This window comes from Avibacterium volantium, assembly GCF_900635775.1.
Taxonomy (GTDB): Bacteria; Pseudomonadota; Gammaproteobacteria; order Enterobacterales; family Pasteurellaceae; genus Avibacterium; species Avibacterium volantium.
Window position 1 is genome coordinate 287,048 of the sequence record NZ_LR134167.1, and the last position, 57,413, is coordinate 344,460.

Below are 57,413 nucleotides of genomic sequence, written 5' to 3' on the forward strand. Positions count from 1 at the left end.
AAGGACTCATCTTATTCGGGCTAAGTTGGTATATTTGCACGATTTTTATTGTTGGTTTTAAAGGCTTTCAAAATATCAAAACGATGTTAGGAGTAGGCAATAATGAAAAAAACTAACGTCGTTTTAATTGTTGCCGATGATTTAGGCTATTGGGCGCTTGGTTGCTATGGGAATAAAGAGGCGATTACGCCCAATATTGATAAATTAGCGCAGCAAGGTAAAAAATTTAACCATTTCTTTTGTGTTTCCCCTGTTTGCTCCCCTGCAAGAGCCTCAATTTTTACCGGCAGGATTCCTTCTCAACACGGAATTCACGACTGGTTGGAAGAATGGGAAAATGGTGCGACTACAGAACATTATTTAAAAGGGCAATCAACTTTTGTAGATCGCTTAAAACAGCATAATTATCTTTGTGCAATGAGTGGCAAATGGCATTTAGGTATGGCAGATACTCCACAATGTGGTTTTGATTATTGGTATTCCCATCAGCGTGGCGGCGGCCCTTACTTCAATGCGCCAATGTACCGAGATGGTATATTAATTGAAGAACCCGACTACATTACAGATAAAATCACCGATTATGGGCTAGACTTTATTGAGAAAGTACATAATGCCGATCAGCCATTTTTTCTCAATCTAAGTTATACCGCCCCACATTCCCCTTGGGATCGAAAAAACCACCCACAGGAAATACTGGATCTTTATGCAGATTGTCAATTTGCATCTTGTCCACGCGATCCTTATCACCCTTGGAAAATTTATGAAACCTTTGAAGGTGATGAACAAGAACGATTAGAAGTGTTAAGGGGATATTTCGCAGCCTTAACCGCAATGGATTTTAATATTGGAAGAATTATCACCGCACTTGAGGAAAAAGGCATTTTAGAAAACACGCTAATCATTTTCACCAGTGATAACGGTATGAATATGGGACATCACGGTATTTTTGGTAAAGGGAATGGCACAAGCCCTGTGAATATGTTCGACACGTCGGTAAAAGTGCCGTTTATTCTTTATCACAAAAATCATTTATCAACCGGTGAAATAGATAACCTGCTGAGCCATTATGATTTCCGCCATACCTTGTTGGAATACCTCAATATCAGTGATGAAGATCAGGCACAGGTGCGTTATCCAGGAAAAAGTTTCGCGACTTTATTAAAACAAGATCCCGCGGATTCACGAGAAGAAAATCATCTTGTGATCTTTGATGAATATGGTCCAACCCGAATGATCCGCAATCGATCTTTTAAATATATTCATCGCTATCCTGATGGGCCTTATGAATTTTATGATCTGCGTAACGATCCTGATGAACACCATAACCAAATTGATAACCCAGATTATCAACAGCAGATCGCCCAAATGCGGCGTGAGTTAAACCGGTGGTTTAATCAATATATCAATAAAGAAATTGATGGTGCAACCTTGCCTGTTTACGGCGGCGGACAGCGTACGCTTGCGGGCGAATGGGGCGGCTATGCCGAAAACACGTTCAACAAATATACAAGCGATTTTGTTTTTTCCGCAGAGGGAAAGCTACAGCAAAAATCTGATGTAAAAGTGAAAGAAAAAATTCAGTAAAGCAGTAACATAAACGCGAAAGATAAAAAGTAGGAAACCATTTCCTACTTTTTTATTGCCTTGCAATTATTTTATCACTAACGCTGCAGCGCCTTTTACGCCAGCGGAATCAAGCAGTTGGCTTGGTTTAATTTGCAGGTTTTGTAGGGATACGCCTAAGGCATAGTGCGGTAGGAATTTTTGTACTTTTTCGATGATGAAATCGGCGGATTTTGCGACTCCACCAGCCAATACAATAAGTTCAGGATTAAAAATATTAATCAGCACGCCTAAGCCGTAAGCCAAATATTTTGCGAAACTATCTACCACTTGCAGCGCGAGATGATCGCCTTTTTTGGCGTATTCAAAAATATGATGAGCTTGCAGAGAATCTAAATCCGTGGAAAAACGTTGGAAAAACTCACCGCACTTTTGTTTATCTGTTTCTGGAGCGCTAAGAAGTTTTTTGGCTTCCCGCACTAATCCTGGGGCGGAAGTATAAGTTTCCAAGCAGCCTGTTAAACCGCAGCCGCATTTCATTCCTTGTTCGTTCACCATAATATGGCCAAATTCGCCCGCGCAGCCGCCCGAACCAGACAACACCTTGCCGTTGAGTAAAATGCCTGAAGCAATGCCCGTGCCAATTGGCACAACAATAAGATTCGCCACGCCTTGCCCAGCGCCGAATAAATGTTCACCCAAGGTAATGGCTCGCACATCGTTTTCCACCACCACATTTTTGTGAGAAATTTCTTCCATTAATTGCTTGGCATTGAAATCATTGCCCCAAGAAAAATTGGCCGCAATTTTAACGATCGCTTGATCCACCACTGGGCCTGGAATTCCCAAGCCGATGCCAGCTAATTGTGCTTCTGAAAGTTCATTTTGCGCAAGCAAATCCAAAATGGTCTGCCAAATGCGAGAAAAAGTGGATCTTGCCCCTTGCTGAGATAAAGTCGGAATGCTCTGTTCTGCAAGAATATTAAAATGGTTGTCTAAAATGCCAATTTTTGTGTTTGTGCCGCCAATGTCCACGCCTGCGTAATATTTCATCATCAACTCCATTTATTTTGCTAATCTTAAATTTCAACATAACTGATTTAGCCAATGCAGACTATGATAAATATCATAGTCTTGCCGTGATGAAGATCACAATTTAATAAAATAGGAAGTGGATTAAAATTTAGGCATAAAAAATCTGCCCATAATGAGCAGATTTTATAGGAATAGAGCTAAAATTAGTTTTTCGCTGCTGCGGCCGCTTTAACGATCACGGCAAAAGCTGGCGCTTTTAATGACGCGCCGCCCACTAATGCGCCATCAATGTCTGGCTGGGTGAATAATTCTGCGGCGTTAGCATCATTGACTGAACCACCGTATTGAATGATCACTTGGTCTGCCACCGCTTGAGATTTTGCTGCGATATGGCCACGAATAAAGGCGTGAACCGCTTGCGCTTGCGCTGGAGTCGCTGATTTGCCTGTGCCGATCGCCCAAATTGGCTCATAAGCAATGACTGCGCCGTTGAATGCTTCCACGCCTAATGCGTTGATCACGGCATCAATTTGGCGAGCGCATACTTCTTCCGTTTTGCCTGCTTCGTTTTCAGCTTCTGATTCACCAATACATAACACTGGCACTAAACCTGCTTCTTTCAGTGCGGCAAATTTTTTCGCAATAAATTCATCGCTTTCTTTGTGGTAAGTACGGCGTTCAGAATGGCCGATGATGATGTATTTCGCACCAAAATCTTTTAACATTGCAGTTGAAATATCACCGGTGAACGCACCTTGTACGTTTACATCAACATTTTGCGCGCCTAAGGCAATTTGGCTGCCTGCAAGGGCGGCTTCAGCTTCGGCTAAATACATCACTGGCGGTGCAATTGCCACATCACAACCATTTACGCCCGCTAATTCTGCTTTTAAGCCTTCGATTAGCTCTTTGGTAAACGCTTTGCTACCGTTTAACTTCCAGTTACCCATAACTAAAGGACGACGTGCCATAATTTTTCTCCATAGTAATTAACAAAAAATAACCGCATTACTATATCAAATTTTTTCTGCGCTTCCGTTGATTTTAGGCAAATTTGAAAAAATTTTTTGTGAAAAGATGATTATTGTGCATTAAAAAGCTACAATCTACTGTATGGATTTCACAAAAAATCATCAATATGAAAATTTTTAAAGCTGAACAATGGAATTTAGAGCTATTGCTGCCCCTTTTTGAGCAATATCGACTTTCACAAGGTATGGCGGAAAATCCTGACCGCACCTTAACCTTTCTCACCAACCGTATTCGCTTTAGTGAAAGCATTTTCTTCCTTGCGGTGGACGCTCAAAACCAAGCGCTTGGTTTTATTCAGCTTTATCCTCGCCTTTCTTCCTTACAACTGCAACGCTATTGGCAACTGACGGATATTTTTGTGCTGCCACAACAAAATTCTACGGAAATTTACACCGCACTTATTGCCAAAGCCAAAGAATTTGTGCGTTACACACAATCTACACGTTTGGTGGTGGAGCAAGATCCGCAGCAGCAATCCTTGCTAGAAATGGCGGGCTTTCGCGCCAATCCCGAAAAGCAGATTTTTGAACTTCGGTTGTAATCAAAGGTCTAATTTTCACCTTAATCACAATCCAATTTGGAGAACTATAATGAAATCAGTAAAACACATTCTTTCTGCCTTAGTGGTTGGCTCAGCGGTGTTGGCTAGCGTGCCAAGCTATGCGGCAGACTGCGCAGTCACTAACGTAAAATTTAAAAAAGGCGCATCATCAGCCAATTACAGCGGTAAAATCAAAGGCTGGCAATGCCGCAGTTATGCGTTTTATGCTAAAGAAGGGCAAACCTTAACCGTAAACTTAAGAGCCAAAGGCGCAGCGGAAGCCATTATCTACGGCGAAGATGATTTCGCACCAAACACGCCATATATTTTACCAAGAACAGGGCGCTACGAAGTGCGCGTGCTACAACCGAAAGCACAGTCCATCAAAAAACTTACATCAAGCTATAAGATGAATATTAAAATTCAATAAGCTAATGCTCTAAAAAGAAAAAGTGCGGTGGAAATTTGTTAAATTTTTTCACCGCACTTTTTTATTTCTTCAATTTAACTTAATAAGCCACTAACACTTCTTTTTCGCTGATAGTGTCGCCGTAAACAGGCAATAAGGTTTTGTCGTAAGCTTGTTTTAACACGCCCTCTTTACCTAATTTTTCAATTTCTTGATCTAACCACGCGAGCAATCCAGTATCACCTTTTTTCACTGCTGGCGCGATAAAATCTTGATCACCAAGGGTTTTAATACCAACGGTAAAACCTGGGTTTTCTTTTGCCCAAGCAAACAGCAAGGTGTTGTCGTGGGCGAGTGCATCACCGCGTCCATCTCTTAAGGCTTCAAAGGTTTCCGTGTTTTGTTCAAATTTTAATAATTTGATGTTCGGATAATGTTTGCTGAAATAAGCATCTGCCGTGGTACCTTTGTTCACCAATAAGGTTTTGCCTGCTAGTTGATTGATGTCGGTGATAACCGCGCCGTCTTTTGACACCACACCCAACGCCACTTGCATATAAGGTTTGGCGAAATCCACCACTTCTTTGCGCGCTGGGGTAACGGTGAAATTGGCGAGAATAATATCCACTTTGTTCGATTGCAAATATTCCACGCGGTTTGCGGCTTCCACCAAAACATATTGCACTTTGTTTTCATCACCTAGCAAATCTTTACCAATGGCTTTTGCAATTTCTACGTCAAAACCTTGGCTTTTGCCCTGGTTATCCACATAGCCAAAAGGCGGTTTATCGCTAAAAACGCCAATGCGCACGCTATCGGCCTTTTGTAGCTCGTGCAGACGATTTTGCACGCTATTGCTTTCGTTGTCATTGCACGCCGTTAGGCTCACAGCAAGCAGGGTAGTCGCAAAAAGTGCGGTGATTTTTTTAAATGTTTTCTTCATAGTCTATTCCTCTTGGTTCATAGTTTAAGATGTTTAAGAATGTTTTTGCCCGATCGGAATTCGGGTTGGTAAAAAAGCGATCTGGCGTGTTTTCCTCCACGATTTTTCCTGCGTCCATAAAAATAATGCGATCTGCCACTTGGCGCGCAAAGGCCATTTCGTGGGTTACAATCAGCATTGTCATTCCCTCTTTGGCAAGCTCTAAAATCACATCTAGCACTTCGCGCACCATTTCGGGATCAAGGGCTGCGGTAACTTCATCAAACAGCATAATTTCTGGGTTCATACACAAAGAGCGAACAATGGCGATACGCTGTTTTTGGCCGCCTGAAAGCTCGCGCGGATAGGCATTTTTGCGATCCAGTAAGCCCACACGTTTAAGTAATTCATCGGCTTGCTTTTCCACTTCCGCACGGGAACGCTTTTGCACTTTCATTGGGCCGAGCAAAATATTGTCGATCACCGAAAGATGCGAAAATAATTCATAGCTTTGAAAAACCATTCCAATATGTTGGCGCGCTTGTACCCAAGGCACTTGCTTGCCTAACACGCCTTGATCTTGCAAAACGATTTCACCACCTTGAATGGATTCCAGCCCGTTAATGCAACGCAACAAGGTGCTTTTTCCGCAGCCTGAAGGCCCAAGCAACACCACCACTTCGCCCTTTTTTATAGCTAAATCAATGCCTTGAAGTGCGGTGGTTTTTTCGTATTTTTTTACCAGTTGGTTAATTTCTAATAGTGCCATTTTGATTTCCTTTTATTGCTCCCAACGATTTTCCACATAGCGAGAAAAAATGGACAAGGGATAACAAATTGCGAAATATAAAAGAAAAATAAGTCCATAAATCCAAAATGCCGCGGAAGGATCGGTAAATAACGATGTTTCAATAATTTGTTGCCCTACTTTCACCACTTCTAGCACGCCAATTAACATTGCCAATGAGCTGGTTTTAATCATTCGGGTAAATAAATTAATCGCACTTGGCGTAACTCGCTTTAAACTTTGTGGCAGTAACACATATAAAAAGGTTTGTGTGCTATTTAATCCCAAGGCATAAGCAGATTCCCGTTGATGTTTTTCAATGGAATTCAATGCACTGCGCATTAAATCGCCCATTTCAGCCGTCCCCCAAAAAATAAAGACGAAAATACATACTGCAATGCCGTTTAAATGAATATTCAACCACTTAGCCAAGCCAAAATAGGCAATAAATAACCACACTAATAAAGGAATAATTCGCACCATTTCTAAATATAAACGACAAATCCCTTGGATTATTTTATTTCGGCTAGTCATAACAATGCCAAGCAATATCCCTAACAGACAAGAGAATAATACGGAAATAAATGCAATTTCAGCCGTAACCGCTAAGCCATTTAATAATCGTTGTAGATTATTTCCTTCTAATAAAATAGCTAATCCCATTATTAAACGCTCCCATATTTCGCATAACGGCTACGTTTCTCTAAATAATGAATAAGAAACGAAACTGGCAATAAAATAATGAGATAAAACACTACCAATAAAAATAATGCCTCGTTAGTTTTATAATCTAGGCCAATTAATTCTTTCGCCATAAACATTAATTCCGCAATAGCAATCGCACTGGCGATAGAGGTTTCTTTCATTAAAAATAGACAATTTGCACCAATGGCTGGCAGGGAAAGGCTCAAGGCTTGTGGCGCAATCACATAAATAAAGGCTTGTGTGGGCGTTAATCCTAAGCTCAGGGCTGATTCCACTTGCCCTTTTGACACACTTTCAATCCCAGCTCGAATCGCCTCAGCCATATAACTTCCCCCAAGAAAACTTAAGCCAATAATGGCGCAAGTAAACCCATCTAACTTAATCCCCAATTTAGACAAACCAAAATAGAGAAAGAAAAGTTGGATCAACAAAGGCGTATTGCGAGAAAGTTCAATATAGGCTTTGGCGAGCGAATTAAAAAAACGAATGTGGTAACTCGTTGCCACGGCACAAAAAAGCCCAATAATGAGAGAAAACACAATACTCCAAAACGAGAGTTGCAAAATAATAATACTGGCATCAATAAATTTGGGGATATTGTCAAAGACATACTGCCAATTCATTTTCCTTCCCTGTTGAAGTCATAAACTGGCAATCATTCTAAATAACAGAATAGTAGATTGAAAAAGAATAAAAATTTATTGGTTAGATGATTTGGTTATATTAAAACAAAAAGTGCGGTCAAAAATTGATCTGCCCCCAAAAAGTTAGACTATATTCTAATTTAATTCAAGGACTGAGTTCTGTATTCCACAGGGCTTAGTCCTTTGAGCTTCACTTGAATACGCTCATTGTTGTAGTAATGAATGTACTCGTGAATCACTTTTTCAAGCTGTTCAAAGGTTTCAAACCGCTTGCCAAAGTAACATTCCGTCTTCAATCGCCCGAAAAAGCTTTCCATCGCACCATTATCAAGGCAATTACCTTTTCTCGACATACTTTGCTTAATACCGTGTTTTTTCAATATCTCCTGATAACCCATCATTTGATACTGCCATCCTTGGTCGGAATGCAGTATCGGTTTTTCCCCCGCTAATCGGTTCACCGCCTGGGTCAACATTCTGGTTATCTGCTCAAAATTCGGACTTCTCGCCACATCATAAGCAATAATTTCGTTATTAAACAAGTCTTTAATCGGTGATAAATACACTTTGCCTTCCGCACATTTGAACTCGGTGATATCCGTTACCCACTTCTCATTCGGCATCGTTGCCGTAAAATCCCGTTGCAACAGATTATCGGCAATTTGCCCCACTTTGCCTTGGTAAGAACGATATTTTCTCTGCTTACTTTTTCCTTTTAACCCCAAACGTTGCATTATCGCTTGCACCCTTTTGTGGTTGATAATTAAGTATTTCCTTAATTCCAAGGTAATTCGACGATAACCATAATTTTCGTCATTTTTGCGATAAATTTCCTCTATTTTCTGTGAAATCGCTACATTTTTATCCGACTTTGGCTTGAGATGATAAAAGAACGAACTGCGTGCCAATCCGATTAGCCTGAGTAACAATTCCAACGGGAAACGCGAGCGTAAGGCATTTACGATGACGGCTTTTTCTGCATTTTTTGTTGGTTGAGTTCCTGCAACTTTTTTAGCATTGTATTCTCCGCTTCTAATTCCAAAATTCGGTAACGCAAGCGTTCTTCTTCTGTTTTGGGCGTTGGTGGCATTTTAGGTGAGTTGAGTTTCATACTTGGACGACCTTTAGGTTTGAGTAATAACCCATCTATACCTTGTTTTTCAAAGCGTTGCAACCATTGACTAATTATCCCTGAACTGGGAATATCAAAGCGAAAGCAGGCGGCTTCAGCGGAGCACTGGCCTTTTTTGATAGCTTGAATAACCTTTAATTTAAACTCAACAGAATAATATCGTTTTTTACCTAACACAGCTAATCCATTGATTCCATTATGATTAAATTTCGCAATCCAACGTGCTAACGTTCTTTGGGGAAGCTGAAAATACTGGCGAGTAAGCGAACGGTTTTTTCCATTTTGATGATAAAAGTCGAGCACTTGTTGTTTGAAACGTTGAGTATATTTAGTCATAAAAAATCTGCACCTTAATCAGTTGGTTGTTTAGTCCAACTTTTGGGGTGCAGATCAAATTGAGAGCATTTTTCTTATCCCAACAACCCCAAAACCTGTTCAGGAATCACTTTCGGTGTAGGGATAAAAATTTGTTTATGGCGGTTAAGTTCGCCTTTTTCGATGAGAATACTGCTTTTTGGCACTTTAAAGGTTTTGCTTAAGAATTTAAGCAAATGGGCGTTGGCTTGGCCATCAATAGGTGGGGCGGTGATGGTGATTTTTAGCTCGTTGTCGTGCAAGCCAACGATTTGATCTTTACTGGCTTTCGGTTGCAGAAAAATCCGCAACCGAAGTCCTTGTGTGCTTTGCTCGATCGCATTCATTAGGCAAATTGCCATAAGATAGGCGCAATGTCGTACATTACACGGTTGGCGTAAAATAACAGAAACGCCAATAACATCGGGGAGAAATCAATCATTCCCGTGTTCGGTAAAATACGGCGAATCGGGTTGAGCAACGGTTGTGTGAGCTGATAAAGGGTATATTGCAACGGATTTTGCCCACGGTTAAACCAGCTTAAAATGGCTTGGAAAAACAACACATAAATCACCGCTTCACCCATAGTGCGCAAGGTATGCAATAACCCGATGTAAAGATAAAGCAAGGGATTTGCCGCCACTTGCGCTGATCCTAATAAATCTAACAAAGGATATTTTGCCACGCCTAATGCCACACATAACGCCAATGCTGCGGTATTTAAGCCTTTCACCGTAGGTAAAAATTTTTGCAATGGCGCAAGCACAGGTTGGGTGAATTTCACCAAAGTTTGCGAAAAAGGATTATAAAAATCCACGCGGCTATATTGAAACCACGCACGCAAAATTAGCACGAAACTAAAAACATTAATTAGGGTATAAACTAAAAATTGAAGGGAATTTAAGCCCATTATTTTCTCCTTAAAAATTACAACCAGCCTTTACGTTTAAAATAAATATAAGGCGTAAGCGCTGCAACGATCATCAAACCAATCGCCATAGGATAGCCATATTTTAAATGCAATTCTGGCATAAATTCAAAGTTCATTCCGTAGGTGGACGCCACCAAGGTTGCAGGCAGGAACATCACCGATACTACGGAGAAAAATTTCATAATTTTATTCTGCTCAATATTGATATAACCCATTGCCGCTTGCATTAAGAAATTCACTTTTTGGAATAAGGATTCATTATGCGGTTGCAGAGATTCAATATCGCGTAAAATATCGCGCGCTTGCTCTAACTGATTGGCAGGCAGACGGGTTTTGCGTACCAAAAAGCTCAATGCACGTTGCGTATCCATCAAACATAAACGCACTTTGGAACTGGCATCTTCTTGCTCTGTGAGTGTAGCAAGCGCTTTATCAAAGGCTTCGCCCTGCTTGCCTTCCAAAATAACGTGACTTAATTTTTCCAAATCTGCGTAAGCATTTTCGATTACATCGGCGAGTTGCTCGATTTTGGTTTCAAATAAATCTAACAGCACTTCATAGGCGTTACATTCCACCAATCGTTGGCTACGCGAACGCATTCGATAAAGGCGAAACGCTGGCAATTCACGATCACGCAGGGTGAACAAACGCCCATCACGCAAGGTAAACGCCACGCTGGCAATGTCGGCATAATCATTTTCATCTTCACAATAGAAAAAAGAGTGCAAATGCAAGCCATCTTCGTCTTCAAAGAAACGCGCGGACGCTTCAATATCTTCCAATTCTAAGAAAGATGCCAAACTTTGCCCTAAGCCCTGTTGCAACATTTCACGTTCTTCGCTTGATGGCTCAAGCAAATCAATCCAAATGGCGGCGTTGAGATTCTCATCACCCTCATCTAGCCGAATTAAACGCGCATTTTCCAGTGCAAAAGCATTAATCATTTTGTCATACTCCTTGAGGGATTATGAACAAACCCGATGAACAAAAGAAAACTAAATAATCAGCACAAAAGTGCGGTGCAAAATTTTCGATTATTTAATTAAAGATACCTAATAATTGAGGTAATGAAACTTACCTGCGAAATCTCGCCGATAAGTGGAGGACGAGATTTAGATCAACGATAAATTGGGTATCGACTATGACTGTCCAAAGTGTGTGTCCTCTTGTTGCTAAATCGTGCGGAATGTTACGCTTCAATGGGGTATTCGTCAAGAGGAGCTGTGGGAAAAGAAAGCGATAAAAAGTGCGGTGCAAAAATTCTGATTTTTTTCACCACACTTAAAAGAAAGGCTATTTCACTACCGTGATTGTCCATTTCGCATCGCCAATTTGGTCAAAATGGGTCACTTCATAGCCTTCTTCTGCCGCCCAGTTGGGAATGGTCTCTGTGGCTTGCGTGCAATCAAATTCAATTTCGATGCCATCACCTGCGTTCAATTTTGCCATTGCTGCTTTTGCTTCTTCTAATGGGAATGGGCAGACTAGCCCCGCGGTTTCTAATTTTACGATCATCTTAATTTCCTTCTATGTGAATAAATCTTATGCTGCAGCGTTCGCTAACGCCAATCTGCGCGGACGAATAAATAAAACGTGTGCCATTGTCCATACTCCAAGAATCGTGAAAGCAAGGGCAATCCAGCCTTTAGAACTCATCACTGCTGTGGCTGTTAAACCGTTTCCAATGGTGCAACCGCCTGCCAATGATGCCCCCACGCCCATCGTAAATCCACCAACGACACTGTGGTAAAGGGTTTTCGTGTCGGGTAAGCGCCATCTAAATTCACGGCTACCTTTCGCGGCAAGATAAGAACCAATAAAAATCCCGATCACCAAAAACACACCCCAATTTAACCGCTTTTCATCGCCTGTTACTAAAAAATGGATAAGATTTGCAGAAGGTGTTGTGATCCCCAAGCCACCAGCGCGCCCCGTGCTTTCACTGGCAGGCCAAGCAACCAGTGCAATAATGCCAATAGCCAGCGCGGCGACAAAAGGGTGATAGCGCTTTTCAAACAACCAATGGCGTAACCCTTGATATTTTTGCGGCAATGTTGCCACTTTATTTTTAGGGCGTTTGCTCAATGTTTGGTATAAACCAAATACTACGGCGATTGCCAATAAGCCAACCAACCACCACACGGAGATCCCTAGTTGGGCTGCAAGATTATCATTCATTCTGGTATAGCTAGTTACCGTGTTTTTGAACTCCACCAACACACCATATTTCATCATTGCGGCACTTAGCATATACATTGCCAACGCCAACCAACTTCCGATCAATCCCTCACCTGCACGATACCACGTGCCTGTTGCGCAACCACTGGCTAACACAATACCGATACCAAAAAGATAAGAACCCAAAATTGTGCCAACCAAAGAAAATTCCTTATAAGGTGAAGAAACATAACCTAGCTGTACCAGTGTCAATACTCCCACGCTTTGAATTAAAATAGCCAGTAAAAAGGCATAAAACATTTTGTTATTTTTCGCTGTGTACATATCACGAAACCCACCCGTCATACAAAAACGGGTACGCTGTAGCACAAAACCAAAAATCACACCGAGAACACCGCCTGAAATTATTGTCCAAACCATAAATTTCTCCTCTAACGTACTGATTAAGTGCGGTTATTATGCGAGAGATTTTTTATAGCTATCCAATAATTAATTGAAAGGATATATTTCTTTTGGTTATAAAGAGAAGGTGTGCAAAATTTTGCTATAGAAAAGAAAAATGAAAAAAGATTGGTAGAGAAAGGGGGATTACCCCTCTCCCCCACTCGGTTTACGGCGTTTGCCGATGTTTTTTGTGTCTTTATGGCGGAGTTTAGTTTTTTTCTGCTGTTCTGATTTTTTCTTTTCTGCCCGCTTTTGTTTAATGCGCGCTTTTTGTTTTTTGCTGACACTTTTTATTTCACCGTCTTTCGGTGCTTTGGTGCGCGGTTCTAAACCTTCGATAATGCGTGGTTTGAGCAGCTCTTCGGTGTAACGTTTAATTTTGCCGAGCAGTTTATAATCGTGCGCTTCTACGAAAGACACCGCTACCCCTTTTTTGCCAGCACGCGCGGTGCGTCCGATGCGGTGTAAATAAGTGTCTGCGCTGTAAGGCAAATCCATATTCATCACGTGGCTGATGTCATCAATATCAATCCCACGCGCAGCCACATCGGTGGCAACTAGCACGGTTACCACACCATTTTTGAGTTTATCAATGGCATTATTGCGTTGCGTTTGCGCCATCTCCCCTTCTAAATAGGTGCTGCGAATGCCACGTTTACGCAAGATGTCGGAAAGCTCTCGCACGGTTTCACGGCGGCGAACGAAAATGATGCCCTTGCTCACCTTTTCCTGCTCAATAAAACGAGCGAGCAATTTCACTTTATGCTCATCGCTGTCTGCGTGATAGTACCATTGTTGGATTTTTTTACGCTCACGGCGACTTGGCTCTGCATCAATTTGCACAGGGTCATTGAGTAATCGCCCTGCAAAATCCATTAGCAATTCCCCTTCCAATGTGGCAGAAAACAGCAAGGTCTGTTTACGCCAGCGCGTTTCGGCAGCGATTTTTTCCGCATCTTGCCCAAAGCCCATTTGCAGCATACGATCCGCTTCGTCAAAAATCAGAATTTCTACCGCGCGACAATCAAAATTTTCTTCTTGGATATATTGCAGCAAACGCCCCGGCGTGGCGACCACTAAATCTTGGTTGCTGTTAAACACTTCACCGTGGTTTTGATAGGCTACACCGCCCGTGATGGTAGTAATATCAAGGTTGGTAAATTGCGCTAATTGCTCCGCTTGCTCTGCCACTTGCATGGCTAACTCACGGGTCGGGGTGAGAACCAACACCCTTGGCGTACCAGGTTTGCGGCGTGGATTATCTAGCAAATGTTGCAAGGCGGGCAATAAGAAAGCGGCGGTTTTCCCCGTACCTGTTGGGGCTGAGCCTAGCACATCTCGCTCCGCCATTGCCGCTGGAATGCTTTCCAACTGAATGGCGGTGGGGCGTTGGTAGCCTTTTTTCGCTAAGGCTTTTAATAATTCTGGGGCGAGATCCAATTCTTCAAATTGTGCTAAGTTCATATTTATTGTTACTATTAGGAAAAAATTAGTGCAGATTATACCGCACTTTGGGAGCAAAGTGCGGTCAATTTTTGGGAAGTTTATGGCAACGAAAAATCAAGGCTTTCGCTTTAAGCAGTTTCAGGTTAATCATCATCGCTGTGCGATGAAAGTGGGAACAGACGGCATTTTGCTTGGCGCTTGGGCAGATATTCAAGGGGCAAAAAACCTTTTGGATCTCGGTACAGGCACGGGGTTAATTGCGTTAATGTTGGCGCAACGCACCGCGCAAGATTGCCATATTAGTGCGGTGGAGCTTGATAATGCTGCGGCAGAACAGGCGCAGGAAAATATTCAGGCTTCCCCTTGGGCTGAGAAAATCTCGCTATATCAAATGGATATCGAAAAATTTGCACAAAATCCACCGCACTTTTTTGATTTAATTGTGGCTAATCCGCCCTATTTTGAACCTGCACAGGCTTGCAAAAACGCACAACGTGATCTTGCCCGTTACACCCTTGAACAAAGCCATAATGACTGGCTCAATGTGGCAACACAATGCTTAAATGAACAGGGGAAAATTCAATTTATCCTGCCCTATGAAGCAGGAAAAACTTTGCAAAAAACCACCGCACTTTATTGCACGGAGCAATGCGATGTGATCACCAAAATCGGCAAGTCCGCACAACGCCTGCTGCTTACTTTCCGCAAACAGCCCGCGCCAATGCAACATTCACAACTGATTATTTATGACGAAAATAATCAATATCACCCTGACTTTGTGGCACTGACGAAAGGGTTTTATTTGAAGTTTTGAATAAAAAACCTAGCACAAACGTGCTAGGTTGGAGAGATTACTCCGCAAATTCGTCCAACATATCTAAGGTTGGGACGAAGAAAAGTGTGCCTGTGCGGGTGCGGCTGAAATCAAGCAAGCGGTCGTAGTTGCCTGCTGGATTGCCGATAAACATATTGTTTAACATTGCTTGCACGGTGCTGAAAGTGTTGGCATAAGCAATGAAATAGGTTCCCACTTCGCCGTTAGCAGAAAATGGCATATTGTCGCGAATGACTTTGCGATCATCGCCCACATTGGCTAAGGCACTGTGGCTGTTAGCTGGCTTGGTGTCGTCGTCCATTTCAATGTCATCTGCTTTAGAGCGACCAAACACTTTTTCTTGCTCGCTTAATGGCAGCGCGCGCCACGCTTGCATATCGTGTACATATTTTTGTACGAACAAATAGCTACCGCCTTGGTAAGCGGGGTCTTCTTCCCCTACGGTGCCGAATAAGATGCGGTCTTCTGGATCGTGCGGATTTTCTGTGCCGTCCACAAAGCCAAGAATACTGCGTCCGTCCCAATAGCGGAAGCCTTGAATATCCACCACGCATTTTGCCACATCGTGTAATACATCGGTGATGTTTTGTGCAATGTCAAAGCAGTAGCTTGGTTGATCACAACGGATATGGAAATGCAAATCACCACGAGTTGCCACGGCAGTATATTTTGCCCCTTTAATTGGCTCAAAAGGGGCAAGCTCTTTTGGCAATGGCTGTGGTAAATCAAGGCGTAGCCACGCATCGTGTCCAATGCCCATTACTACGCTGGCTTTGGCATCAGGAAAACGGGTTTTCGCCGAATTATTAAGATTGCCAATTAATCCGCAAAGTTGTTGGAACGCGGGTTTTACGTCCACATCATCGTGAAAATTCCACACCATAAAAATGGTGTTTTTGTTTGGTTCATCAAGAACATTTTGTAAAGCAGCCATAATATTTCCTTTCGTTAGAGGCACTTTTAAAGTGCGGTGTTTTTTTATTCTGTTTTTAGATATTGCAAACCGTCAATTTGCATTATTTTGCCTGTTGGCGCTCCAATGGCATTCGGCAGGTTGTGAATAAGCGAATTAGCAAAATCACCCGTATATAATTTCGCCCCTTGGTGAGTGAGATTAGATTGACAATCAATATAAATTTTTCCGTCCATTTTACGCCATAAATAGCAAAATCCATAATCTTCGGAAAGGTAACGATTGGTTTGTGGATCAACCATTACATCAAAAAAGCGATAATGTAGTCCTAAATCTTGGTAACCAATGCTATCTGGCACATATTGCAATTCGGGATAATGCGCCATCATTTTTTCAAATACTTCACGTTTTATGCACATAAAACCTGTTGGCGCTTCATCTATTTCCATAAAGCCATCGGGTTGAATTTCTAATTGCACTTTATCGCCTTCTACACGCCCTGTGTTTACAGTATATCTCGTGCTGGCAGATTCAAATTCTTGCTTTGTCATTCCAGCCGGAATTTCACTTGGAAATTGTTCGTATTTTAGAGGATAAACCCCTGCGGCAATGTCATAATCTGACAATAATAAACGCAAGGCGGCATCAACAGAGAAGCCAATATCGGAGTCAATCCAAAATAAATGTGTCCATTGTTTATTGGCTAAAAATTCTGCAACGGCATTATTTCTTGCTCGTGTAATTAGGCTTTCACCACGCTGTAAAGACACCTGTAAACGCAAACCAAGATTACTTGCTGCACTAGTGAAATTTAATAATGAAATCACATAGTTATGAAAATATTTCCCATCGTGGCTTGGTGTCATTATAACGGGGCGCATAGTTTTTAATGCATCAAGATTTAACATTGAGTTTCCTTATTTTTCAATCAAGCCTGATTTTACAAGAAAATTGTACACGCCGTCTTCTTCAATATGATCCGTAACGTGATTGGCGAGGGCTTTTAAGGTATCGTGTCCATTTCCCATTGCCACGCCAACGCCCACCAAGCTAAGCATTTCGATGTCATTTAAACCATCACCAAACGCCATCACATTTTCCATTGAAAAACCAAGATGACGTGCAATCGCGGCAATGCCTCTTGCTTTTGAGCCTTCAGCATCAAAAATATCCACTGAATTTTCGTGCCAACGTACCGTTTTCAGATCGTCTAAAATATGTGCTTGTGCAACCAATTCATCTTTATCTTCGGCATAAAACGCTAGCACTTGGTACACATCATTTTGTTGATAATAGGTTTTATCAACTTGATAATCTGTGGTGATCGGATCAAGCGCGTGCTTTAACATTGGCGTAATTTCAGAAACACGAATTTTATCATTAGAAACAAAGGCATAGGCAATATTATGAAGCTCAAAGAAATCCACTAACCGCTGAACTTTTTCTGTTGGAATCGGGTGCTTTTCAATCACCTCATCGTTATGTACGGCAAATTGTCCATTGGTAGTAACAAAGGTGCGAATGCCTTCTTGCTCTACTATTTCATTAATTTTAGCTGGAAAGCTGCAACGTGCACGCCCAGTTGCAATGCCAACCAAAATGCCATTCGCTTGCAATTTTTGAATAGCAAGTCTAGCGCTTTCTGGAAAATGTACTTTATTTTTCACAAATAAAGTTTCATCAATATCAAAAAAAACCGCTTTAATTTGCTTACGATAATTCGGTACTGTCATTTTTATCCTCTTCTTATCTAAATTTTGAGCAAATTTTACCATTTTTTGCGATCAAGATCGGAAAATTGATCAGAAAAAGTTTTTTTCTCAGAAAAATCAATTATAGTGAGTTCAACCAAAAGAGAAGTGCGGTGGAAAAATTGGTGAATTTTTTCGGTTTTCGTTGTGTATTATGCCAACAAGTTTTATCACAAGCGAAACAGGGTATATGCACAACTTGCAGTAAAGCAATGAAACGTTACATCTATTGTGGTTGTTGCGGAATGCCAACCCCGAGTTACGTTAAACATTGTGGACATTGCACAACTGCTACTCCTCTTTGGGATCAAATAGTCATTATAAGCAAATATGATCCTCCTATATCGGAATTAATTCAGCAATTCAAATTCCACCATCTCTTTTGGTTAGACAGAACCTTAGCACGCTTGCTTCTGTTAGCTGTTTATGAAGCAAGACGCCAGCATTCCCTACACTTTCCACAAGCGATTTTTCCCGTGCCATTGCACCATTTTCGTCAATGGAGGCGAGGTTATAATCAAGCTGATTTAATCGCCAAATGCTTAGCCAAATGGCTGAATATTCCTTGCCATTCGCACTTTATTCAACGGATAAAACGAACACCGCCTCAGCTTGGTTTAAACGCTAAAGCGCGCAGACAAAATTTAAAACACGCCTTTAAATTTGCTAATCAAGAGATAAATTATCGTTCCATTGCGTTGGTTGATGATGTGATCACCACAGGTTCAACCTTAAACGAAATCGCTAAACATTTTCGTCAATTAGGGGTGGAAAATATTCAAGTTTGGGGGTTAGCGCGGGCTTTCCATACTTAGCAATTCCTTGATTATAGAAAACACCGAATAAAAGAAAAGGTGGAAAAAAAGTCTATCTAGCGGTATGATGCCTGACTATCTAGCTCAAGTATTACTGAGGAATAAATAATGCAACAAATTACGATTTCTGACGCGGCGCAAGCGCATTTTCGCCGTTTATTAGATCAGCAAGAAGAAGGTACGAATATCCGCATTTTTGTGGTGAATCCCGGCACGCCAAGTGCGGAATGTGGGGTGTCTTATTGCCCACCAAACAGCGTGGAAGCGACAGATACAGAAATGAAATATGATACTTTTTCCGCCTTTGTTGATGAAGTGAGCTTACCATTTTTGGAAGACGCGGAAATTGATTATGTTACAGAAGAATTAGGCTCGCAGCTTACCCTTAAAGCGCCAAATGCGAAAATGCGTAAAGTGGCAGATGATGCACCTTTAATTGAACGCGTGGAATATGTTATTCAAACCCAAATTAATCCGCAACTAGCAGGGCACGGTGGGCATATCACCTTAATTGATCTGACTGAAGATGGTTATGCAATTTTACAATTTGGCGGTGGCTGTAACGGCTGTTCAATGGTCGATGTGACGCTAAAAGATGGCATTGAAAAACAGCTGGTGAGCTTGTTCCCAGATGAATTAAAAGGGGCGAAAGACGTAACCGAACATCAACGCGGTGAGCATTCTTATTATTAATCGTAAAACAAACAAAAGGCACGGGTTCTCCCGTGCCTTATTTGTTATAACTCTGGGTCAAAATTAATCGCCCCTGCATAATTAAGTTGTCGCCACGCTTCATAAACAGCCACTGCAACAGAATTAGATAAATTCATACTACGGCTATTTTCTGTCATTGGAATACGAATTTTCTGTTCCATTGGCATTTCGTCTAAAATCGCCATTGGAATACCGCGGGTTTCCGGCCCAAACATTAAATAATCCCCAGCTTGAAAGGAAACTTGGCTATGTGCTAGCCGCCCTTTGGTTGTCATCGCAAACAGGCGTTTAGGCTGTTCCGCTGCAAGAAAATCGGAAAAGGTTTTGTGCTTTTTAATTTCTGCAAATTCGTGATAATCCAATCCTGAACGGCGTAACCGTTTGTCGTCCCAAGTAAAGCCAAGTGGCTCAATTAAATGTAAACGAAAGCCAGTATTCGCACAAAGACGGATAATATTCCCTGTATTTTGCGGAATTTCTGGCTCATATAGCACAATATCTAACATAATTTTTTCTCATTCAATTTCGGTGTGCGAATTTTACCGCTGAATAATGAAAGATCAAAATAATAAAAAAACCACCGCACTTTAAAATTAAGCCCTCACAATGGAGGGCTTGGAAATTAGTCGGAAACTTTTTTTGCTTTAAACAAGGTGCATAACACAACCATTAGCAATGTTGGCAGTAACCAGGTTAAGCCCTCTTGATGTAATGGCACTTTTTCTAATAGGCTTTGAATAAAGTGCGGTAATAATTCCATATTTTTTAGGCTATCTGTAATACTAAACAAGGCGGTAATTCCAATAATTAAGTTATAACCTGTGCGGCTAATGCCTAATTTTTCGCGTAACAGTTGCATTGCAACGAGCATAATGGCGATAGGGTAGATCAGCAATAACGCAGGAATTGTAACGCGTAATAAGGTGTTTAGCCCTGTTTCGGAAATAATAATGGTGCTGATGGTAAATAACACCACAAAGAACGTGTAATTTAAACGTGGGTGGAATTTTGAGAAATAGTCCGCACAAGCACTGGTTACGCCCACAAGGGTGGTTAAATTGGCTAAAAGCACGATACCACTCATAATCCAAGAGCCCTCACGCCCAAACAATACGTTCACATATTGAGCGAAAAGCTGGCCGCCATTGCTTGAGGTTTTTGCAACTTGCTCCCCTGTTGCACCTAAATAGAATAAGCACAAATAAAGCAAACTGAGTAGCACAACGGAAACCGTGCCTGCAATCAGCGTGTAGCGCACAATCGCTTTTTTATCTGACACGCCTTTCACTGCCAAAGCGCGCGCCACAATACCACCAAATGCCATTGCAGAAAGTACGTCCATCGTTTGATAACCGCCGATCAAACCTGTGGCAACTGCTGAATGATCTTGATAAGCGCCACTTGGCTCAACGATCGGAGAAAGCGGATAATTGACCACTTCAAAGGCAACAATCACCAATAAAACAAGCAAAGCTGGCGCCATAAATTTCCCAATACTGGAAATCATTGTGCTGCGCCCAAGCATAAATCCCATACCAATTAAATTAAAAATCGTTACAAAAATAATATGGGAATATTCGCCAGAGAATAAATTCAACGGCTGCCAAGCCATTTCATAAGCCACATTGGTTACCCTTGGCATTGCAAAAGTTGAACCAATCACCAAATACAAAATTGTCCAGAATGTAACGTGCGCCCATTTTGGCAAATCAACCGATAGCGCCTCGCCACGCCCTTTTAAGGTAACAACAATCAAGGTGATGAAAGGCATTAACACACCGGTTAATAGAAAACCTAACGCGCCCCAAAACCATACATTCCCTGCGTGATAGCCTTCCATTGGTGGAAAAATAATGTTTCCTGCCCCTAAAAATAGGGAGAAAATCATCATTCCCAAAACAGCAATATCTTTTCCAGATAACATTTTATTAACCTCTAAAAATCAAGTATTTAATTTTATATGAATGAATAAACCAAATGATTTTTCACTAGAAAACCGAGAAGTTATAGGGTTTTATGATTTTTTTGTCAAGGTGGATTTAATTTTTTCAGGAATTATCACAGAAAATCTGAAAATTACTTAAAAGTAAGGGGAAAAATTGGACAATATTTAAAAATTTATCCATCACACAAGAAAAGTAAAAAGGAATTATGTTTAACTATAATTCCTTTACTGAATAGAAATATCAAAGGGTTTTCACAAATTTCTTCAAATAAGCACGAAACTCACTGCCCAGTTTAGGATGATTTACGCCATATTCCACAAAGGCTTGCATATAGCCTAATTTGTCCCCGCAATCGAAATTGCCACCTGTTTGATAAAAGGCCTCAACAGTTTCTTTTTCGATTAACATATCAATAGCATCGGTGAGCTGAATCTCATCGCCCACGCCCACTGGCGTTTTTGCCAATAGATCCCAAATGCTTGCGGAGAACACATAGCGCCCCACCACAGCAAGATTAGACGGCGCATCTTCCACCGCTGGTTTTTCTACGATGCGTTTAATCTTCGCGCTTTCGCCAGGGTTAAACTGCACGCCTTCGCAATCGACAATACCATAACTACTGATGTCTTGCTCAGATACTGGCTCAACCAAGATTTGGCTGGCGTTGGTTTCTTGAAAGCGTTTGATCATTGCCGCGAGGTTTTCTTTACGCTGATCAGCACTGAAATCGGTGAGTAATACATCAGGCAGCACCACCGCAAAAGGCTCTTTACCCACAACAGGCAAGGCACATAACACCGCGTGCCCTAAGCCTTTAGCATTACCCTGACGAACGTGCATAATGGTTACGTCTTTCGGGCAAATAGAACGCACTTCTTCTAATAATTGGCGTTTTACCCGCTTTTCCAACATTGTTTCCAATTCAAAAGAGGTATCAAAATGGTTTTCAATGGCATTTTTTGAAGAGTGGGTAACAAGGACAATTTCTTTTACCCCTGCTGCCGCGCACTCATTCACCACATACTGGATCAATGGCTTATCCACAAGGGTTAGCATTTCTTTAGGAATGGCTTTTGTCGCAGGTAACATTCGCGTCCCAAGACCTGCAACAGGAATAATGACTTTCATTGGTTTTCCTTTTGTAAAAATTTCTAAAAAAACAACCGCACTTTAATAATGGGGTCGTTGCAAAAATAGCAAAGCGGCTATCTCAGATAGCCACTTTGATAAGCGATGCCGCAAACAAAAGTGCGGTGCTTTTTTCGCAAATTATTGACGTAATAATGCCAGAATTTCTTCTGTTTTTTCCGCCATTAACTCTTTATCGCCACGCGTTTCAAGGTTTAAACGTACCACAGGTTCAGTGTTTGATGTACGCAAATTGAAACGCCAATTTGGATATTCAATGCTGATACCATCAATTTCATCTACTGAAATCGCCTCTTTTTCATAGGCGGCACGAACACGGGCGATTGCCGCTTTGGCATCGGTTAATTTACTATTAATTTCGCCCGGAGATGGGAAAGTATTAATACTTTCATTAACTAATTCGCCTAATGATTTGCCTGTGGTACACACAAGTTCCATCACTAATAACCAAGGGATCATTCCACTGTCGCAGTAGAAGAAATCACGGAAATAGTGGTGTGCGCTCATTTCCCCACCATAAATGGCATCAACGGCACGCATTTTTTCTTTAATGAAAGAGTGGCCTGATTTCGACATTACTGCCTCACCGCCATTTTCTTCCACCAATTTAACCGTATTCCAAATTAAACGTGGATCATAAATGATTTTCGCCCCTTTATTTTTTTGCAAGAAGGCTTGACCAAGTAACCCAACAATGTAGTAACCCTCAATAAAGTTACCATTTTCATCGAATAAGAAACAGCGGTCAAAATCACCGTCAAAGGCAATGCCCATATCCGCTTTATGCTCAAGTACGGCATCAATGGTATCTTGACGATTTTCGTGCAAGATTGGGTTTGGAATCCCATTTGGGAATGTACCATCTGGATTGTTATGCACTTTAATAAATTCCACCGGCACACGTTTTGCTCGGAATTGCGCTTCAATGGCATCAATAACGTGCCCTGCTGCGCCATTTCCTGAGTTAATCACCAATTTCATTGGTTTTAAATTATCTAAATTGATATAAGATAATAAATGCTCAACGTAATCACCTAACACGGAAAGTTGCTTATATTCACCACGTTGCGTAACAGGTGGAAAATTATTTTCCTCTGCTAAGCGTTGAATATCAGCAAGCCCAGTATCCGCACTAATTGGACGTGAACCCTCACGCACCAATTTTAAGCCATTGTAATCCATCGGATTATGGCTTGCGGTTACTTCAATTCCGCCATCGGCTTTAAGAAAAGAAGTGGCGAAGTAAACTTCCTCGGTTCCCGTTTCGCCTAAATCAATCACGTTTACCCCAGAGTCTAATAGACCGTTTGTTACGGCACTTTTTAATTCTTTACTGGTTAAACGCACATCACCACCAACAACGATAGTTTTAGGCTTTAAAAACTGTCCAAATGCTCGACCAATGCGATAGACAATATCCACATTCAATTCATCGCCCAAACGACCACGAATATCATACGCTTTAAAACAAGTTAATTTACCCATAACATCCACTTCCTTTTCTTAATTAAGATGATTGCTCATCTTTTGCTTCTCTAATACGTTGGTAAATTTCTTCTCGATAGACAGACACTTCTTTTGGGGCATTCACACCCACTTTGATCTGATTACCACGAACACTTAATATCGTAATAGAAATCTCATCACCAATGAGTAAGCTTTCGCCAACTTTTCTGGTTAAGATTAGCATACAACCTCCTCATTTCCTTTATTCGACATCCCTATCGATCATTTACCCCTTATATCCAAGGGTACATCACCCCTAAATATTACCGTACTTATGCTCACAACGTGATGACTGAAATGCAAAGTTGTGAGCTACGGCACAAAATTTTTATTTTATAAGTGAGAATTTAACCAGTCAGCGCAAACGGCAAGGGCTTTTTCGACATTCTCAGGCTGTGAACCGCCTGCCATTGCCATATCAGGACGACCACCGCCTTTTCCGCCTACTTGCTGAGCCATCAGATTAACAAGCTCACCTGCTTTGACTTTTGCAGTTAAATCAGCAGTTACGCCTACCACTAAATTTACTTTACCTTCAAATACAGAAATAAAGGCTATCACCGCAGAGCCAAGTTGATTTTTCAAATCATCAACCATTACACGCAGCGATTTTGTTTCCACACCGTCAAGTTGCTGTAATACCACGGAAACACCGTTAATTTTCACCGCACTTTTTGCAATATCCGATCCAGCTTGCATCGCAGCTTTCTCTTTGAGTTGTTGCAATTCTTTTTCTGCTTTCTTCGCTTTGTCTTGTAATTGTTGGATTTTATCCGTCAGCGAAGAAACATCAGATTTTAATAAGTCTGCGCTTTGATTTAGCGCACCAAGCTGTTGGTGAAGCCAATCAATGGCAGTTTCGCCCGTTACTGCTTCAATACGGCGAATACCCGCTGCAATAGCACTTTCACTGATGATTTTGAATAAACCTATTTCACCAGTATATTGAGCGTGAATCCCGCCACAAAGTTCAATAGAAAAATCACCCATTGTGAGAACACGCACTTGTTCAGCGTATTTTTCTCCAAATAATGCCATTGCACCTTTTTCTTTAGCGGCATCTAAATCCATAATTTCTGTTTGAATAGGGTGATTAGCGCGCACTTGTTGGTTGACTAATTTTTCCACTTCAAATAGTTGTTCTTTAGAAATGGCTTCAGGTTGTGCAAAGTCAAAACGCAATAAATTGTCTGATACCAATGAACCTTTTTGTGCAACGTGCTTGCCTAGCACTTGGCGTAATGCGGCGTGTAACAAGTGCGTTGCACTGTGGTTTAAGGAAATTTGTTTACGGCGCGCTACATCAACAACCGCATTCACCGATTGCCCAACGCTTAATGTGCCTTCTGCAAGCGCACCAATATGCCCAAATACTTGACCATATTTTTGCGTATCGGTAACGTTGAATAAGAAGTTTTGCCCTTCTAAACGCCCTGTATCGCCCACTTGACCACCAGACTCCGCATAAAATGGGGTATTTTCCAAAATTACCACCGCACTTTGTCCTGCGCTGATTTGTTCTACCGGTTTGCCCTCGTAGAAAAGTGCGGTAACTTTTGCAAGACTTTCTGACTCGCTATAACCTTCAAATGCGGTTGAACCGTCCACACGAATGACGTTGTTATAATCCATACCAAATTGGCTGGCTGATTGCGCGCGCTGGCGTTGTGCTTCCATTTCACGTTCAAAGCCGGCTTCATCAATAGTGATGCCACGTTCACGGCACACATCGGCTGTAAGATCGAGTGGGAAACCAAAGGTATCATAAAGTTTGAATGCCACTTCGCCAGAAAGCACGCCGTCTTTCACTTGGCTTAAGGCGTCATCTAATAGCGCTAAACCACGCTCTAAAGTGCGCGCAAATTGCTCTTCTTCTAAACGTAAAACCTTTTCAATATGCGCTTGATTTTCTTTGATCTCTTGACCTGCTTCTGCCATCACTTCTGCAAGAGTTGGCACAAGTTTGTAGAAAAAGGCTTCTTTCGCGCCAAGTAAATGTCCGTGGCGTACCGCACGGCGGATAATACGGCGCAACACATAACCGCGCCCTTCGTTAGAAGGCAATACACCATCTGCGATCAAATAAGCGCACGAACGAATATGGTCTGCGATAACGCGCAAGGATTTATTACCTAAATCTTTCTCGCCTGTTAATTCTGCCGCTTTTGCGATAAGTGTTTTAAAAATATCAATATCGTAGTTGGAATTAACGTGCTGTAACACGGCGGTAATACGCTCTAAGCCCATTCCTGTATCCACAGACGGTTTTGGTAATTTTTCCATTGTGCCGTCTGCTTGACGGTTGAACTGCATAAATACGATATTCCAGATCTCAATATAGCGATCGCCATCTTCTTCAGGTGAACCCGGTGGGCCACCCCAAATATGATCACCGTGATCGTAGAAAATTTCAGTACAAGGGCCACACGGGCCTGTATCACCCATTTGCCAGAAGTTATCTGACGCATAAGGCGAGCCTTTATTATCACCAATGCGAATAATGCGCTCTGCTGGCACGCCAATTTGTTTATGCCAAATGTCATAAGCCTCATCATCGGTTTCATACACGGTAACCCAAAGTTTTTCTTTTGGTAAACCTAACCACGCATCTGATGTGAGATATTCCCACGCAAAATGAATGGCATCTTGTTTAAAATAATCACCAAAGCTGAAATTTCCTAGCATTTCAAAGAAGGTGTGATGACGCGCGGTATAGCCCACGTTTTCTAAATCGTTATGTTTTCCGCCTGCACGTACACAGCGTTGTGCGGTTGTCGCACGGCTGTAAGGGCGCTTGTCTAAACCAAGAAATACATCTTTAAATTGGTTCATTCCCGCGTTGGTGAACAATAATGTTGGATCATTTTCAGGGACAAGCGAACTGCTTGGGACAATTTGGTGTCCTTTACTATGGAAAAAATCGAGAAAAGATTTTCTAATTTCTGCGGTTGTTTTCATTAAATTTTGCCTTATTCTATCTTCATTAAATTCGTTGTGAATTGTGCTATTTTGGCACATTTTTTGCAATTTAGAAAAAACATTTTTCAATCCTAAAAATAAAAAGGACCTGCACTTTTAGTGATGAAATTCTTCATCGCCAAAGTACAGATCACAAGTGAGAATAAATCAGCTAAATTACTATTCTTCGCGTAATGGAACAACTAACATATCAACATTAATAGTATTCATTACTTGGCGAGTAGAAGACATCAATTTGCTCCAGAAATCTTGGTGATGACCGGTTACTAATAAATCCACATCATATTTATCAATAGCGTCAGCCAAAACCTGTCCTAAATCACCGCTACCACTTAATTTCTCTGAAACAGGATAACTAGATTGCTCCGCTAATTGCACCAACGCTTGGTGAGTTTCAGTGGAAATACGGTCTTGCATTGAAGACATATTCACATCAATTAACCCCGTATAAAGATCAGAGAAATTTACATCAACGTGGATAATGGATAATCTTGCCTCATTGCGTTTTGCAACACCCGCCGCTTTTTCCACTAAGAATGCACTTTCTTCAGAAAGATCAACAGCAACTAAAATGTGTTTGTACATAACTAACTCCTTATCTTCTTGAGAGGTTAATCAACTTCTTTTATGGTAATACTAACACTAGTGCTATAAAAAAAATATGCACTGGATCACGTTTTAGAAAAAACATTTATTTTTATTTGTAAAAAAATAGCAATCCGCCATAAATTTTTACTCAAGCCCGCTAAACATTGTGCTATTATCGCCCCACTTCTTGCACGCCAACCGCAACAAATAAAGGACCAAAATGAACCATTCTATTCAAGATTTTGTACAACTCATTGCCAAACTACGCGATCCAAATGGAGGCTGTCCTTGGGATCTAGAGCAAACTTATCAATCAATGATCCCTTGCTTATTAGAAGAAAGTTATGAAGTGGTCGAAGCCATTGAACAGCAAAACACAGCAAATTTGCGCGAAGAACTGGGCGATTTACTGCTCCAAGTGGTCTTTTTCAGCCAACTTGCCAAAGAAGATAAGTTGTTCACCTTTGATGATGTGGTCAATGGAGTGGCAGAAAAAATTCTGCGCCGCCACCCACACGTTTTTGGTGAAGAAAAAGCCCACAACGAACAAGAAGCGCTCAGCCATTGGAACAAGGTTAAAGCGGAAGAAAACAAAACTCGTCAATCCATTTTAGACAACATTCCCCACGCTTTCCCTGCCTTAATGCGCGCAGAAAAATTACAAAAACGCTGCGCCAAAGTGGGATTTGATTGGGATAACGTGCAACCTGTAATCGCCAAAGTGCAAGAAGAATTACAAGAAGTGCAAGCTGAGCTTGCTCGCCCACAACAAGATCAGGCAAAAATTGAAGAAGAAATCGGTGATTTGCTTTTTTCTGTCGTTAATTTAAGCCGCCATTCAAAAACTGCGCCAGAAGAAGCCTTACGCAAAGCCAATCAAAAATTTGAACGCCGTTTTCGTCAACTAGAAACCTTAGCAAAACAGCAAGGAAAATCTTTACAAACCAGCACACTAGCAGAACTTGATCTATTGTGGGACGAAGTGAAAAAACAAGAAAATAAGTAAAAATTCCACCGCACTTTAATTTTTCCTCGTTCTTCTTTAATCTCCCGCTAACTTCTCTTTACAAAAACGGGAGATTATTTCTTTATTGCATCAATCCATAAACCATAAAAATAAAAAACGGCGTGTTGTTTAAACACACCGTTTATTTCAAACGCAATTCTTGAAGAAATTAGAAGCCGGCTTGTTTTTCTAATTGTTCAACTAAAGCATCATCAAGATTTAACGCCGTGGCAAGATTAGCAAGAAAAACAATTTCTTTACGATCTAACTCACCGCACACCACACGAGCTGCCAAATAAACTTGTGAAGCCAAGGCTGTGTCGTTGCCTACTTGTTGTGCAATTTGTGCGATAGAAATAGGTTGCTCAATTTGTTGCTGCAACCAGTGATAGACTTCAGGATCATTGCCCGCTTCCGTGATGATGAGTTGTTTTTCCTCATCGGTAATCGCCCCATCAGCAGCCGCCGCTGCAATCATCGTTTGCAAAATTAACTGCCCTGAAGTTGCTTTTTCTGCGGTACCCACAAAGGTTTCTTCGCTAAGCGTGGAATCAAGTGCGGTAGAATTTTGTGAATTTTTTTGCTGATATTGTTGATAAGCCTGATAGGCTAAGCTACCTAGTGCCGCAAGAGAACCTAACTTTGTCAGACTTGCTCCACCGTTACGTCCAAAAATCATTGAAAGTAAGCCAATCGCTGCTGCACCGCCGCCTACTTTGGTAATTTTATCTGCGGTGGAATTGCCGTTCATTGTTTTGCCTAACTGATCTTTAGCTACGTTGAATACTTGATTTAAAATTTGGTTAAAGTCCATAGAAGTTTCCTCTCGTTATCATCTTTCCTAATATTGTCAATTTATTCGCCAATTAGTTCATTTTATTTTGCCCATTAGAGAAAGTGCGGTGCATTTTTTGCAAATTTTTTATCAACAAAAAAGCCAGCATCATAGCTGGCTTTCTATTTAAAACAAGTGATTATCCTTGTGAAGAAATGCGTTTCATATCTGTCATATAACCACGCAATTCTTGACCGATTAGCTCAATTGGGTGGTTGCGGATTGCATCATTCACATCGCGTAAAGTGATGTTGTCGATTTCCACCGTTGGTGTTGGTTCACCTAAATCACCGCGTTGCAAATGTTGCATTACCGTTTTGGCTAAAATTGGGGTTGCTACATTAGCGAATAAATAGTTACCGTATTCCGCCGTGTCTGAAATTACCACGTTCATTTCGTATAAGCGTTTACGCGCAATGGTGTTGGCGATTAATGGTAATTCGTGTAAGGATTCATAATAAGCAGATTCTTCAAAAATACCTGCAGAAACCATGGTATCGAACGCCAATTCTACGCCGGCTTTTACCATTGCTACCATTAATACGCCGTTATCAAAATATTCTTGTTCGCTGATTTTGATTCCGTCCGCTTTTGGTGCATTTTCAAAGCCAGTTTTGCCCGTTTCTTCACGCCATTTTAATAGGTTTGCATCGCCGTTTGCCCAGTCTTCCATCATCACACGAGAAAACTCGCCGCTGATAATGTCGTCCATATGTTTTTTGAATAAGAAGTCTAATTCTTGCTTAATTTCTTCCGCAAGTTCAAAGGCACGCAATTTCGCACTGTTAGATAAGCGATCCATCATTAAAGTGATACCGCCTTGTTTGAGTGCTTCGGTGATAGTTTCCCAACCGAATTGCACCAATTTTCCAGCATAAGCAGGATCTTTGCCGTCTGCGACTAATTTGTCATAGCAAAGGATTGAACCGGCTTGCAACATATCGCAAAGAATGGTTTGCTCACCCATTAAGTCAGATTTTACTTCTGCCACGAATGAAGACTCTAACACGCCGGCACGGTGTCCGCCTGTGGCTGCCGCCCAAGCCTTAGCAATCGCCATACCTTCGCCTTTCGGGTCATTTTCAGGGTGAACCGCGATAAGCGTTGGCACACCAAAACCACGTTTATATTCTTCACGCACTTCTGTTCCTGGGCATTTTGGCGCAACCATCACAACGGTAATATCAGGACGAATTTGCTCACCCACTTCCACAATGTTCAAACCGTGTGAATAACCTAATGCCGCACCTTCTTTCATTAAACCCATTACATCTGCAATCACTTTGCTGTGCTGTTTATCAGGGGTGAGATTAATCACTAAATCCGCAGTAGGGATTAATTCTTGATAAGTGCCCACTTTGAAACCGTTTTCAGTGGCACGTTGGAAAGAAGCACGTTTTTCTGCAATGGCCTCAGGGCGTAGCGCATAGCTGATGTCTAAGCCTGAATCACGCATATTTAAACCTTGATTTAACCCCTGCGCACCACAACCTACGATGACAATTTTTTTGCCTTTTAAGAAATTCGCTTCATCAGAAAACTCTTCACGATCCATAAAACGACAGCGACCTAATTGGTCTAACTGTTGGCGCAAATTTAATGTATTGAAATAATTAGCCATTTTTTTATCCTTTTGGTTAAGTTGGTTTACAAAATAATCAATGACAGATTATACCTTTATAAAGATTGCGTAAATTGATATTATTGGAACTTAATGTTGCGGTTTCTGCAATATATAGTTAGTAAATTAATGTTGTTGATCATTCCCCGTGTAAATTGCCTGAGCAAAAATAAAATTTTTAGAAAAGTAACGCCTGAACGCAGCGTAGCGAGTATGGGCTTACTTTTCGTTAAGAAAATTTTATTGGTGCGAAGAACAGCAATTTAGTCGGGGTTCCTTTTTCTTTGCTTACTTTCTTTTGGGAAAGCAAAAGAAAGTAAGTCGCCAACGGCGAAATCCGTTATTCATATAAAAGGAAAAAACCAATGAACTTCCAAGATCTAAAACTTTTCATCGACCTAGCGGAAAATAAAAATTTCGCTAAAACTGCAGGGCAGCATTATATGTCGCCCTCCACCCTTTCACGGCAAATTAAACGGCTTGAAGAAGAACTGGGTGAGCCGTTGTTATTGCGTGATAACCGCAAAGTTTCGCTCACTCCAGCAGGCGAGCTATTTTTGCAATTTGCTTATCCACAATGGCAACAATGGCAATCTTTAAAACAGCAATTTCGTTCTAATCAGCAGGAACTGCAAGGGGAGCTGCGCTTATTTTGCTCGGTAACGGCGGCTTATAGCCATTTGCCGCAAATGTTAGAAAAATTCCGCTTGCGTTATCCTAAAGTGGAAATTCAGCTCACAACAGGCGATCCTGCGATGGCGCTAGAGATGATTCAAAGCCAGCAAGTGGATTTAGCCCTCGCAGGGCGGCCAGCACACTTACCGCAAAATGTGATGTTTCATCATATTGATGATATAACCCTTTCTCTTATCGCCCCACGCGTTGCCTGTGCCACCACACAATTATTGCAACAAACCCCCATTGATTGGCAAAAAATCCCCTTTATTTTGCCGGTGGAAGGACCTGCTCGACAGCGGATTGATCAGTGGTTTCAACAGAAAAAAATCAAACACCCGAAAATTTATGCCACCGTATCAGGACACGAAGGGATCGTGTCAATGGTGGCGCTTGGTTGCGGCGTGGCGTTATTGCCTGATATTGTGATCCAAAATAGCCCGCTTAATTTACAGGTTTCCACTTTGGAGATTGATATTCCTGTACAGCCATTCGATTTAGGGATTTGCGTACAAAAGAACTTACTCAATTTGCCCTTAGTTCGTGCATTTTGGCAAATGTTGGGGTAAAGTGCGGTAAGAATTTGGTGAATTTTAGGTGGATTATGGTAAAAGGTATCGGTTTTTCTCTTTTGGCCTCAATGTTGTTTGGCTATATTTATTATTTTTCCACATTATTATTGCCATTAAGCGGCGAAGATATTTTTGGCTATCGTGTTGTTTTTACAGCACCTTTTGTGATTGCCGCCGTGTTCATTTTCCGCCAAAAATATATGTTGATCGCTCACCTAAAACGCATCAAAGCACAACCTTGGTTATTGCTGGTTTTTTTGTTTAACGGCAGCATTATGGGCTTTCAAATGTGGCTTTTTTTATGGGCACCAAACAACGGCGGTGCATTGAGCGTTTCCCTTGGTTATTTGCTACTGCCCCTCGTTTTAGTGGCGGCAGGGCGAATTTTCTTTAAAGAACGCATTTCCCCGCTGAAATTTCTTGCCATCATCATCGCTGCCATTGGCATCGCCTTTAACATTAGCGCAAAGGGCGGACTTTCTTGGGAAAGCATTGCCGTTTGCACTTACGCCGTTTATTTTATGGTTCGCAAATGGTTCGGCTTTAACGACATCACCAGCTTTGCCATTGAAATGGTATTGACCTTGCCCGTGTGTATCTATTTCGCCGCGCAAGTAAACATTGCAGAAGTGCGGTTGGTTAATCCGAATATTTTATCGTTATTATTTCTGCTCGGCTTACTCAGCGGCATTGCCTTTAATGCTTACATCGTTGCCAGCAGCCTATTGCCGATCAACGTGCTAGGATTACTCGGCTACGCTGAACCCATAATGATGCTCGCCGTTTCCCTATTCATCGGAGAAAATATTGACGCCGAAAATTACCCGCTCTTTTTATCTTTAATGATCGGTATGGGGCTGATCATCATTGATGGATTACGAGCAATGCAACGAAAAACAGTTCCCCCCATTTCCTAAACGCCCTCATATTTTCCATACAAAAGGAAATATAAAGTGCGGTGGAATTTTGCGGAGTTTTTATCGCAACAGACTATCCTTAATAGAAAGAAACAAAAGGGCGAATCATTCGCCCCAAAAAATCCTAAAAAAGCACCGCACTTTTGTTTTAGCTTAACTGCCTAATATCGTTTCAATCTCTTCCTGCACAGCAAACCACTCCATTTCGACTTCGTCTAGCTGTTTTTTGTATTCCGCTTGGTCTTTTAAAAGTGCGGTGAGATTTTCTTTCATTTCTGCTTGGTATAGATCACCGTTGGCGAGCTGTTGCTCAATGTCTGCCAGCTTTTGTGATAGGGTTTCCATTTTGCTTTCCCATTGGGCGAGAGATTTTCGCAATGGTGCGAGCTGTTGGCGAAGTTCTGCTTCTTTACGTTTTTGCTCTTTACGATTTTGGCTATTGCTTTCTGTTTTGCCAGAAGATTGGCTTTGGCTATTTTGTTCGTTGAGCCATTTTTGATAATCGTCTAAATCGCCTTTAAACTCTTCCACTTGCCCATCGTGAACCAAATAAAATTCATCAACGGTGTTGCGTAATAAATGGCGGTCGTGGGAAACAATCACTAATGAGCCTTGATAATCCACCAAGGCTTCGGTTAGGGCTTGGCGCATATCTAAATCTAAATGGTTGGTCGGCTCATCTAATAACAATAAATTTGGTCGCTGCCAAACGATTAATGCCAACACCAAACGTGCCTTTTCGCCGCCTGAAAAGGTGGCAATAGGCTCATTCACTTTATCGCCGTGAAAGGCGAAACTGCCGAGATAGGTGCGTAATTGTTGCTCCGTTTGTTGTGGGGCGAGCTGCTGCATATGCCAAAGAGCGCTTTCTTCCGCACGCAAGGTATCCAGCTGATGTTGGGCAAAATAACCAAGCTGTACGCCTTTTGCGAGCTGAATATTGCCAGAAAGTGCGGTGATTTCTCCCGCTAATAATTTAATCAGCGTGGATTTTCCTGCGCCATTTTTACCGAGCAAACCAATGCGCGAACCGGGAACGAGATTTAATTTGATTTGTTTCAGAATTTCCGTGGTTCGCCCGTTATTTTCATAACCTGCACTGACTTTTTCCATTGAAAGCAATGGGTTAGGCAACGCTAGCGGCTCACGAAATTCAAAAGTGAATGGATTATCCACATAAGCCGGGGCGATGAGTTCCATTTTCGCCAACGCCTTGACACGGCTTTGTGCTTGCTTTGCCTTGCTTGCTTTGGCTTTAAAGCGGTCAATATATTTTTGTAAATGCGAGATTTTTTGCTGTTGCTGACGGTATAACGCCGTTTGTTGGGCTAATTTTTCCGCCCGTTGTTTTTCAAAAGAAGAATAATCACCGGTGTATTCATTTATTTTTTGATTTTCAATGTGCAGAATTTTGTCCACCACAGGATCGAGAAAATCGCGATCGTGTGAAATCAGCACCAGCGTACCTTGATATTGTTGCAACCAACGTTCAAGCCAGATCACTGCATCTAAATCCAAGTGGTTGGTGGGTTCATCAAGTAGCAGTAAATCCGAGGGACATAGCAAGGCTTGTGCCAAATTAAGACGCATACGCCAACCGCCAGAAAAGGCACTTACCGGCTGGCTAAGTTCTTCTTGGCTAAAGCCTAATCCATTTAACAAAGCCGCCGCGCGAGCTTGGATTGTCCACGCATCAATGGTATCTAATTGTTCGTGAATGCGCGCAATGGCATTGCCATCATTGTTTTGATTGGCTTGCTCTAACTGTTGCTGTAATGCCACATATTGGCGATCGCCTAAAATAACATAATCCAAGGCGGAAATAGCAAGGGCTGGCGTTTCTTGGTTTACCCAAGCCAGTTGCCAGTTTGTGGGGTAACTCACTTCACCGCCCTCTGCACTAATTTCTTTTTTTAATAAGGCAAGTAGCGAAGATTTGCCACAGCCATTTTTACCCACTAAGCCCACTTTTTGCTTAGGATTAATGGTGGCGTTGGCATTTTCTAGCAAGGTCGTTTGCCCACGTTTTAACGAAAGATTGGTAAATAAAATCATTAAATTTCGGTTTATCTCTGATCAGCAAAGGGGTTATTTTCCACGTTTTTATAAAAATTGCCAATTATTCCAAATTTTTATTGGAAAATTTTTAAAAACCCTTTTCAACAATGTGATCTAGTTCAATTTTTTTCAATGAAAAACAGGCTATGATACGAAACGCTGTTTTACATCTTTGAGGTATAAAAATGACAAACGCTGAACTTATGCAAGAAGGCATAAACCTGATGCTTTCAGGAATGGGGTTCGTGCTGGTTTTCTTGTTAATCCTAATTTTTGCCATTGGATTAATGTCGAAACTGGTAAACCGCTTTTTTCCTGAGCCTGTTCTCACCCAGCCTTCCCCGATAAAAGCACAATCCACTCAAACAGATGATTTAGAAAGATTACGCCCAATTATTGTGGCGGCGATTGCTCATCATCGCCGTAATCAAGGGCTTTAAATTGATTAATTTGGAGAAAATACAATGACTGTTGAAAAGAAAAAAATTGCCGTAACTGATGTTGTGTTGCGTGATGCGCACCAATCCCTTTTTGCGACCCGTTTACGCCTTGATGATATGTTACCTATTGCTGCTGAACTTGATGAAATTGGCTATTGGTCGCTTGAAGCTTGGGGCGGCGCAACCTTTGACGCTTGTATTCGTTTTTTAGGGGAAGATCCTTGGGTGCGTTTGCGTGAACTCAAAAAAGCAATGCCAAAAACGCCATTACAAATGTTATTGCGTGGGCAAAATTTGCTTGGCTATCGCCATTATGCTGATGATGTGGTAGATCGCTTTGTGGAACGTGCCGTGCATAACGGAATGAGCGTGTTCCGTGTGTTTGACGCAATGAACGATCCACGTAATATGCAACAAGCCCTGAAAGCGGTACGCAAAAATGGCGGCCACGCACAAGGCACACTAAGTTATACCACAAGCCCCGTGCATACTTTACAAACTTGGCTTGATACCACAGAACAACTGTTAGAAATTGGTATTGATTCCCTTGTGATCAAAGATATGTCGGGCATTCTCACGCCAAATGAAGCCTATCACTTAGTTAGCGAAATAAAACAACGCTTTGATGTGCAACTTCATCTTCATTGCCACGCCACCACGGGAATGGCAGAAATGGCATTGTTGAAAGCCATTGAAGCGGGCGTGGACGGCGTAGATACTGCCATTTCTTCAATGAGTGGCACATACGGACACCCCGCCACGGAAGCCCTTGTTGCCACCTTAAAAGGCACGCCATATGACACGGGGTTAGATATTCAAAAATTAGAGAAAATTGCCGCTTATTTCCGTAATGTGCGTAAAAAATACCATAAATTTGAAGGCCAATTAAAAGGCGTGGATAGCCGTATTTTAGTGGCACAAGTGCCGGGCGGAATGCTCACTAACCTTGAAAGCCAATTAAAACAGCAAAATGCGTCCGATAAATTGGATTTAGTGTTGCAAGAAATTCCAAAAGTGCGGGAAGATTTGGGCTATATTCCATTGGTAACGCCAACCTCGCAAATTGTTGGAACACAAGCGGTGATCAACGTGCTAATGGGTGAGCGTTATAAAACCATCGCTAAAGAAACCGCTGGAATTTTGAAAGGTGAATACGGTCGCACGCCTGCCCCAGTGAATGCCGAATTGCAAGCTCGTGTATTGGAGGGTGCAGAGCCGATCACCGATCGCCCAGCGGATCACCTTGAGCCTGAAATGGAAAAACTCACCGCCGAAATCAAACAGCAAGCCAAAGAGAAAGGCATCAAACTGTCTGATAATGAAATTGACGATGTGCTTATTGTAGCATTGTTCCCACAAGTGGGTTTGAAATTCCTTGAAAATCGTGGCAACCCTGATGCTTTTGAGCCAGCACCAAGTGTGGAACAAGCGCCAGAAAAAACTTCACAAAAAACCACCGCACCTGTAAACCAATCTGCCGCTGGCGCAGCGGTTTATACGGTGGAATTAGAAGGCAAAGCCTTTGTGGTGAAAGTAAGCGAGGGTGGCGATATTAATCAAATCACCCCAGCTGCAACACCATCAGCTCAACCTGCACAAACAGCTCCACAGCCTGCCGCGCCGCAAGCCACACCGCAAGCAGCAAATGGTACGCCAGTGAATGCGCCAATGGCAGGCACTATTTGGAAAGTGGTGGCAACCGAGGGGCAACAAGTGGCAGAGGGTGATGTTTTGCTCATTCTCGAAGCAATGAAAATGGAAACCGAAATTCGTGCTTCGCAAGCGGGAACGGTGCAAAATATTAGCGTGAAAGCTGGTGATGCCGTTGCCGTGGGCGATACCTTATTAACGATTGCATAAGTGCGGGGTAAAAATGGAAAGTATTTTGTCTTTACTGCGTGGAATGGGCATTATGCACCTAGAGTGGGGACAGGCAGTGATGATTGCCGTCAGCCTGCTACTCTTGTGGCTTGCCATCGCACGCAAATTTGAACCCCTGTTATTGTTACCCATTGGCTTTGGTGGATTGCTCTCTAATATCCCTGAAGCAGGCTTAGCAATGACGGCATTGGATAACCTTTTGCATAACGGCACAGCTGAGCAACTTGCCATTGTAGCAAGCAAACTCGGTACCATTGCTGATCCTGCGTCCATTAAGACCGCACTTAACAATGCGCTGCCCTCTGTACAAAATGAATTGGAAGTAATGGCTGGGGATATGGGCTATTCCGCAGGCGTGTTGGCGTTGTTCTACAAAGTAGCGATTGGCTATGGCGTTGCACCGCTGATTATCTTTATGGGTGTAGGGGCAATGACCGATTTCGGCCCATTGCTCGCCAACCCACGCACGCTCTTATTGGGCGCAGCGGCACAGTTTGGCATCTTTGCTACGGTGTTAGGTGCATTAGGCTTAAACTGGCTGGGTATTATCGACTTCACCCTGCCACAAGCCGCCGCAATCGGCATTATTGGTGGAGCAGACGGCCCAACCGCCATTTACCTTGCGAGCAAACTCGCCCCTGAATTATTAGGTGCGATCGCCGTGGCAGCCTATTCTTATATGGCGCTCGTGCCATTAATTCAGCCGCCGATTATGAAAGCGCTCACTTCACAGCAAGAACGCAAAATCCGAATGGTGCAACTGCGCACTGTAAGCAACCGCGAAAAAATTCTTTTCCCGATTGTGCTATTAGTGCTGGTGGCGTTGCTCTTACCTGATGCTGCGCCATTATTGGGAATGTTCTGTTTTGGTAATTTAATGCGCGTCAGTGGCGTGGTGGAACGCTTAAACGACACCGCACAAAATGCGCTGATCAACATCGTTACCATTTTCCTAGGGCTTTCCGTTGGCGCGAAATTGGTGGCGGATAAATTCCTCCAACCACAAACCCTTGGGATTTTATTATTAGGAATGATCGCCTTTGCTATCGGCACCGCATCTGGCGTATTAATGGCGAAATTAATGAACCGCTTTAGCAAAAATCCAATTAACCCATTAATTGGCGCAGCGGGGGTTTCTGCCGTACCAATGGCCGCACGCGTTGCCAATAAAATTGGTTTAGAAGCCGATCACCAAAACTTCCTACTAATGCACGCAATGGGGCCAAACGTTGCAGGCGTTATTGGATCTGCCATCGCAGCAGGGGTAATGCTGAAATATATTTCAGCAATGATGTGATATAAAAGAAATAAAGCCAACTTTTATTTTAAGTGGCTTTATTTCTCGTTATAGAATTATCAAAATATAACTAAAGTTATTTCTCCTACCTCGTATCACTTTGCATAGCCTAACAACTAACCTAGAATCAACTCAATCTTCCTTTCCCGAATGGCGGTTTGGGCATTATCCAATAAATCTTTATCGCAAATAATGCTATCGAATTGTTCCAAGGCACAAATATGAAAAGTGGCACTTTTGCCGTATTTCGAGGAATCAGAAACCAGAACCTTTTTTTGGCTCGATTGTAAAATCGCCCGTTTGACAGGCAGCTTGCTTTCATCGGGGGTGGTGAGCCCTTTTAAATTCCACGATGACGTTGAGATAAAGGCAATATCAATCGAAAGCTGTCTTAAGAGTTGGGCGGCTAGTTCGCCAACGGAAGAATAATTGGCTTTGTTCACCGTTCCGCCGCAATGAATAAGGCGGCATTGTCCGTTTTTCATTAGAAAATCTGCGATAATAAAATCATTGGTTACCACCAAGAGATCTTCTCTATCTACAATTCGATGGGCGATTTCAAGTGTGGTTGTGCCTGCATCTAAATAGATTGTGGTGTTTTGGGGAATGGATTGTGCTGCGAACGCCCCGATCTTTTCTTTTTGCAAGGTGGAAAGCAAGGATTTTGCATTATGCGTTAGTTCATCGGATAAATGTTCCAACAATTTCACCCCGCCAGACACAGATACCACCAGCCCTTCTTGCTCCAATTTTTGAATATCGCGGCGAACGGTCATATGCGATACGCCCAATAACTCCACCAACTGCGTAATACTAATGATGTGGTGCTGGCGGATAAGGTTCAGTAATTGCTTTTGTCGCTCTGCTGGGATCATTTTATACTCCGAAAGGATTAATTTCTCTCATTATAACGCGTTGATTTTAAAATAATACTGCCTTATACCGCATTAACCTGTTATTTTATGCTTATTTTTTTGAACAAAATATCCAATCTAACACCATTCCTCCAAAAAACTTTTCAAAAATTAACAATATTTAACAATAAATGTTAAATATTGTGATCTTTATCGCAGTTTTTTATTTCAAAATAGATAAAATGAGTTACATCTTAATCATTGTTACAAAGGAGAATGGGTATGAAAAATTATTCAGTTGCCGTTATTGGTTTGGGCGCAATGGGTATGGGCGCTGCAAAATCTTGCGTAAATGCTGGCTTGGATACCTATGGCGTTGATCTCAATCCAGTCGTACTACAAACCTTAAAAGATCATGGGGCAAAAGCCGTTGGAAAAAGTGCGGTAGATTTTGCACAAGAATTAGATGCTGTGGTGTTATTGGTAGTCAATGCCGCGCAAGTTAAGGCGGTGTTGTTTGGCGAAAATGGTTTAGCACAGCACTTAAAACCAGATACAGCAGTAATGGTTTCTTCTACAATTTCTGCACAAGATGCGAAAGAAATTTCACAAAAATTAACAGAGTTAGGTTTACTTATGTTAGATGCGCCTGTTTCTGGTGGCGCTGCAAAAGCTGCGGCAGGAGAAATGACAGTAATGGCATCAGGTTCAAAACAAGCTTTTGAGAAATTACAGCCTGTATTAACTGCCGTTGCAGGTAAGGTTTATAACATCGGTGAAGAAATTGGTTTAGGCGCAACCGTGAAAATCATTCACCAACTCTTGGCTGGTGTACATATTGCCGCAGGTGCTGAAGCAATGGCTTTAGCGGCTAAAGCAGGTATTCCGCTTGATTTGATGTATGACGTTGTGACCAATGCGGCAGGTAATTCTTGGATGTTTGAAAACCGAATGAAACACGTTGTCGAAGGGGATTACACACCACTTTCAATGGTTGATATTTTTGTTAAAGATTTAGGCTTAGTGAATGACACGGCAAAATCGCTCCATTTCCCACTGCACTTGGCAAGCACGGCTTATTCAATGTTTACAGAAGCAAGCAATGCAGGCTATGGAAAAGAAGATGACAGCGCAGTGATTAAAATTTTTAGTGGTATCGAGTTACCCAAAAAGGAGGGAAATTAAGATGTTAGGTGTAATTGCAGATGATTTTACTGGTGCAAGTGATATTGCCAGTTTCCTTGTAGAAAATGGGCTTCGCACCGTTCAAATGAATGGTGTACCAACACAGCCTTTGCAAGATAGCGTTGATGCCATTGTCATTAGTTTGAAATCCCGTTCAAATCCAGCGAATGAAGCGATTCAACAATCTTTACAAGCGTTAGATTGGTTAAAGCAAAATGGCTGTTCACAGTTTTATTTTAAATATTGTTCCACCTTTGATAGCACAGAAAAAGGCAATATTGGGCCTGTTACAGATGCGTTATTAAAGGCGTTAAATGATGATTTCACGGTGATCACGCCGGCATTACCGATTAATGGTAGAACGATTTTTAATGGCTATTTGTTTGTGGGCGATGTGCTACTTAATGAATCTGGAATGCGCAACCACCCAATTACGCCAATGAAAGATGCCAATTTGCTCCGTTTAATGGATTCTCAAGCAGAAGGAAAAACGGGCTTAGTCGCTTATGCTGACATCATTCAGGGTAGTGAACAAGTTAAGGCGCGTTTCGCAGCATTAAAACAACAAGGCTGCCGTTATGCCGTGGTGGATGCCGTTGATAACCAACAGCTTGCGGTTTTAGCTGATGCTGTGGCTGATTTCAAATTGGTAACAGGCGGTTCTGGACTTGCAGCTTATATGGCTGCGCGTTTAAGTGGAGGTAAAAAAGGAGACAATGCGTTTACCCCAACAAAAGGAAAAACTGTCGTGTTGTCAGGCTCTTGTTCGGTAATGACTAATCAACAAGTAGAAAATTATCAGAAAAAAGCACCGCACTTATTCCTTGATGTAGAACAAGCCATTAATCATCCTGATTATGCGGACAAGCTATATCAATGGACGATGGAAAATTTAGATTCACCATTAGCACCAATGATTTATGCCACCGTTCCCCCTGAAAAACTTAAAGCTATTCAAAATGAATTTGGTGCAGAACGCGCCAGTCAGGCTATTGAACAAACCTTTGCGCGTTTGGCGGAAAAATTGAAAAACGCAGGCGTAACCAATTTCATTACGGCTGGTGGTGAAACATCTAGCATTGTGGTACAGCAACTTGGTTTTAGCGGTTTCCATATTGGTAAACAAATTGCGCCAGGTGTGCCTTGGTTAAAAGCGGTGGAAGAACCGATTTATCTTGCCTTGAAATCGGGCAATTTCGGCAAAGTAGATTTCTTTGAGTTTGCACAAGGAATGGCTGTATGACAGAACTAGAACAAAAAATTGAAATGGTGAACCTTGCTCGCTCATTTTATGAACGTGGTTATAGCGTTGGTGGAGCGGGAAATTTATCTGTTCGTTTAGATGAAAATCGGATTTTAGTGACGCCAACAGGTTCATCTTTAGGACGGCTTGTAGTAGAAAAATTATCTGTAGTGGATATGCAAGGCAACTGGCTTGCAGGCGATAAGCCTTCTAAAGAATATGTTTTTCATTTGACGTTATATCAGAACAATCCGCAATGCAATGCGGTGGTTCATCTTCATTCTACTTATTTAACCGCACTTTCTTGCTTGCAAGGGCTAGACCCCGACAACGCCATACGCGCCTTTACCCCTTACTATGTGATGCGTGTGGGGAAATTGCCCGTCATTCCGTACTACCGCCCCGGTGATGTCAATATTGCACGCGAATTAGGGGAACGTGCCTTATCGGGCAACGCCTTTTTATTGGCAAATCACGGCGTGGTGGTTACAGGAACAAGCTTGGTTGATGCTGTGGATAACACAGAAGAATTAGAAGAAACCGCCAAACTGTTCTTTATCTTAAAAGAACAAAATATCCGTTATCTCACTGATGCGGAAGTGAAAGATTTAGAAAACAGGGGGAAATAATTATGCCAAAATTTGCAGCTAATCTCACAATGATGTTTAACGAAGTGCCGTTTTTAGATCGCTTTGCCGCAGCAGCAGAGGCGGGCTTTCGTTATGTCGAATACCTGTGGCCCTATGATTATCCTGCCGAAACCTTAAAACAGCGGTTAGATCAGTTCGGCTTGAAACAAGTGCTATTTAACACCCCAGCAGGCGATGTGAGTCAAGGGGAATGGGGCGTTGCCGCTATTCCCGGACGGGAAGCCGATGCTCGCCGTGATATTGATTTAGCGTTGGAATATGCCCTTGCCCTAAATTGCCCAAATGTTCACGTGATGGCGGCAGTTGTGCCTGAAGGGGCGGATCGTGAGGCTTACAAAGCGACATTTATTGAAAATGTCCGTTATGCCGCAGAAAAATTTAAACCTCACGGCATCAAGGTATTACTTGAAGCCCTTAGCCCTGAAGTGAAACCGAATTATTTGCTTAAAAGCCAATACGATACGTTAGAAATCGTTGAGTTAGTTGATCGTGATAACGTGTTTGTACAGTTAGATTATTTCCATGCACAAAATGTTGATGGCAATTTATCCTGCTTAACGGACAAACTTGCTGGCAAATTTGCTCATATCCAAATAGCTTCCGTTCCTGATCGCCACGAACCCGATGAAGGGGAAATTAACTATCAATATATTTTCAATAAATTAGATGAGATGGGTTATGAGGGTTATGTTGGTTGTGAATACAAACCAAGAGCGAAAACCGAAGAAGGATTAGATTGGTTCGAGCCTTACAAAAAGGCATAGTACATTGCTTGCTAGGGTAAATTTCTAGCAAGCCCTTATCCACGTTGATGAACAAGGAGAATCATTATGTTTATGTTTCTATCTCACCCTTTAGATCCGAAAGACGTTGCTTGGCCCGGTGAACCTGTTGTGAAAGTAACCAGATGCACGGATGTTACTGAAGATTGCCCATTTAGTAGTTTTATTAGTGAAATACCCAATCATTGTGGCACCCATATGGATGCACCACGCCATTTTGTCAAAGATGGATTGAGTATTAATGAACTACCAATAGATTATTTTTGCCATAAAAAAGTGGCTCTCATTGAAATACCAAAAGGAGAAGCAGAAGGGATCACGAAAGAAGATTTAATGCCTTACGCTGAGATTTTATCGCAAGTGTCTTTTGCCTTTTTACGCACAGGTTTTGAAAAATATCGTACAGAAAACCCCGCACTTTACCAAAATGAAGGTCCTTATATTGCGACCAGTGCAGGAAAATATCTCTCAGATAACTTTCCAAATTTAAAAGGGGTTGGCATTGATTTCCTTGCTTTAGGCTCTCCATCATCACGCGTACCAGACAGTGAAAATCCAAAACATTGTCATCAAGCTATTTTAGGTTATCACACAGGTCGTTTTACTACTGTTATTGAAGATATGCATCTCGCAGAATTACCGCGCAATGCCAATATTGTGCAATTTTTCAACGCGCCATTGCGTATTGTAGGGTTAGATTCTAGCCAAGTAACTTGCATTGTTGAGCTTGAATAATCTGTGAATAGGTGCGCTGAAATGTGCATCTATTTTTTTAGCAAAAGGAGATGGTTATGGAAAATCTTAACCTTTACCTTGGAGAATTGGTCGGTACAGCCTTTTTTATGGTATTAGGATTGGGCGTGTGTGCCAATATTTCCTTAAAAAAATCTGGAATGTATGGTAGTGGCGGTATTGTCGCTGCTTGTGGTTGGGGGCTTGCAATGGTTTCTATTGCAGTTATTTTCGGCCCACTCACGGGCGCTCATGTTAATCCTGCGGTAACAATTGGTTTTTGGGCTGTTGGGCGTTTTCCCGCTCATTTAGTTGCTGGATATATTATTGCACAGTTAATCGGTGCATTTATTGGTGCGCTAATAATTTGGCTATTATTCAAAGATCATTTAGATGAAGAAGATAACCAAAATAGTAAATTAGGTGTTTTCGCAACCATTGCATCTAATCAAAACAACTGGCGTAACTGTCTTTCTGAAACTGTTGCCACTTTCTCTTTGCTGTTCATTTTATTCGCATTAGGGCATCAAATTCCTGCTAATGGTATGGCGATGTTTTTTGTCTTTGCCGCTGTTGCTGGTGGGGTGATGTCTTTTGGTGGATTAACTGGCTATGCCATTAATCCCGCTCGAGATTTTATGCCGCGATTAGTCCATCACATTATGCCAATTAAAAATAAAGGCCACTCTCGCTTTGAATATGCTTGGGTACCTATTGTTGGGCCAATTATTGGGGCTTATTTAGCTGCATTGTTATATCGAGCTTTATTTGTATCTTAATTCATAAACTTCATTTTACATTTATCCACTTCTCATCGAAAAGGAGATCATAATGAATATTGTCATCACAGGTGGACAAGGATTTCTTGGACAACGTTTAGCAAAAACATTACTCAAACAGACCGCACTTCCGATTGAAGAACTCGTGCTGATTGATGTGGTAAAACCCGTTGCGCCAAACAATGATCCAAGGGTGCGTTGCGTAGAAATGGATTTACGCAATCCGCAAGGATTAGAGAAAATTATTACAGAAAAAACCACCGCACTTTTTCATTTAGCCGCGATTGTGAGTAGTCACGCAGAACAAGATCCTGATTTAGGTTACGAAATTAACTTTCTTGCCACCCACCATTTATTAGAAGCCTGTCGCAGAACCAATCCGAATATTCGCTTTGTTTTCTCCAGTTCTTTAGCGGTGTTTGGCGGTGAGCTCCCCCCTGTGATTACAGACAGCACAGCGGTAACACCACAATCTACTTATGGTTCACAAAAAGCAATGTGTGAGCTGTTGATTAATGATTACAGCCGTAAAGGCTTTGTTGATGGTTTGGTGGTACGTTTACCAACCATTTGTATTCGCCCAGGTAAGCCGAATAAAGCAGCATCTTCATTTGTAAGTAGCATTATGCGTGAACCTTTACACGGTGAAGACAGTATTTGCCCTGTATCAGAAGATCTCGGTTTATGGCTTTCTAGCCCAAATACCGTAGTAAACAACTTCATTCATTGCTTGCAATTAGCCAAATTACCAGCGCGTAGTTGGCATATTGTGAATTTGCCAGGATTTAGCGTTTCAGTGAAAGAAATGTTAGCCGATCTTGCAGAAATAAAAGGACGCGACATTTTACAGCACGTCAAATTCCAATTCGATCCGCAAATCAATGACATTGTCGCTAGTTGGCCTGCACAAATTGATAACCATAAAGCTTTAGCATTGGGTTTTAAAGCAGATGAAGATTTTAAATCCGTGATTCAACAATTTATTCAATATGATATGTAAGGGGGCAATATGTTTGGTTTACCTACGCCAATTATTGGCTTAATCATTGCTGTTTTTGTACTGGTTTATTTAGTTTTGAAGACGCGTGTTCACGCCTTTATTGCGATGCTGATTGCCGCTTCGATCGCAGGGCTTATTGGCGGAATGAACGCCACAGAAACGCTCGGGGCAATCTCCAAAGGCTTTGGTGGTACGCTTGGCGGAATCGGGATTGTGATCGGGCTGGGCGTGATGATGGGGAGCATTTTAGAGGTCTCAGGTGCGGCAGAAAAAATGGCATACAGCTTTATCAAAATGCTCGGCAAGAAAAAGGAAGAATGGGCATTAGCCATTACGGGCTATATCGTCAGTATCCCGATTTTTGTGGATTCCGCCTTTGTGATTTTGTATCCCGTTGCCAAAGCACTTGCAAAAAATGGTAAACGCTCGCTATTAACACTTGGCGTTGCACTTGCGGGTGGTTTAGTCGTTACACACCATACCGTGCCGCCAACACCGGGGCCATTAGGGGTTGCGGGATTATTTAACGTAGATATTGGTGCGATGTTATTAGTAGGAATGTCGATGGCAGCCTTTCCTGTGATTGGTATTGTTCTCTATGCAAAATGGCTCGATAAAAAATACCCTGACTTTAATCAACAAGTCTTCACTCAAGAAGAATTGAAACAAAAATATGATGATTACATTGAAAGTCGCGAAAAGAAAAATCTACCAAGTTTAGGGCTTTCTTTGCTGCCAATTTTATTACCAATTGTGTTAATTTTTATCAAAGCGATTTTAGATTTAATCGCGAAAGGAAATCCAGATTTATCCCACAACGTGGTTTATCAAGCCTTTATTTTCCTTGGTCATCCAATCATTGCTTTAGCGATGAGTGTGTTGATTTCTGTTTATGCGTTATTGCCAAAAGTGGACAGAAATACCACCGCACTTCATTTAGAAGAAGGGGTGAAAACTGCAGGTATTATTTTATTAGTAACCGGTGCAGGTGGTGCATTAGGTGCGGTATTGCGTGAAAGCGGTGCGGGGGCAGAACTTGCTAAACAAGTGGCATCTTTACCCATTTCACCAATTTTAATTCCATTTATCGTTTCTACCCTTGTTCGCTTTATTCAAGGTTCTGGCACGGTTGCGATGATTACAGCAGCATCCATTTCTGCCCCTATTTTAGCGCAAATCCCAGGGGTAAATATGTTACTTGCCGCTCAAGCTGCCACAATGGGATCACTTTTCTTCGGTTACTTCAATGACAGTTTATTCTGGGTAGTAAACCGTATGATGGGCATTAGCGATGTGAAAAAACAAATGATTGTTTGGTCTGTTCCAACCACGATCGCTTGGGCAATTGGCGGTTCTATGGTGATTTTCGCTAACCTAATTTGGGGTAATGATGGTTCGTTATTTGACTTAATTTTACCTTTAGGTGTGCTTGGCGGAATCTTACTTTATGTAAACCGACAAAATAAACAACTTTAACCTTAAATAAATTCCGTGTGTTGTTTTCAATACACGGAATTTTTCTAATGGAGGAAATATGAAAAAGTGCGGTCTTTTATTATGTAGTTTTTTATGCTTGCTCAATATCGCCAATGCCAATGATCAGCCACAAGCAGCAAATAGCCCCATAAAGATGACGTTGATTGGCGAAATTACCGAGCAAGGACAAAAAATTAGCGGTATTGCTTTAGAGTATGAGGACAATATTTTATCGGGATCAAACTTACGCCAGCTGTATCAAGTGCAAACTCAATTAGATCAACAAGCACCGATTTCTCGAACTGTTTTAAAAGCCTATGTGAATAATCAAGCACAAAAATCTCATCAATCAAATGCAGGGAAATTTGTCATCATTGAGTTAGATACGCAAGATAAAAACGCCATTCCTTATAATTTGCGTGAAGAAAATACGCAGCCCATGACATTTAAGGCAAAAGATAAAAATGGCGAGATTGTTTTAGTAGAAAAAATTCAACGTGCAAAAGTGCCTCAATATTACAATGATCGATTAATTTATCAGGTTGAACAAACAGGCTTGCTTAAATTAACGAATGGCAAAACCTTAGATAAAACAAGTATTAAATCAGCCACGCAAAAAACGATTCATACCCCTTATCTAGATGAATTTATTGCCAAAACGGTAAAAGGAAATCCTGCTGAAAACCAATTAGCTTATCGCTTTTATCGCCCACAACTTAACGCCAATCAAACTTATCCACTCACCCTATTCTTACACGGTTCAGGGCAAGTTGGGAAAGACAATCTTGCACATTTATTGTCTAGCAAAGGGGCGATTGCAACCTTAACTTATGAAGCAGGATTTGTACTTGCACCACAATATCAAACGGTATTTGATCCTTTTGCACCACAAGATGGTATTCATTGGCAAACCGATAATCGTCTTGATCTAGTTCTTAAAATGATTGATCACACCTTAAAAAATGAACCGCAAATTGATCCCTCACGAATTTATTTAATTGGGCTATCGCGTGGTGCAGAAGGAGCATTAAAACTGCTACAGAAACGACCGCACTTTTTTGCTGGGGCTTTATTAATGAGTGGACGAGAAGCGAACACATTAGAATGGATAGATGGCAATGCAAATATTGCCAATCTATCAATGCTCAAAAATGAAAATATTTGGTTTTTTCATAGCAAAGAAGACAAAGTTTCCCCCGTGCGTGGCTCAAGGATTAACTACGCCATTTTGCACGACCAGCTCAATGCGAAAAACGTCCACTACACCGAATTTACCATGCAACAAGCGGGCGATAACGGCATCGTAAACGCCAACCCACACAACACTTGGGACGCAGTGTTTAACAGCCCCGAAGTCATTCAATGGCTGCTACACCAACGCCGCACCACTAACGAGGAGAAAACAAAATGAACGCAAAAACCAGTTATATCATTGCTTTGATATTTCTTGCCATTACCCTATTGGCTTCTTATGTAGGCTTTCAAATTGAGCGTGATTTTGGGCGTATTGATGTACAAACAATCACGATTCCCACAGAAGAAAAACAACCGATGGTCGCAAAACTGTATCGTCCCATATCTGCTACTGCTCAAACACCAAAACCGGCATTATTAGCTTTACACGGTTATCAGAGTGATAAGGAAGCCACCAATACCTTCGGGGTGTTAGAGTTAGCCAAACGTGGATTTGTTGTACTCGCCATCGATCATTTTGGACACGGTTATTCCACCAAATTACCCGCTGCCAACAAAACCATCAGCGGGGCGAATAACGGCTATCAATATTTGAAAACCTTACCCTTTGTTGATAAAGATCGACTTGGTATTTTTGGACATTCGACAGGCGCATTAAATGCGATTCGTGTCGCAAAATTAAACCCTGATCATAAAGCCGTAAACGGGTTAAGTAGTAATGGCGGCGATTCAGAGTTACATAATTATTTGCTTACACAAGGTTTATATGAAGAAATTGGTGGCTACCGTGAGAAAACATTTCCCGTCAAAGATCTTGTCAATCACCCCGCACGTTTAAAAGCCTTTTCTTTGCCTGAAAATGCAACCTTGCAATGGGATCAGACTTATGGTTCTTTTGATAAAGGAACTGCAAGACGTGCTGCATTGGTTGATGGCACGCATCTTGGTGTAATGATTGCTGAACAAAGTAATAAAGAAGCAATCCTATGGTTTAACCAAGCCTTACAAAATGGGGTAAAAGATCAAGATTGGGTTGATCCTGATGATCAAACCTATTGGTACAAAGAGTTCTCAGGCTTGATCGCATTGTTTAGTGCCATTCTTTCTGCGCTATTTTTAATAAATGGATTATTAAAACGTCCGTATTTTTCTGCAATCACTCAGCAAATTTCTGAGAAAACTACGCTATCTACTAGAAAATGGTGGATCTTTGCTGGCATTAATATTGTACTCACAATGTTACTTTATCCTATTTTTACTCAATGGGGCGGTGCCAATGAACCTATTGCTGCAACACTTGAGTTTATGCCCCTTGAAATGGGAAATGGTATTATTAGCTGGCTTTTAGTCAGTGCGGTAATAAATTTGCTCTTTTTTGTATTATGGAAAAAAGCTAATCCAATCGTTTCATTACAAGAATTTGGCGTGCTTAATCACGCAAGTATCGGTTTGAAATCATTGGTGCTACGCTCGTTATTGTTAAGCACCATTGCCGTAGGTTACCTTTATATTTTAACTTGCCTTGTACACACTTGGTTAGGCGTAGAATTGCGTTTTCTATGGCCACTTTTAAAACCACTCACCCTTGAAAGAGCGGAACTATTTATCGTTTATTGGTTACCAATTTTGCTCTTTTTCTTTGCTTTCAATGGATTAATCATTGGCGTGCAAATGAAACAACCATTACAGAAAACATTTTCTGCCACATTAATGCGTTGGTCGATAAAAACCGTTATTTTTGCCGTCAGCGGTCTATTTATTTTATGGTTATTCCACTTCATTCCTGATTTTATGCAAATTGGACCGGGCTTTGACTTGGTTGGCTTACCGCAATTTGGTGGACGTTGGATGATGATGCTCGCCGTAATCATTCCACAATTTATTGTATTCATTATTATCAACCATTGGTGTTATCTCAAAACAGGGTACATTTATCTTGGCGTGTTCTTTACTTCAATGCTAATGGCGTGGATTTTAGTTGGCGGACAAGTTATTGGGCGGTTTTTGGCGTAAAGATCAAGAGTAAAATACAAGGGGCGTATGCGACACGCCCCTGAGGTTAGATTAATAATTCCGCCTTATCAAAAATCATCTATCCAAAACCTGTTTTAAAGAATAAAAGTGCTGTGTTTTCTAATCACACTATGGCAACATTGCCTCTAGCTGCCATAATTCAGGGTAGGTTTCGCGGCGTTTGATGAGGTGTGTTTGATCGCCGTCCACCATCACTTCAATGGCTCTTGGGCGGGAATTATAGGTAGAAGCCATACTGGCACCATAAGCACCAGCAGAACGCTGGGCGATGAGATCCCCTTGGGCAATTGCCAGTTCACGCTGTTTGCCTAAGAAATCAGAGGTTTCGCAAATCGGGCCGACCACATCATAAACTTTTGTTTCACGCGGTAGGCTGCGATCCACTTCGATAATCTTCATATAAGCTTGATACAACGCAGGGCGAATCATATCGTTCATTCCCGTATCTACAATGGCGAAATTACGGCTTTCATTGCTTTTTAGGTATTCTACTTTGGTGAGCAAAATCCCTGCATTGGCGGTGATCGCACGCCCTGGTTCAAGAATAATTTCCAAGTTTGGATAATCTTTTAATTTAGCTAATAACGCTTTTGCATATTCACTTGGGTGAGGGGCTTCTTCGTCTTTGTAGGTTACACCTAAGCCGCCGCCCAAGTCTAAATGTTCTAATTCAATGCCATCTTGTGCAAGCTGCTGCATTAGCACGATCAAACGATCTGTGGCATCAAGGAACGGCTGAATTTCCGTGAGTTGTGAGCCGATATGGCAATCCATTCCGGTAATTTTAATGTGTGCTAGCTGGCTTGCGATGCGATAGACTTCGCGGGCTTCATCAACACTCACGCCGAATTTATTTTCTTTCAAGCCTGTGGAAATGTAAGGGTGGGTGTGTGCGTCCACATCGGGGTTCACGCGTAAAGAAATTGGCGCGATTTTATTTAACCGCCCTGCCACGTCATTAATGCGGTAAAGCTCCGCAAGGCTTTCTACGTTGAAACAACGAATGCCCACGTTTAACGCACGCTCAATTTCTTGTTCCGATTTTGCTACGCCAGAAAACACCACTTTGCTCGCATCACCACCTGCCGCAAGGACGCGTTCTAATTCTCCTTGCGACACAATATCAAAGCCCGATCCTAGCTTCGCCATAATGTTCAAAATGGCTAAGTTCGGGTTGGATTTCACCGCGAAGCAAATGAGATGCGGATGATCGCCTAAGGCGTTATCAAAAGCGTGCCAGTGGCGTTCAAAGGTCGCACGGGAATAAACATAAGCAGGCGTGCCAAACTGCGCGGCAATTTCACGCACTGGTACTTGTTCCGCCATCAGTTGATCATCTTGATATTGAAAAAAATCCATTGGATTGTCCTTTACTTCTTATTGTTAATGCTTATTTTTGTTGCGCTTGTGAATTGTCTTGTTCAGGGAAATAAAGCGGGCCTTTTACCCCACAACCAGCCGCCGCAAGGGTAATCGCGCCTAAGGTGAGGATTAAAATTAGTTTTTTCATCTTGTATTCTCTTGGGTTATCTTAGAAATCTTACGCATAATAACGATATTTATAGAAAGATCTATTCTTTTTTACATCATTTTGCACTTTGTATAAATGGTAAAAACTCTCTATAATTCCGCCTTACCTATTTCGCTTATGGAAAAATTATGAACGTTACAGAATTTCATCAAAATATTGAGCAAGTTTGGCTCAAAATTGAAGAACAATTAGAAGAGCAAGATTGCGATGTGGATTGCGACACGCAAGGTTCGGTGTTTACTATCACTTTCCCTGATCGCAGCCAAGTGGTGGTAAACAAGCAAGAGCCATTGCTTGAACTCTGGCTTGCCAGCAAAGCAGGCGGTTTTCACTTTGCGTTTAAAGACGGACAATGGATCGCCAATGATGGCAAATTATTCTGGCAATGCTTGGAAGAAGCCTGTCGCGTACACGGCGAGCAAGTGCATTTCGCCTAATGGCTCATTTCATCAATAAACAAAGTGCGGTGTATTTTTAACCAATTTTTCACAAAAAATAATGGAAAAAAACACCGCACTTAAGGTTTTGAACGAGGTTTTTGGTTACCAATCTTTCCGCAACGGACAAGAAGAAGTGATCAACGCCGCCCTTTCACACCAAGATAGCCTTGTGATTATGGCAACGGGAAACGGAAAATCCCTTTGCTATCAAATTCCTGCGCTTTGCTTTCCGGGGCTAACCTTAGTCATTTCACCGCTGATTTCCTTAATGAAAGATCAAGTGGATCAACTGCTTGCTAACGGTATTGAAGTGGATTATCTCAATTCCACACAAACCTTTGAGCAGCAGCAAATTGTACAAAATAAGGCGATTTCAGGGCAGCTCAAATTGCTTTATATTTCGCCCGAAAAGGCGATGACAACCAGTTTTTTCCAATTTATTTCCCATTGCCAAGTGAGCTTCATCGCCATTGACGAAGCCCATTGTATTTCCCAATGGGGACACGATTTCCGCCCTGAATACACTCAACTTGGCGGGCTGAAACGCTGTTTTCCTAATGCCCCGATAATGGCACTCACCGCCACCGCAGACAGTGCCACAAGGCAAGATATTTTGCACCATTTGCAACTGGATAATCCGCATATTTATATCGGCAGTTTTGATCGCCCAAATATTCGCTATACCTTGGTAGAAAAATTTAAACCAATGGAGCAGCTATGCCAATTTGTGCTAGGGCAGAAGGGCAAAAGTGGTATCGTTTATTGCAACAGTCGCAACAAGGTGGAACGCTTGGCGGAAAGTTTGCGCAAAAAAGGTGTGGCAGCGCAAGCCTATCACGCAGGAATGGAAGCCAGCCAGCGCGAGCAAGTGCAGCGTGCGTTTCAGCGTGATAATGTGCAAGTAGTGGTGGCAACCGTAGCCTTTGGAATGGGCATTAACAAATCCAACGTGCGATTTGTAGCGCATTTTGATTTGCCACGCAGTATCGAGGCCTATTACCAAGAAACAGGGCGCGCAGGGCGTGATGACTTGCCTGCTGAAGCCGTGCTGTTTTACGAGCCTGCCGATTATGCGTGGCTACAAAAAATGCTGCTGGAAAAACCAGAAAGTCCGCAGCGCCAAATTGAACAGCATAAATTAGAAGCCATCGGCGAATTTGCCGAAAGCCAAACTTGCCGCCGTTTAGTTTTGCTGAATTATTTTGGCGAACATCGCCAAGCGCCGTGCAAAAACTGCGATATTTGCCTTGATCCGCCGAAAAAATATGACGGCTTAATTGACGCACAGAAAGTAATGTCCACCATTTATCGTGTGGGACAAATGTTCGGCGTGCATTATGTGATCGGCGTGCTGCGCGGAATGCAAAATCAAAAAATTAAAGATAACCAGCACGATCAGCTCAGCGTGTACGGCATTGGCAAAGACAAAAGCAAAGAATATTGGCAATCGGTGATCCGCCAGCTGATTCATCTTGGGTTGGTGCAACAAGTGATGAATCAATTTCATTCGGTGTTACAGCTGACGGAAAATGCGCGCCCAATTTTGCGTGGTGAACAGCCCTTAGAGCTGGCAATGCCAAGGGTTTCTTCCATTATGACCGCACAAAGCGCACAAAAAAGTGCGGTGCAAAATTACGACAAAGATCTCTTTGCTCGCCTGCGTTTCTTACGCAAACAAATTGCCGACAAAGAAAATATCCCCCCTTATATTGTGTTCAACGATGCCACTTTGCAAGAAATGGCACAATATCAACCCACCAGCAAGCGTGAAATGCTACAAATCAATGGCGTGGGCGCAACCAAATTAGAGCGCTTCGGACAGGCATTCCTGCATATAATCCAAGAGCATAAATCGCTCAGCGCAAAAAACAGCCAACCACTTAAATTATCTAACGAAAAATAACCGTACTTTGTTTGAAAATAGATCGATTTATGCCGATTATTTTGGGTATAATGCAATCGTTTTCGTTATTTTTTAGATTGAGGGATAGTCTATGTCAAGACCATTAAACTTTGTGATGATTTCACCCCATTTCCCAACCAATTTTGAAACCTTTGCCGTGCGTTTGCGGGAAAATGGTTTCAACACCTTAGGTATTGCCGATACGCCTTATGATCAACTAAGTGAAAATCTGCGCAATGCGCTGACGGAGTATTATCGTGTGGATAATATGGAAGATTACGATCAGGTTTATCGTGCGCTGGGCTATTTTGTGCATAAATATGGGCGTATTGATCGCATTGAATCACACAATGAATATTGGCTTGAGCTAGATGCGAAACTTCGCACGGATTTCAATGTATTTGGTTATAAAAATGACGATATGAAATCCATTAAAACCAAATCAAAAATGAAAGAAATTTTTCGCCAAACAGGCTTAAAAGTGGCGAAAGGACGTGTATTTGAAAGCGATGAAGATGCCAGAAAATTAGCGCACGAATTACATTATCCCGTGATTATCAAACCCAATTCTGGCGTGGGCGCGAGCGATACTTATAAGATTAAAAATGCGCAAGAATTGGAAAACTTCTTCAGCCATAAAAATCCCAACGTGGAATATATTATGGAAGAATTTATTGACGGCGATATTGTTACCTTTGACGGTTTGACCGATCGCGATGGCAATATCGTGTTTTATTCCAGCCTTGAATATTCCGAAGCGGTGCTGGATACCGTAGAAAAAGACGGCGATATGTTCTATTACGTTCCCCGTGAAATCTCGCCAAAATTAGTGGAATTGGGCAAGCAATGCGTCAATGCCTTTAATGTGAAAGAGCGGTTCTTTCATTTCGAGTTTTTCCGCGTAAAGAAAACCAACGAACTATTACCATTAGAAGTGAATTGCCGCCCACCCGGTGGATTAACTATTGATATGTGGAATTATGCCAATGACTTTGATGTGTTTAATGAATATGCACATATCGTCAAAGACAATCAATTCACCTCACAAATCACGCACCCTTGGAATGTGGTTTATATTTCCCGCAAAGCCAATCAGCGTTACGCTCATTCCATCGCTCAAATCTGGGAAAAATTCCCGCACAATATTATTAGCGTGCAGAAAGTGCCGGGTGTGTTTGCCAAAATTATGGGGGAAGAAGGAATATTGGCACGCACGCCAAGCCTTGAACAAATGCGTGAAATTATTCAATTTGCTCATCAAAAACACTAGGAGGAAAAATGTTTTTTGAACGCCGTCATCATTGGAGCGGAGAACTTGGCCGCGAAATGCCTTTTAATGTCTATGGCCACAGCGGCAAACCTGTGATTGTTTTTCCTTCATCAGGGGGAAATGAAAACGAATATGGCAATTTTGGAATGATTGACGCCTGCCGTTCTTTCATTGAACGCGGTTTACTCAAATTTTACACCCCTGATTCTTTTGATAAGGAATCTTGGCTCGCGGATCACAAATCAGGGCAAGATATGGCGCAGGCACACAATGCTTATGATCGCTATATTATCAATGAATTAGTGCCATTAATTCGCCACGAATCCAAATGGCAAGGTGCAATGATCGCCACAGGTTGTAGTATGGGCGCATTCCACACCATAAATTTCGCCTTACGCCACCCTGATCTTTTTGATACCGCCATCGCCTTAAGTGGCGTGTATGATGCGCGTTTCTTCACAGGAGAATTTCACGGCAACGCGGAAGTCTATTTTAATTCCCCCATTGATTATTTATGGAATCAAAACGATCCGTGGTTTTTAGAGCGCTACCGCCAAAACCATTACATAATCGCCGTTGGGCAAGGCGCTTGGGAAGAACAACACATCGCCGACACCGCACGCTTACAACAAGCCTTCCAAGCCAAAGATATTCCCGCTTGGTTTGACTTCTGGGGAACAGATGTGGATCACGACTGGCCTTGGTGGCGCGTACAAATGCCTTATTTCTTAGGGAAATTGGAAGAGCAAGAGTTATTAAAATAGAAAAAGGCGGATTGATATTCCGCCTTTTCACTTGTTACAGCTATTTACTCAACAACGCAAAATGCAAAAACTCGACAAAATGATCTGCCCAGTGCATTTCGTGGTGGATTTCATTTGCCATAATGCGTAAGCGGATATGATCGAGAGGATGCCCTGTGCGTAGCAAAGCCTGATAATAACGCAGGGTGCAATCAATGTAAGCTTGGTTCATATTAGAAATAAATTGTGAATCCATTTCATCGCCTTCATTTGTACCAACTTGGATAAATACACGGCTTTGTGGCTGTAAAGGGTGGTGATGAATAAAGTGCATAAACGCAGGTTCACTAAACCAAGAAGCAAGGGAAAACACGCCCAAATGGCCAAAAATGTGCGGATACGCCGCCCCCATATAAGCGGTGATAATGCCGCCCATTGAGCTACCTGCAAGCAAGGTATTTTCTGCATTTGGCAAAGTGCGGTAGGTTTTATCGATAAATGTTTTAACCTCATTAACCACCCATTGTGCATATTCCGCACCACGTCCGCCCACATTGCGCACGTCATCGTGGTTACCCACATCCGTCCGCCAAGGGGCATATTCGTTCAGCCGTTCTGCCCCTGCATTATCAATGCCGACAATAATGAGTTTCGGCAAATGTTGATAATGCTTAATGGTAGGAATAATTTTCCACGAATGGCCCGAATAGGATTCTTTGCTATAAAACACATTTTGCCCATCGTGCATATAAAGCACAGGGTAATGCTGCCAAGGTTCGTTGTGATAATCTTTTGGCAACAACACGCGCACACGGCGGTGATGATGGTAATAAGGCACATAAAGAAAATGCTCTTGCATTTCCAGATAATGATTAAACGCGCTCATCTTTTTACTTCTATAAAAAACGCTGGCAAGCCCAGCGTTTATCACAAATTATTTTCTCGCCAATGGTGGGACGAAAGTGATACCCATATC

58 protein-coding genes (2 of these 58 running past the window's edge) are annotated in these 57,413 nt (G+C 41.9%); 27 read left to right on the top strand and 31 right to left on the bottom strand.

Annotation, left to right across the window (positions count from 1 at the left end; all coding sequences use genetic code 11):
* On the top strand, positions 1 to 116 hold the 3' portion of the coding sequence (locus ELZ61_RS10650) for a hypothetical protein (RefSeq protein ID WP_017806322.1). The gene continues 28 nt to the left of window position 1, outside the view; 116 of the gene's 144 nt are visible here — the last part of the coding sequence; its start codon lies beyond the left edge, outside the window; the stop codon is at positions 114 to 116.
* Positions 103 to 1,584, top strand: a complete 1,482-nt coding sequence (locus ELZ61_RS01445; RefSeq protein WP_197717464.1) for a sulfatase family protein — start codon at positions 103 to 105, stop codon at positions 1,582 to 1,584. Before ELZ61_RS10650 ends, ELZ61_RS01445 begins: the two co-directional genes overlap by 14 nt.
* Positions 1,585 to 1,650: 66 nt before the next feature.
* Here ELZ61_RS01445 and ELZ61_RS01450 read toward each other — a convergent pair whose 3' ends face one another.
* On the bottom strand, positions 1,651 to 2,619 hold the full coding sequence (locus tag ELZ61_RS01450) for an ROK family protein (protein ID WP_241969715.1): 969 nt from the start codon (positions 2,617 to 2,619) through the stop codon (positions 1,651 to 1,653).
* A 182-nt stretch (positions 2,620 to 2,801) separates the two neighbouring features.
* Entirely contained in the window at positions 2,802 to 3,569 is a 768-nt protein-coding gene (tpiA, locus tag ELZ61_RS01455; protein ID WP_017805179.1) for a triose-phosphate isomerase, read from the bottom strand.
* A gap of 167 nt (positions 3,570 to 3,736) precedes the next feature.
* On the opposite strand from tpiA, the gene ELZ61_RS01460 reads away from it, so the two are divergent.
* Together ELZ61_RS01460 and ELZ61_RS01465 are read left to right on the top strand one after the other, a co-directional pair.
* Entirely contained in the window at positions 3,737 to 4,171 is a 435-nt protein-coding gene (locus ELZ61_RS01460; protein ID WP_115248774.1) for a GNAT family N-acetyltransferase, read from the top strand.
* Positions 4,172 to 4,220: 49 nt separating this feature from the next.
* Positions 4,221 to 4,601 (top strand): hypothetical protein, encoded by a 381-nt coding sequence (locus ELZ61_RS01465; RefSeq protein WP_103854368.1) that lies wholly within the window; start codon positions 4,221 to 4,223, stop codon positions 4,599 to 4,601.
* Between the two features lie 79 nt (positions 4,602 to 4,680).
* Here the strand turns inward: ELZ61_RS01465 and ELZ61_RS01470 are convergent, their stop codons facing one another.
* From ELZ61_RS01470 to srmB, 11 genes are all read right to left on the bottom strand, one after another.
* Positions 4,681 to 5,523 (bottom strand): cysteine ABC transporter substrate-binding protein, encoded by an 843-nt coding sequence (locus ELZ61_RS01470; protein ID WP_115248772.1) that lies wholly within the window; start codon positions 5,521 to 5,523, stop codon positions 4,681 to 4,683.
* Complete coding sequence (locus tag ELZ61_RS01475) at positions 5,507 to 6,271, bottom strand: amino acid ABC transporter ATP-binding protein (RefSeq protein ID WP_126370938.1); 765 nt, start codon at positions 6,269 to 6,271, stop codon at positions 5,507 to 5,509. Before ELZ61_RS01475 ends, ELZ61_RS01470 begins: the two co-directional genes overlap by 17 nt.
* A gap of 12 nt (positions 6,272 to 6,283) precedes the next feature.
* Positions 6,284 to 6,952 carry an amino acid ABC transporter permease gene (locus ELZ61_RS01480; protein ID WP_126370940.1) on the bottom strand — a complete coding sequence of 223 codons (669 nt, stop codon included), beginning with the start codon at positions 6,950 to 6,952 and terminating at the stop codon, positions 6,284 to 6,286.
* Positions 6,953 to 6,954: 2 nt separating this feature from the next.
* Complete coding sequence (locus ELZ61_RS01485) at positions 6,955 to 7,617, bottom strand: amino acid ABC transporter permease (RefSeq protein ID WP_126370942.1); 663 nt, start codon at positions 7,615 to 7,617, stop codon at positions 6,955 to 6,957.
* Positions 7,618 to 7,778: 161 nt separating this feature from the next.
* A protein-coding gene (locus tag ELZ61_RS01490; protein ID WP_126370944.1) for an IS3 family transposase occupies positions 7,779 to 9,106 on the bottom strand; the annotation gives its coding sequence in 2 pieces (ribosomal slippage) (positions 7,779 to 8,656 and positions 8,656 to 9,106; 1,329 coding nt in all).
* Between the two features lie 74 nt (positions 9,107 to 9,180).
* Positions 9,181 to 9,471, bottom strand: a complete 291-nt coding sequence (yggU, locus tag ELZ61_RS01495; protein ID WP_126373536.1) for a DUF167 family protein YggU — start codon at positions 9,469 to 9,471, stop codon at positions 9,181 to 9,183.
* Positions 9,471 to 10,034: a YggT family protein gene (locus ELZ61_RS01500; protein WP_103854361.1), complete on the bottom strand. Its 564-nt coding sequence runs from the start codon at positions 10,032 to 10,034 to the stop codon at positions 9,471 to 9,473. The genes yggU and ELZ61_RS01500 overlap by 1 nt, the downstream gene beginning before the upstream one ends.
* Positions 10,035 to 10,051: 17 nt before the next feature.
* Complete coding sequence (gene corA / locus ELZ61_RS01505; RefSeq protein ID WP_103854360.1) at positions 10,052 to 10,999, bottom strand: magnesium/cobalt transporter CorA; 948 nt, start codon at positions 10,997 to 10,999, stop codon at positions 10,052 to 10,054.
* 349 nt (positions 11,000 to 11,348) lie between these two features.
* Entirely contained in the window at positions 11,349 to 11,570 is a 222-nt protein-coding gene (locus ELZ61_RS01510) for a sulfurtransferase TusA family protein (RefSeq protein WP_126370946.1), read from the bottom strand.
* A 27-nt stretch (positions 11,571 to 11,597) separates the two neighbouring features.
* Positions 11,598 to 12,653 (bottom strand): YeeE/YedE family protein, encoded by a 1,056-nt coding sequence (locus tag ELZ61_RS01515; protein WP_126370948.1) that lies wholly within the window; start codon positions 12,651 to 12,653, stop codon positions 11,598 to 11,600.
* 168 nt (positions 12,654 to 12,821) lie between these two features.
* Positions 12,822 to 14,141: an ATP-dependent RNA helicase SrmB gene (gene srmB, locus ELZ61_RS01520; RefSeq protein ID WP_126370950.1), complete on the bottom strand. Its 1,320-nt coding sequence runs from the start codon at positions 14,139 to 14,141 to the stop codon at positions 12,822 to 12,824.
* Positions 14,142 to 14,223: 82 nt separating this feature from the next.
* Here srmB and ELZ61_RS01525 point away from each other — a divergent pair, with 82 nt between their 5' ends.
* A complete protein-coding gene (locus tag ELZ61_RS01525; protein WP_126370952.1) occupies positions 14,224 to 14,937 on the top strand; it encodes a tRNA1(Val) (adenine(37)-N6)-methyltransferase in 714 nt (237 codons plus the stop codon).
* Between the two features lie 37 nt (positions 14,938 to 14,974).
* Here the strand turns inward: ELZ61_RS01525 and ELZ61_RS01530 are convergent, their stop codons facing one another.
* The 3 genes from ELZ61_RS01530 to ELZ61_RS01540 are packed head-to-tail and all read right to left on the bottom strand — an operon-like array spanning position 14,975 to position 17,604.
* Complete coding sequence (locus ELZ61_RS01530) at positions 14,975 to 15,892, bottom strand: Dyp-type peroxidase (protein ID WP_103855810.1); 918 nt, start codon at positions 15,890 to 15,892, stop codon at positions 14,975 to 14,977.
* 44 nt (positions 15,893 to 15,936) lie between these two features.
* Positions 15,937 to 16,779, bottom strand: coding sequence for a hypothetical protein (locus ELZ61_RS01535; protein ID WP_126370954.1), 843 nt, complete (start codon positions 16,777 to 16,779; stop codon positions 15,937 to 15,939).
* Between the two features lie 9 nt (positions 16,780 to 16,788).
* Positions 16,789 to 17,604: a Cof-type HAD-IIB family hydrolase gene (locus ELZ61_RS01540; protein WP_126370956.1), complete on the bottom strand. Its 816-nt coding sequence runs from the start codon at positions 17,602 to 17,604 to the stop codon at positions 16,789 to 16,791.
* 143 nt (positions 17,605 to 17,747) lie between these two features.
* On the opposite strand from ELZ61_RS01540, the gene ELZ61_RS01545 reads away from it, so the two are divergent.
* Both ELZ61_RS01545 and nfuA read left to right on the top strand, forming a co-directional pair.
* Positions 17,748 to 18,437, top strand: coding sequence for an amidophosphoribosyltransferase (locus ELZ61_RS01545; RefSeq protein ID WP_126373538.1), 690 nt, complete (start codon positions 17,748 to 17,750; stop codon positions 18,435 to 18,437).
* Positions 18,438 to 18,545: 108 nt separating this feature from the next.
* On the top strand, positions 18,546 to 19,130 hold the full coding sequence (gene nfuA, locus ELZ61_RS01550; RefSeq protein WP_103854352.1) for a Fe-S biogenesis protein NfuA: 585 nt from the start codon (positions 18,546 to 18,548) through the stop codon (positions 19,128 to 19,130).
* A gap of 44 nt (positions 19,131 to 19,174) precedes the next feature.
* Here the strand turns inward: nfuA and trmL are convergent, their stop codons facing one another.
* From trmL to uspA, 7 genes are all read right to left on the bottom strand, one after another.
* Complete coding sequence (gene trmL, locus ELZ61_RS01555) at positions 19,175 to 19,657, bottom strand: tRNA (uridine(34)/cytosine(34)/5-carboxymethylaminomethyluridine(34)-2'-O)-methyltransferase TrmL (RefSeq protein ID WP_126370958.1); 483 nt, start codon at positions 19,655 to 19,657, stop codon at positions 19,175 to 19,177.
* Between the two features lie 116 nt (positions 19,658 to 19,773).
* Positions 19,774 to 21,075: a branched-chain amino acid transport system II carrier protein gene (gene brnQ, locus ELZ61_RS01560; RefSeq protein ID WP_126370959.1), complete on the bottom strand. Its 1,302-nt coding sequence runs from the start codon at positions 21,073 to 21,075 to the stop codon at positions 19,774 to 19,776.
* Between the two features lie 262 nt (positions 21,076 to 21,337).
* Positions 21,338 to 22,225 (bottom strand): UTP--glucose-1-phosphate uridylyltransferase GalU, encoded by an 888-nt coding sequence (galU, locus tag ELZ61_RS01565; RefSeq protein ID WP_126370961.1) that lies wholly within the window; start codon positions 22,223 to 22,225, stop codon positions 21,338 to 21,340.
* Between the two features lie 141 nt (positions 22,226 to 22,366).
* The gene (locus ELZ61_RS01570; RefSeq protein WP_103854348.1) at positions 22,367 to 23,731 is read right to left on the bottom strand and encodes a phosphohexomutase domain-containing protein; all 1,365 of its coding nucleotides are present in this window, start codon (positions 23,729 to 23,731) and stop codon (positions 22,367 to 22,369) included.
* 22 nt (positions 23,732 to 23,753) lie between these two features.
* Positions 23,754 to 23,936, bottom strand: coding sequence for a carbon storage regulator CsrA (gene csrA / locus ELZ61_RS01575; RefSeq protein WP_103854347.1), 183 nt, complete (start codon positions 23,934 to 23,936; stop codon positions 23,754 to 23,756).
* 149 nt (positions 23,937 to 24,085) lie between these two features.
* Complete coding sequence (gene alaS / locus ELZ61_RS01580; RefSeq protein WP_126370963.1) at positions 24,086 to 26,710, bottom strand: alanine--tRNA ligase; 2,625 nt, start codon at positions 26,708 to 26,710, stop codon at positions 24,086 to 24,088.
* A gap of 180 nt (positions 26,711 to 26,890) precedes the next feature.
* Positions 26,891 to 27,316 (bottom strand): universal stress protein UspA, encoded by a 426-nt coding sequence (gene uspA, locus ELZ61_RS01585; protein WP_103854345.1) that lies wholly within the window; start codon positions 27,314 to 27,316, stop codon positions 26,891 to 26,893.
* Positions 27,317 to 27,539: 223 nt separating this feature from the next.
* Between uspA and mazG the strand changes: the two genes are divergently transcribed.
* On the top strand, positions 27,540 to 28,325 hold the full coding sequence (gene mazG / locus ELZ61_RS01590) for a nucleoside triphosphate pyrophosphohydrolase (protein WP_126370965.1): 786 nt from the start codon (positions 27,540 to 27,542) through the stop codon (positions 28,323 to 28,325).
* A 169-nt stretch (positions 28,326 to 28,494) separates the two neighbouring features.
* Here the strand turns inward: mazG and ELZ61_RS01595 are convergent, their stop codons facing one another.
* Both ELZ61_RS01595 and ilvC read right to left on the bottom strand, forming a co-directional pair.
* The gene (locus tag ELZ61_RS01595; RefSeq protein ID WP_126370966.1) at positions 28,495 to 29,139 is read right to left on the bottom strand and encodes a tellurite resistance TerB family protein; all 645 of its coding nucleotides are present in this window, start codon (positions 29,137 to 29,139) and stop codon (positions 28,495 to 28,497) included.
* Between the two features lie 160 nt (positions 29,140 to 29,299).
* Positions 29,300 to 30,781, bottom strand: coding sequence for a ketol-acid reductoisomerase (ilvC, locus tag ELZ61_RS01600; protein WP_126370968.1), 1,482 nt, complete (start codon positions 30,779 to 30,781; stop codon positions 29,300 to 29,302).
* A 365-nt stretch (positions 30,782 to 31,146) separates the two neighbouring features.
* Here ilvC and ilvY point away from each other — a divergent pair, with 365 nt between their 5' ends.
* Both ilvY and rarD read left to right on the top strand, forming a co-directional pair.
* The gene (ilvY, locus tag ELZ61_RS01605) at positions 31,147 to 32,025 is read left to right on the top strand and encodes an HTH-type transcriptional activator IlvY (RefSeq protein WP_126370970.1); all 879 of its coding nucleotides are present in this window, start codon (positions 31,147 to 31,149) and stop codon (positions 32,023 to 32,025) included.
* Positions 32,026 to 32,060: 35 nt separating this feature from the next.
* The gene (gene rarD / locus ELZ61_RS01610) at positions 32,061 to 32,945 is read left to right on the top strand and encodes an EamA family transporter RarD (protein ID WP_126370973.1); all 885 of its coding nucleotides are present in this window, start codon (positions 32,061 to 32,063) and stop codon (positions 32,943 to 32,945) included.
* 153 nt (positions 32,946 to 33,098) lie between these two features.
* Here the strand turns inward: rarD and ELZ61_RS01615 are convergent, their stop codons facing one another.
* Positions 33,099 to 35,000: an ABC transporter ATP-binding protein gene (locus tag ELZ61_RS01615; protein ID WP_126370975.1), complete on the bottom strand. Its 1,902-nt coding sequence runs from the start codon at positions 34,998 to 35,000 to the stop codon at positions 33,099 to 33,101.
* A 188-nt stretch (positions 35,001 to 35,188) separates the two neighbouring features.
* Between ELZ61_RS01615 and ELZ61_RS01620 the strand changes: the two genes are divergently transcribed.
* Genes ELZ61_RS01620 through ELZ61_RS01630 form a run of 3 tightly spaced genes read left to right on the top strand, consistent with a single transcriptional unit; the run spans position 35,189 to position 38,621 of the window.
* A complete protein-coding gene (locus ELZ61_RS01620) occupies positions 35,189 to 35,443 on the top strand; it encodes an oxaloacetate decarboxylase subunit gamma (RefSeq protein ID WP_103854285.1) in 255 nt (84 codons plus the stop codon).
* 24 nt (positions 35,444 to 35,467) lie between these two features.
* Complete coding sequence (gene oadA, locus ELZ61_RS01625; RefSeq protein ID WP_126370977.1) at positions 35,468 to 37,303, top strand: sodium-extruding oxaloacetate decarboxylase subunit alpha; 1,836 nt, start codon at positions 35,468 to 35,470, stop codon at positions 37,301 to 37,303.
* A gap of 13 nt (positions 37,304 to 37,316) precedes the next feature.
* Entirely contained in the window at positions 37,317 to 38,621 is a 1,305-nt protein-coding gene (locus ELZ61_RS01630; protein ID WP_126370978.1) for a sodium ion-translocating decarboxylase subunit beta, read from the top strand.
* A 116-nt stretch (positions 38,622 to 38,737) separates the two neighbouring features.
* Here ELZ61_RS01630 and ELZ61_RS01635 read toward each other — a convergent pair whose 3' ends face one another.
* The gene (locus ELZ61_RS01635) at positions 38,738 to 39,496 is read right to left on the bottom strand and encodes a DeoR/GlpR family DNA-binding transcription regulator (RefSeq protein ID WP_126370981.1); all 759 of its coding nucleotides are present in this window, start codon (positions 39,494 to 39,496) and stop codon (positions 38,738 to 38,740) included.
* A 255-nt stretch (positions 39,497 to 39,751) separates the two neighbouring features.
* Between ELZ61_RS01635 and ltnD the strand changes: the two genes are divergently transcribed.
* The 10 genes from ltnD (at position 39,752) to ELZ61_RS01685 (ending at position 50,529) form a co-directional block, all read left to right on the top strand.
* Entirely contained in the window at positions 39,752 to 40,660 is a 909-nt protein-coding gene (ltnD, locus tag ELZ61_RS01640) for an L-threonate dehydrogenase (RefSeq protein ID WP_126370983.1), read from the top strand.
* 1 nt (position 40,661) lies between these two features.
* A complete protein-coding gene (otnK, locus tag ELZ61_RS01645; protein ID WP_126370985.1) occupies positions 40,662 to 41,903 on the top strand; it encodes a 3-oxo-tetronate kinase in 1,242 nt (413 codons plus the stop codon).
* Positions 41,900 to 42,532 (top strand): 3-oxo-tetronate 4-phosphate decarboxylase, encoded by a 633-nt coding sequence (gene otnC, locus ELZ61_RS01650; protein WP_126370987.1) that lies wholly within the window; start codon positions 41,900 to 41,902, stop codon positions 42,530 to 42,532. The genes otnK and otnC overlap by 4 nt, the downstream gene beginning before the upstream one ends.
* Positions 42,533 to 42,534: 2 nt before the next feature.
* Positions 42,535 to 43,317, top strand: coding sequence for a 2-oxo-tetronate isomerase (otnI, locus tag ELZ61_RS01655; RefSeq protein WP_126370989.1), 783 nt, complete (start codon positions 42,535 to 42,537; stop codon positions 43,315 to 43,317).
* Positions 43,318 to 43,383: 66 nt separating this feature from the next.
* Positions 43,384 to 44,070, top strand: coding sequence for a cyclase family protein (locus ELZ61_RS01660; RefSeq protein WP_115248746.1), 687 nt, complete (start codon positions 43,384 to 43,386; stop codon positions 44,068 to 44,070).
* 56 nt (positions 44,071 to 44,126) lie between these two features.
* Positions 44,127 to 44,846 (top strand): MIP/aquaporin family protein, encoded by a 720-nt coding sequence (locus ELZ61_RS01665; RefSeq protein ID WP_126370991.1) that lies wholly within the window; start codon positions 44,127 to 44,129, stop codon positions 44,844 to 44,846.
* Between the two features lie 52 nt (positions 44,847 to 44,898).
* On the top strand, positions 44,899 to 45,846 hold the full coding sequence (denD, locus tag ELZ61_RS01670) for a D-erythronate dehydrogenase (protein ID WP_126370993.1): 948 nt from the start codon (positions 44,899 to 44,901) through the stop codon (positions 45,844 to 45,846).
* Positions 45,847 to 45,855: 9 nt separating this feature from the next.
* A complete protein-coding gene (locus ELZ61_RS01675) occupies positions 45,856 to 47,322 on the top strand; it encodes a GntT/GntP/DsdX family permease (protein WP_126370995.1) in 1,467 nt (488 codons plus the stop codon).
* 58 nt (positions 47,323 to 47,380) lie between these two features.
* Positions 47,381 to 48,733: a carboxylesterase family protein gene (locus ELZ61_RS01680; RefSeq protein ID WP_126370997.1), complete on the top strand. Its 1,353-nt coding sequence runs from the start codon at positions 47,381 to 47,383 to the stop codon at positions 48,731 to 48,733.
* Complete coding sequence (locus ELZ61_RS01685) at positions 48,730 to 50,529, top strand: alpha/beta hydrolase (protein WP_126371000.1); 1,800 nt, start codon at positions 48,730 to 48,732, stop codon at positions 50,527 to 50,529. Before ELZ61_RS01680 ends, ELZ61_RS01685 begins: the two co-directional genes overlap by 4 nt.
* Before the next feature lie 129 nt (positions 50,530 to 50,658).
* On the opposite strand, the gene lysA is transcribed toward ELZ61_RS01685, so the two are convergent.
* Positions 50,659 to 51,909: a diaminopimelate decarboxylase gene (lysA, locus tag ELZ61_RS01690; protein ID WP_126371002.1), complete on the bottom strand. Its 1,251-nt coding sequence runs from the start codon at positions 51,907 to 51,909 to the stop codon at positions 50,659 to 50,661.
* Between the two features lie 31 nt (positions 51,910 to 51,940).
* Positions 51,941 to 52,060, bottom strand: coding sequence for an LPS translocon maturation chaperone LptM (gene lptM, locus ELZ61_RS10755; protein ID WP_115248547.1), 120 nt, complete (start codon positions 52,058 to 52,060; stop codon positions 51,941 to 51,943).
* A gap of 149 nt (positions 52,061 to 52,209) precedes the next feature.
* Here lptM and cyaY point away from each other — a divergent pair, with 149 nt between their 5' ends.
* The 4 genes from cyaY (at position 52,210) to ELZ61_RS01715 (ending at position 56,458) form a co-directional block, all read left to right on the top strand.
* Positions 52,210 to 52,518: an iron donor protein CyaY gene (cyaY, locus tag ELZ61_RS01700; protein ID WP_103854294.1), complete on the top strand. Its 309-nt coding sequence runs from the start codon at positions 52,210 to 52,212 to the stop codon at positions 52,516 to 52,518.
* Positions 52,519 to 52,579: 61 nt separating this feature from the next.
* The gene (recQ, locus tag ELZ61_RS01705) at positions 52,580 to 54,424 is read left to right on the top strand and encodes a DNA helicase RecQ (protein WP_110479589.1); all 1,845 of its coding nucleotides are present in this window, start codon (positions 52,580 to 52,582) and stop codon (positions 54,422 to 54,424) included.
* Positions 54,425 to 54,515: 91 nt separating this feature from the next.
* The gene (locus ELZ61_RS01710) at positions 54,516 to 55,694 is read left to right on the top strand and encodes an ATP-grasp domain-containing protein (protein WP_126371004.1); all 1,179 of its coding nucleotides are present in this window, start codon (positions 54,516 to 54,518) and stop codon (positions 55,692 to 55,694) included.
* An 8-nt stretch (positions 55,695 to 55,702) separates the two neighbouring features.
* Positions 55,703 to 56,458, top strand: coding sequence for an esterase family protein (locus tag ELZ61_RS01715; protein WP_126371006.1), 756 nt, complete (start codon positions 55,703 to 55,705; stop codon positions 56,456 to 56,458).
* 40 nt (positions 56,459 to 56,498) lie between these two features.
* On the opposite strand, the gene ELZ61_RS01720 is transcribed toward ELZ61_RS01715, so the two are convergent.
* Positions 56,499 to 57,323 (bottom strand): alpha/beta hydrolase, encoded by an 825-nt coding sequence (locus ELZ61_RS01720; RefSeq protein ID WP_126371008.1) that lies wholly within the window; start codon positions 57,321 to 57,323, stop codon positions 56,499 to 56,501.
* 48 nt (positions 57,324 to 57,371) lie between these two features.
* Positions 57,372 to 57,413: the end of a xanthine phosphoribosyltransferase gene (gene gpt / locus ELZ61_RS01725; protein ID WP_115248727.1), read on the bottom strand. The gene runs 423 nt beyond the window's last position; 42 of the gene's 465 nt are visible here — the last part of the coding sequence; the start codon falls outside the window, past its right edge — the gene reads right to left on this strand; its stop codon occupies positions 57,372 to 57,374.

Bases quoted from the DNA above. Each gene is read 5' to 3' on its own strand.
- ELZ61_RS01445 (WP_197717464.1), top strand. From the start codon at position 103: ATGAAAAAAACTAACGTCGTTTTAATTGTTGCCGATGATTTAGGCTAT.
- ELZ61_RS01450 (WP_241969715.1), bottom strand. From the start codon at position 2,619: ATGATGAAATATTACGCAGGCGTGGACATTGGCGGCACAAACACAAAA.
- tpiA (WP_017805179.1), bottom strand. From the start codon at position 3,569: ATGGCACGTCGTCCTTTAGTTATGGGTAACTGGAAGTTAAACGGTAGC.
- ELZ61_RS01460 (WP_115248774.1), top strand. From the start codon at position 3,737: ATGAAAATTTTTAAAGCTGAACAATGGAATTTAGAGCTATTGCTGCCC.
- ELZ61_RS01465 (WP_103854368.1), top strand. From the start codon at position 4,221: ATGAAATCAGTAAAACACATTCTTTCTGCCTTAGTGGTTGGCTCAGCG.
- ELZ61_RS01470 (WP_115248772.1), bottom strand. From the start codon at position 5,523: ATGAAGAAAACATTTAAAAAAATCACCGCACTTTTTGCGACTACCCTG.
- ELZ61_RS01475 (WP_126370938.1), bottom strand. From the start codon at position 6,271: ATGGCACTATTAGAAATTAACCAACTGGTAAAAAAATACGAAAAAACC.
- ELZ61_RS01480 (WP_126370940.1), bottom strand. From the start codon at position 6,952: ATGGGATTAGCTATTTTATTAGAAGGAAATAATCTACAACGATTATTA.
- ELZ61_RS01485 (WP_126370942.1), bottom strand. From the start codon at position 7,617: ATGAATTGGCAGTATGTCTTTGACAATATCCCCAAATTTATTGATGCC.
- yggU (WP_126373536.1), bottom strand. From the start codon at position 9,471: ATGAATGCGATCGAGCAAAGCACACAAGGACTTCGGTTGCGGATTTTT.
- ELZ61_RS01500 (WP_103854361.1), bottom strand. From the start codon at position 10,034: ATGGGCTTAAATTCCCTTCAATTTTTAGTTTATACCCTAATTAATGTT.
- corA (WP_103854360.1), bottom strand. From the start codon at position 10,999: ATGATTAATGCTTTTGCACTGGAAAATGCGCGTTTAATTCGGCTAGAT.
- ELZ61_RS01510 (WP_126370946.1), bottom strand. From the start codon at position 11,570: ATGATCGTAAAATTAGAAACCGCGGGGCTAGTCTGCCCATTCCCATTA.
- ELZ61_RS01515 (WP_126370948.1), bottom strand. From the start codon at position 12,653: ATGGTTTGGACAATAATTTCAGGCGGTGTTCTCGGTGTGATTTTTGGT.
- srmB (WP_126370950.1), bottom strand. From the start codon at position 14,141: ATGAACTTAGCACAATTTGAAGAATTGGATCTCGCCCCAGAATTATTA.
- ELZ61_RS01525 (WP_126370952.1), top strand. From the start codon at position 14,224: ATGGCAACGAAAAATCAAGGCTTTCGCTTTAAGCAGTTTCAGGTTAAT.
- ELZ61_RS01530 (WP_103855810.1), bottom strand. From the start codon at position 15,892: ATGGCTGCTTTACAAAATGTTCTTGATGAACCAAACAAAAACACCATT.
- ELZ61_RS01535 (WP_126370954.1), bottom strand. From the start codon at position 16,779: ATGTTAAATCTTGATGCATTAAAAACTATGCGCCCCGTTATAATGACA.
- ELZ61_RS01540 (WP_126370956.1), bottom strand. From the start codon at position 17,604: ATGACAGTACCGAATTATCGTAAGCAAATTAAAGCGGTTTTTTTTGAT.
- nfuA (WP_103854352.1), top strand. From the start codon at position 18,546: ATGCAACAAATTACGATTTCTGACGCGGCGCAAGCGCATTTTCGCCGT.
- trmL (WP_126370958.1), bottom strand. From the start codon at position 19,657: ATGTTAGATATTGTGCTATATGAGCCAGAAATTCCGCAAAATACAGGG.
- brnQ (WP_126370959.1), bottom strand. From the start codon at position 21,075: ATGTTATCTGGAAAAGATATTGCTGTTTTGGGAATGATGATTTTCTCC.
- galU (WP_126370961.1), bottom strand. From the start codon at position 22,225: ATGAAAGTCATTATTCCTGTTGCAGGTCTTGGGACGCGAATGTTACCT.
- ELZ61_RS01570 (WP_103854348.1), bottom strand. From the start codon at position 23,731: ATGGGTAAATTAACTTGTTTTAAAGCGTATGATATTCGTGGTCGTTTG.
- csrA (WP_103854347.1), bottom strand. From the start codon at position 23,936: ATGCTAATCTTAACCAGAAAAGTTGGCGAAAGCTTACTCATTGGTGAT.
- alaS (WP_126370963.1), bottom strand. From the start codon at position 26,710: ATGAAAACAACCGCAGAAATTAGAAAATCTTTTCTCGATTTTTTCCAT.
- uspA (WP_103854345.1), bottom strand. From the start codon at position 27,316: ATGTACAAACACATTTTAGTTGCTGTTGATCTTTCTGAAGAAAGTGCA.
- mazG (WP_126370965.1), top strand. From the start codon at position 27,540: ATGAACCATTCTATTCAAGATTTTGTACAACTCATTGCCAAACTACGC.
- ELZ61_RS01595 (WP_126370966.1), bottom strand. From the start codon at position 29,139: ATGGACTTTAACCAAATTTTAAATCAAGTATTCAACGTAGCTAAAGAT.
- ilvC (WP_126370968.1), bottom strand. From the start codon at position 30,781: ATGGCTAATTATTTCAATACATTAAATTTGCGCCAACAGTTAGACCAA.
- ilvY (WP_126370970.1), top strand. From the start codon at position 31,147: ATGAACTTCCAAGATCTAAAACTTTTCATCGACCTAGCGGAAAATAAA.
- rarD (WP_126370973.1), top strand. From the start codon at position 32,061: ATGGTAAAAGGTATCGGTTTTTCTCTTTTGGCCTCAATGTTGTTTGGC.
- ELZ61_RS01615 (WP_126370975.1), bottom strand. From the start codon at position 35,000: ATGATTTTATTTACCAATCTTTCGTTAAAACGTGGGCAAACGACCTTG.
- ELZ61_RS01620 (WP_103854285.1), top strand. From the start codon at position 35,189: ATGACAAACGCTGAACTTATGCAAGAAGGCATAAACCTGATGCTTTCA.
- oadA (WP_126370977.1), top strand. From the start codon at position 35,468: ATGACTGTTGAAAAGAAAAAAATTGCCGTAACTGATGTTGTGTTGCGT.
- ELZ61_RS01630 (WP_126370978.1), top strand. From the start codon at position 37,317: ATGGAAAGTATTTTGTCTTTACTGCGTGGAATGGGCATTATGCACCTA.
- ELZ61_RS01635 (WP_126370981.1), bottom strand. From the start codon at position 39,496: ATGATCCCAGCAGAGCGACAAAAGCAATTACTGAACCTTATCCGCCAG.
- ltnD (WP_126370983.1), top strand. From the start codon at position 39,752: ATGGGTATGAAAAATTATTCAGTTGCCGTTATTGGTTTGGGCGCAATG.
- otnK (WP_126370985.1), top strand. From the start codon at position 40,662: ATGTTAGGTGTAATTGCAGATGATTTTACTGGTGCAAGTGATATTGCC.
- otnC (WP_126370987.1), top strand. From the start codon at position 41,900: ATGACAGAACTAGAACAAAAAATTGAAATGGTGAACCTTGCTCGCTCA.
- otnI (WP_126370989.1), top strand. From the start codon at position 42,535: ATGCCAAAATTTGCAGCTAATCTCACAATGATGTTTAACGAAGTGCCG.
- ELZ61_RS01660 (WP_115248746.1), top strand. From the start codon at position 43,384: ATGTTTATGTTTCTATCTCACCCTTTAGATCCGAAAGACGTTGCTTGG.
- ELZ61_RS01665 (WP_126370991.1), top strand. From the start codon at position 44,127: ATGGAAAATCTTAACCTTTACCTTGGAGAATTGGTCGGTACAGCCTTT.
- denD (WP_126370993.1), top strand. From the start codon at position 44,899: ATGAATATTGTCATCACAGGTGGACAAGGATTTCTTGGACAACGTTTA.
- ELZ61_RS01675 (WP_126370995.1), top strand. From the start codon at position 45,856: ATGTTTGGTTTACCTACGCCAATTATTGGCTTAATCATTGCTGTTTTT.
- ELZ61_RS01680 (WP_126370997.1), top strand. From the start codon at position 47,381: ATGAAAAAGTGCGGTCTTTTATTATGTAGTTTTTTATGCTTGCTCAAT.
- ELZ61_RS01685 (WP_126371000.1), top strand. From the start codon at position 48,730: ATGAACGCAAAAACCAGTTATATCATTGCTTTGATATTTCTTGCCATT.
- lysA (WP_126371002.1), bottom strand. From the start codon at position 51,909: ATGGATTTTTTTCAATATCAAGATGATCAACTGATGGCGGAACAAGTA.
- lptM (WP_115248547.1), bottom strand. From the start codon at position 52,060: ATGAAAAAACTAATTTTAATCCTCACCTTAGGCGCGATTACCCTTGCG.
- cyaY (WP_103854294.1), top strand. From the start codon at position 52,210: ATGAACGTTACAGAATTTCATCAAAATATTGAGCAAGTTTGGCTCAAA.
- recQ (WP_110479589.1), top strand. From the start codon at position 52,580: ATGGAAAAAAACACCGCACTTAAGGTTTTGAACGAGGTTTTTGGTTAC.
- ELZ61_RS01710 (WP_126371004.1), top strand. From the start codon at position 54,516: ATGTCAAGACCATTAAACTTTGTGATGATTTCACCCCATTTCCCAACC.
- ELZ61_RS01715 (WP_126371006.1), top strand. From the start codon at position 55,703: ATGTTTTTTGAACGCCGTCATCATTGGAGCGGAGAACTTGGCCGCGAA.
- ELZ61_RS01720 (WP_126371008.1), bottom strand. From the start codon at position 57,323: ATGAGCGCGTTTAATCATTATCTGGAAATGCAAGAGCATTTTCTTTAT.